At 61.9% G+C, this 56,592-nt stretch carries 52 protein-coding genes, 2 tRNA genes, 1 pseudogene and 1 riboswitch (1 of these 56 running past the window's edge); of the genes and pseudogenes, 19 read left to right on the forward strand and 36 right to left on the reverse strand.

The window, feature by feature from the left end:
- A partial coding sequence (locus BVH01_RS15690; RefSeq protein WP_218189112.1) for an S-layer family protein occupies positions 1-4,312 on the forward strand: 4,312 nt, incomplete at its 5' end.
- Between the two features lie 72 nt (positions 4,313-4,384).
- Positions 4,385-4,723, forward strand: a complete 339-nt coding sequence (locus BVH01_RS15695; RefSeq protein ID WP_075931236.1) for a tryptophan synthase subunit beta — start codon at positions 4,385-4,387, stop codon at positions 4,721-4,723.
- Here BVH01_RS15695 and lapD read toward each other — a convergent pair whose 3' ends face one another.
- From lapD to BVH01_RS15710, 3 genes are all read right to left on the reverse strand, one after another.
- Positions 4,724-6,655 carry a cyclic di-GMP receptor LapD gene (gene lapD / locus BVH01_RS15700; RefSeq protein ID WP_075931237.1) on the reverse strand — a complete coding sequence of 644 codons (1,932 nt, stop codon included), beginning with the start codon at positions 6,653-6,655 and terminating at the stop codon, positions 4,724-4,726. It abuts the gene before it with no gap.
- A 20-nt stretch (positions 6,656-6,675) separates the two neighbouring features.
- Positions 6,676-7,311 (reverse strand): cysteine protease LapG, encoded by a 636-nt coding sequence (gene lapG, locus BVH01_RS15705; RefSeq protein WP_371915605.1) that lies wholly within the window; start codon positions 7,309-7,311, stop codon positions 6,676-6,678.
- 178 nt (positions 7,312-7,489) lie between these two features.
- Positions 7,490-7,918 carry a hypothetical protein gene (locus BVH01_RS15710; RefSeq protein WP_075931238.1) on the reverse strand — a complete coding sequence of 143 codons (429 nt, stop codon included), beginning with the start codon at positions 7,916-7,918 and terminating at the stop codon, positions 7,490-7,492.
- A 325-nt stretch (positions 7,919-8,243) separates the two neighbouring features.
- Positions 8,244-8,348, forward strand: a riboswitch (guanidine-I (ykkC/yxkD leader).
- Positions 8,349-8,411: 63 nt separating this feature from the next.
- Here BVH01_RS15710 and BVH01_RS15715 point away from each other — a divergent pair.
- The 11 genes from BVH01_RS15715 (at position 8,412) to BVH01_RS15765 (ending at position 20,363) form a co-directional block, all read left to right on the forward strand.
- Complete coding sequence (locus BVH01_RS15715; RefSeq protein ID WP_075931239.1) at positions 8,412-9,479, forward strand: putative urea ABC transporter substrate-binding protein; 1,068 nt, start codon at positions 8,412-8,414, stop codon at positions 9,477-9,479.
- Between the two features lie 66 nt (positions 9,480-9,545).
- Positions 9,546-10,361: an ABC transporter permease gene (locus BVH01_RS15720; protein ID WP_075931240.1), complete on the forward strand. Its 816-nt coding sequence runs from the start codon at positions 9,546-9,548 to the stop codon at positions 10,359-10,361.
- Entirely contained in the window at positions 10,358-11,155 is a 798-nt protein-coding gene (locus BVH01_RS15725) for an ABC transporter ATP-binding protein (RefSeq protein WP_075931241.1), read from the forward strand. The genes BVH01_RS15720 and BVH01_RS15725 overlap by 4 nt, the downstream gene beginning before the upstream one ends.
- Positions 11,156-11,164: 9 nt before the next feature.
- Positions 11,165-11,890 (forward strand): urea amidolyase associated protein UAAP1, encoded by a 726-nt coding sequence (locus tag BVH01_RS15730; protein WP_075931242.1) that lies wholly within the window; start codon positions 11,165-11,167, stop codon positions 11,888-11,890.
- Between the two features lie 10 nt (positions 11,891-11,900).
- A complete protein-coding gene (locus BVH01_RS15735) occupies positions 11,901-12,536 on the forward strand; it encodes an urea amidolyase associated protein UAAP2 (RefSeq protein ID WP_075931243.1) in 636 nt (211 codons plus the stop codon).
- A gap of 247 nt (positions 12,537-12,783) precedes the next feature.
- A complete protein-coding gene (uca, locus tag BVH01_RS15740) occupies positions 12,784-16,458 on the forward strand; it encodes an urea carboxylase (RefSeq protein WP_075931244.1) in 3,675 nt (1,224 codons plus the stop codon).
- A 120-nt stretch (positions 16,459-16,578) separates the two neighbouring features.
- Positions 16,579-18,054 (forward strand): sensor domain-containing diguanylate cyclase, encoded by a 1,476-nt coding sequence (locus BVH01_RS15745; RefSeq protein WP_075931384.1) that lies wholly within the window; start codon positions 16,579-16,581, stop codon positions 18,052-18,054.
- Positions 18,051-18,272 carry a cysteine-rich CWC family protein gene (locus BVH01_RS15750; protein ID WP_075931245.1) on the forward strand — a complete coding sequence of 74 codons (222 nt, stop codon included), beginning with the start codon at positions 18,051-18,053 and terminating at the stop codon, positions 18,270-18,272. Before BVH01_RS15745 ends, BVH01_RS15750 begins: the two co-directional genes overlap by 4 nt.
- 3 nt (positions 18,273-18,275) lie before the next feature.
- On the forward strand, positions 18,276-18,968 hold the full coding sequence (locus tag BVH01_RS15755; RefSeq protein WP_075931246.1) for a pseudouridine synthase: 693 nt from the start codon (positions 18,276-18,278) through the stop codon (positions 18,966-18,968).
- 347 nt (positions 18,969-19,315) lie between these two features.
- Positions 19,316-20,194, forward strand: coding sequence for an alpha/beta fold hydrolase (locus BVH01_RS15760; RefSeq protein ID WP_075931247.1), 879 nt, complete (start codon positions 19,316-19,318; stop codon positions 20,192-20,194).
- 95 nt (positions 20,195-20,289) lie between these two features.
- Positions 20,290-20,363, forward strand: a tRNA-Gly gene (locus tag BVH01_RS15765).
- 78 nt (positions 20,364-20,441) lie between these two features.
- Here the strand turns inward: BVH01_RS15765 and nadS are convergent.
- The 6 genes and pseudogenes from nadS to BVH01_RS15800 all read right to left on the reverse strand — a co-directional run bounded on the left by nadS (position 20,442) and on the right by BVH01_RS15800 (position 24,868).
- Positions 20,442-20,729, reverse strand: coding sequence for a NadS family protein (nadS, locus tag BVH01_RS15770; protein ID WP_070887868.1), 288 nt, complete (start codon positions 20,727-20,729; stop codon positions 20,442-20,444).
- 5 nt (positions 20,730-20,734) lie between these two features.
- Positions 20,735-21,049: a type II toxin-antitoxin system RelE/ParE family toxin gene (locus tag BVH01_RS15775; protein ID WP_075931248.1), complete on the reverse strand. Its 315-nt coding sequence runs from the start codon at positions 21,047-21,049 to the stop codon at positions 20,735-20,737.
- 42 nt (positions 21,050-21,091) lie between these two features.
- Positions 21,092-21,283: pseudogene (locus BVH01_RS15780) on the reverse strand (tyrosine-type recombinase/integrase); the annotation flags it as partial.
- Positions 21,284-21,957: 674 nt separating this feature from the next.
- Positions 21,958-22,635 (reverse strand): type 1 glutamine amidotransferase domain-containing protein, encoded by a 678-nt coding sequence (locus BVH01_RS15790; RefSeq protein WP_075931249.1) that lies wholly within the window; start codon positions 22,633-22,635, stop codon positions 21,958-21,960.
- Positions 22,636-22,707: 72 nt separating this feature from the next.
- A complete protein-coding gene (locus BVH01_RS15795; protein WP_075931250.1) occupies positions 22,708-24,102 on the reverse strand; it encodes an ATP-binding protein in 1,395 nt (464 codons plus the stop codon).
- Between the two features lies 1 nt (position 24,103).
- A complete protein-coding gene (locus BVH01_RS15800) occupies positions 24,104-24,868 on the reverse strand; it encodes a response regulator (RefSeq protein WP_083652165.1) in 765 nt (254 codons plus the stop codon).
- A 104-nt stretch (positions 24,869-24,972) separates the two neighbouring features.
- Between BVH01_RS15800 and BVH01_RS15805 the strand changes: the two genes are divergently transcribed.
- Positions 24,973-27,270, forward strand: a complete 2,298-nt coding sequence (locus BVH01_RS15805; RefSeq protein WP_139317853.1) for a TonB-dependent siderophore receptor — start codon at positions 24,973-24,975, stop codon at positions 27,268-27,270.
- A gap of 102 nt (positions 27,271-27,372) precedes the next feature.
- On the opposite strand, the gene der is transcribed toward BVH01_RS15805, so the two are convergent.
- From der to trmJ, 19 genes are all read right to left on the reverse strand, one after another.
- On the reverse strand, positions 27,373-28,845 hold the full coding sequence (der, locus tag BVH01_RS15810; RefSeq protein WP_075931252.1) for a ribosome biogenesis GTPase Der: 1,473 nt from the start codon (positions 28,843-28,845) through the stop codon (positions 27,373-27,375).
- Between the two features lie 116 nt (positions 28,846-28,961).
- Positions 28,962-30,113, reverse strand: coding sequence for an outer membrane protein assembly factor BamB (gene bamB / locus BVH01_RS15815; protein WP_075931253.1), 1,152 nt, complete (start codon positions 30,111-30,113; stop codon positions 28,962-28,964).
- Positions 30,106-30,744 carry a tetratricopeptide repeat protein gene (locus BVH01_RS15820; protein WP_075931386.1) on the reverse strand — a complete coding sequence of 213 codons (639 nt, stop codon included), beginning with the start codon at positions 30,742-30,744 and terminating at the stop codon, positions 30,106-30,108. Before BVH01_RS15820 ends, bamB begins: the two co-directional genes overlap by 8 nt.
- 33 nt (positions 30,745-30,777) lie before the next feature.
- On the reverse strand, positions 30,778-32,067 hold the full coding sequence (gene hisS / locus BVH01_RS15825) for a histidine--tRNA ligase (protein ID WP_075931254.1): 1,290 nt from the start codon (positions 32,065-32,067) through the stop codon (positions 30,778-30,780).
- Positions 32,068-32,087: 20 nt separating this feature from the next.
- Positions 32,088-33,200, reverse strand: a complete 1,113-nt coding sequence (ispG, locus tag BVH01_RS15830) for a flavodoxin-dependent (E)-4-hydroxy-3-methylbut-2-enyl-diphosphate synthase (RefSeq protein ID WP_075931255.1) — start codon at positions 33,198-33,200, stop codon at positions 32,088-32,090.
- A gap of 1 nt (position 33,201) precedes the next feature.
- Complete coding sequence (locus BVH01_RS15835; protein ID WP_075931256.1) at positions 33,202-34,221, reverse strand: RodZ family helix-turn-helix domain-containing protein; 1,020 nt, start codon at positions 34,219-34,221, stop codon at positions 33,202-33,204.
- Positions 34,218-34,982, reverse strand: a complete 765-nt coding sequence (gene pilW / locus BVH01_RS15840) for a type IV pilus biogenesis/stability protein PilW (RefSeq protein ID WP_075931257.1) — start codon at positions 34,980-34,982, stop codon at positions 34,218-34,220. Before pilW ends, BVH01_RS15835 begins: the two co-directional genes overlap by 4 nt.
- 10 nt (positions 34,983-34,992) lie before the next feature.
- Positions 34,993-36,141, reverse strand: a complete 1,149-nt coding sequence (rlmN, locus tag BVH01_RS15845) for a 23S rRNA (adenine(2503)-C(2))-methyltransferase RlmN (RefSeq protein WP_075931258.1) — start codon at positions 36,139-36,141, stop codon at positions 34,993-34,995.
- Positions 36,142-36,165: 24 nt separating this feature from the next.
- Positions 36,166-36,597 carry a nucleoside-diphosphate kinase gene (gene ndk / locus BVH01_RS15850; protein ID WP_013792385.1) on the reverse strand — a complete coding sequence of 144 codons (432 nt, stop codon included), beginning with the start codon at positions 36,595-36,597 and terminating at the stop codon, positions 36,166-36,168.
- Between the two features lie 139 nt (positions 36,598-36,736).
- Positions 36,737-36,937, reverse strand: coding sequence for a Fe-S cluster assembly protein IscX (gene iscX, locus BVH01_RS15855; protein ID WP_013792386.1), 201 nt, complete (start codon positions 36,935-36,937; stop codon positions 36,737-36,739).
- 15 nt (positions 36,938-36,952) lie between these two features.
- Positions 36,953-37,294, reverse strand: coding sequence for an ISC system 2Fe-2S type ferredoxin (gene fdx, locus BVH01_RS15860; RefSeq protein ID WP_070887881.1), 342 nt, complete (start codon positions 37,292-37,294; stop codon positions 36,953-36,955).
- A 3-nt stretch (positions 37,295-37,297) separates the two neighbouring features.
- Entirely contained in the window at positions 37,298-39,163 is a 1,866-nt protein-coding gene (hscA, locus tag BVH01_RS15865; RefSeq protein ID WP_075931259.1) for a Fe-S protein assembly chaperone HscA, read from the reverse strand.
- A gap of 54 nt (positions 39,164-39,217) precedes the next feature.
- The gene (gene hscB / locus BVH01_RS15870; protein ID WP_075931260.1) at positions 39,218-39,745 is read right to left on the reverse strand and encodes a co-chaperone HscB; all 528 of its coding nucleotides are present in this window, start codon (positions 39,743-39,745) and stop codon (positions 39,218-39,220) included.
- Entirely contained in the window at positions 39,745-40,068 is a 324-nt protein-coding gene (gene iscA, locus BVH01_RS15875; RefSeq protein WP_070887884.1) for an iron-sulfur cluster assembly protein IscA, read from the reverse strand. Before iscA ends, hscB begins: the two co-directional genes overlap by 1 nt.
- 12 nt (positions 40,069-40,080) lie before the next feature.
- On the reverse strand, positions 40,081-40,467 hold the full coding sequence (iscU, locus tag BVH01_RS15880; protein ID WP_002552476.1) for a Fe-S cluster assembly scaffold IscU: 387 nt from the start codon (positions 40,465-40,467) through the stop codon (positions 40,081-40,083).
- A 42-nt stretch (positions 40,468-40,509) separates the two neighbouring features.
- Positions 40,510-41,724, reverse strand: coding sequence for an IscS subfamily cysteine desulfurase (locus BVH01_RS15885; protein WP_075931261.1), 1,215 nt, complete (start codon positions 41,722-41,724; stop codon positions 40,510-40,512).
- A 45-nt stretch (positions 41,725-41,769) separates the two neighbouring features.
- Entirely contained in the window at positions 41,770-42,267 is a 498-nt protein-coding gene (gene iscR / locus BVH01_RS15890; protein ID WP_070887886.1) for a Fe-S cluster assembly transcriptional regulator IscR, read from the reverse strand.
- A gap of 150 nt (positions 42,268-42,417) precedes the next feature.
- Positions 42,418-43,197 carry a serine O-acetyltransferase gene (cysE, locus tag BVH01_RS15895; protein ID WP_013792393.1) on the reverse strand — a complete coding sequence of 260 codons (780 nt, stop codon included), beginning with the start codon at positions 43,195-43,197 and terminating at the stop codon, positions 42,418-42,420.
- Positions 43,190-43,966 carry a tRNA (cytosine(32)/uridine(32)-2'-O)-methyltransferase TrmJ gene (trmJ, locus tag BVH01_RS15900; protein ID WP_075931262.1) on the reverse strand — a complete coding sequence of 259 codons (777 nt, stop codon included), beginning with the start codon at positions 43,964-43,966 and terminating at the stop codon, positions 43,190-43,192. The genes cysE and trmJ overlap by 8 nt, the downstream gene beginning before the upstream one ends.
- A gap of 143 nt (positions 43,967-44,109) precedes the next feature.
- On the opposite strand from trmJ, the gene suhB reads away from it, so the two are divergent.
- Positions 44,110-44,925 (forward strand): inositol-phosphate phosphatase, encoded by an 816-nt coding sequence (suhB, locus tag BVH01_RS15905; protein WP_013792395.1) that lies wholly within the window; start codon positions 44,110-44,112, stop codon positions 44,923-44,925.
- 96 nt (positions 44,926-45,021) lie between these two features.
- On the opposite strand, the gene BVH01_RS15910 is transcribed toward suhB, so the two are convergent.
- From BVH01_RS15910 to queA, 6 genes are all read right to left on the reverse strand, one after another.
- Positions 45,022-45,564 (reverse strand): glycine zipper 2TM domain-containing protein, encoded by a 543-nt coding sequence (locus BVH01_RS15910; protein ID WP_075931263.1) that lies wholly within the window; start codon positions 45,562-45,564, stop codon positions 45,022-45,024.
- A 126-nt stretch (positions 45,565-45,690) separates the two neighbouring features.
- Complete coding sequence (secF, locus tag BVH01_RS15915) at positions 45,691-46,611, reverse strand: protein translocase subunit SecF (RefSeq protein WP_075931264.1); 921 nt, start codon at positions 46,609-46,611, stop codon at positions 45,691-45,693.
- Between the two features lie 9 nt (positions 46,612-46,620).
- The gene (gene secD / locus BVH01_RS15920; RefSeq protein ID WP_075931265.1) at positions 46,621-48,489 is read right to left on the reverse strand and encodes a protein translocase subunit SecD; all 1,869 of its coding nucleotides are present in this window, start codon (positions 48,487-48,489) and stop codon (positions 46,621-46,623) included.
- 73 nt (positions 48,490-48,562) lie between these two features.
- Positions 48,563-48,898, reverse strand: coding sequence for a preprotein translocase subunit YajC (gene yajC, locus BVH01_RS15925; protein WP_070887893.1), 336 nt, complete (start codon positions 48,896-48,898; stop codon positions 48,563-48,565).
- A gap of 39 nt (positions 48,899-48,937) precedes the next feature.
- A complete protein-coding gene (tgt, locus tag BVH01_RS15930) occupies positions 48,938-50,053 on the reverse strand; it encodes a tRNA guanosine(34) transglycosylase Tgt (RefSeq protein WP_177344617.1) in 1,116 nt (371 codons plus the stop codon).
- A gap of 14 nt (positions 50,054-50,067) precedes the next feature.
- On the reverse strand, positions 50,068-51,117 hold the full coding sequence (gene queA, locus BVH01_RS15935) for a tRNA preQ1(34) S-adenosylmethionine ribosyltransferase-isomerase QueA (protein WP_075931267.1): 1,050 nt from the start codon (positions 51,115-51,117) through the stop codon (positions 50,068-50,070).
- A 114-nt stretch (positions 51,118-51,231) separates the two neighbouring features.
- Here queA and BVH01_RS15940 point away from each other — a divergent pair.
- From BVH01_RS15940 to BVH01_RS15950, 3 genes are all read left to right on the forward strand, one after another.
- A tRNA-Leu gene (locus BVH01_RS15940) sits at positions 51,232-51,316 on the forward strand.
- 329 nt (positions 51,317-51,645) lie between these two features.
- Positions 51,646-53,307 carry an AIPR family protein gene (locus tag BVH01_RS15945; protein WP_075931268.1) on the forward strand — a complete coding sequence of 554 codons (1,662 nt, stop codon included), beginning with the start codon at positions 51,646-51,648 and terminating at the stop codon, positions 53,305-53,307.
- Positions 53,308-53,679: 372 nt separating this feature from the next.
- Positions 53,680-54,447, forward strand: coding sequence for a hypothetical protein (locus BVH01_RS15950; RefSeq protein ID WP_075931269.1), 768 nt, complete (start codon positions 53,680-53,682; stop codon positions 54,445-54,447).
- Positions 54,448-54,467: 20 nt separating this feature from the next.
- Here the strand turns inward: BVH01_RS15950 and BVH01_RS15955 are convergent, their stop codons facing one another.
- A complete protein-coding gene (locus BVH01_RS15955) occupies positions 54,468-55,739 on the reverse strand; it encodes a Y-family DNA polymerase (RefSeq protein ID WP_075931270.1) in 1,272 nt (423 codons plus the stop codon).
- The gene (locus tag BVH01_RS15960) at positions 55,732-56,175 is read right to left on the reverse strand and encodes a LexA family transcriptional regulator (RefSeq protein WP_075931271.1); all 444 of its coding nucleotides are present in this window, start codon (positions 56,173-56,175) and stop codon (positions 55,732-55,734) included. The genes BVH01_RS15955 and BVH01_RS15960 overlap by 8 nt, the downstream gene beginning before the upstream one ends.
- Before the next feature lie 99 nt (positions 56,176-56,274).
- Between BVH01_RS15960 and BVH01_RS15965 the strand changes: the two genes are divergently transcribed.
- Positions 56,275-56,592, forward strand: partial view of an SOS response-associated peptidase family protein gene (locus BVH01_RS15965; protein WP_075931272.1) — the 5' end (the start) only. Its footprint extends 378 nt past the window's final position; 318 of the gene's 696 nt are visible here — the first part of the coding sequence; its start codon is at positions 56,275-56,277; its stop codon lies off the right edge, out of view.

A 56,592-nucleotide genomic window follows, 5' to 3' on the forward strand; every position in this document is an offset into this window, starting at 1 on the left:
AGGCAAGACTGGTACGGCCACGATCATCGACAACGATACGGCGCCTACCGTTAGCACCGTCAGCGCGGCGGTCGACAGCACCGGCGGCCAGGTCGACGAAGGCGACAACGCCGTGTTCACCGTCAACCTCACCAATGCCAGCAGCACGACCACGACCTTCAGCCTGTCCCTGAACTCCGGTACAGCTGTGGCAGGCCTGGACTACAACGGTACGTTGACCAACCAGAGCTTCAGCAACGGCGTCACCTACAACGCGTTGACCGGCGTCGTCACGGTGCCGGCTGGCGTCACCAGCTTCACGGTCAGCGTACCGACCATCAATGACACCGTTGCCGAACCAACCGAAACCTTCAGCCTGACCGTAGGTGGCAAGACCGGTACCGCGACCATCATCGACAACGATGCGGCGCCTACCGTTAGCACCGTGAGCGCGGCTGTCGACAGCACCGGTGGCCAGGTCGACGAAGGCGACAATGCCGTGTTCACCGTCAGCCTGAGCAATGCCAGCAGCACGCCGACCACCTTCAGCCTCGCGCTGAACCCGGGTACCGCGACCGCTGGCAATGACTACAACGCGGTACTGAACAATCAGAGTTTCAGCAATGGCGTGGTGTACAACGCCATCACCGGGCAGGTCACCGTACCGGCTGGCGTGACCAGCTTCACTGTCACCGTGCCAACCATAAACGACACCGTTTTCGAGCCGACCGAAACCTTCAGCCTGACCGTAGGCGGCAAGACCGGCACTGCGACCATCATCGACAACGACCCGGTACCGACGGTCAGCACCGTAAGCTCCGCAGTCGATAACGCAGGCGGCCAGGTCGATGAAGGCGACAACGCCGTGTTCACCGTCAACCTGTCCAATGCCAGCAGCACGCCAACTACGTTCAGTCTCGCCTTGAACGCTGGTACGGCGGTTGCCGGTAGCGATTACAACGGCACGCTGAGCAACCAGAGCTTCAGCAATGGCGTGACCTACAACGCCACCACCGGCCAGGTTACCGTGCCCGCAGGCGTGACCAGCTTCACGGTCACCGTACCGACCATCAACGATACCGTTTACGAGCAAACCGAAACCTTCACGCTCAACGTAGGTGGCAAGGTCGGCACCGCGACCATCATCGACAACGACCCGGTGCCGACGGTGAAAACCATCGACGTCGGCCAACCCGGTACGGCCGATGACAACGTGGTCGAAGGCAACAACCTGGTCTTCAACGTCACCCTGAGCAATGCCAGTTCGACGCCGACCGTGCTGTCCTTCAACGCCACCGGTACGGCAACCGCCAACGTCGACTACAAGCTGACCGCACAGAGCTTCAGCAACGGCGTGACGTACGATGCCAACACCGGAAAGATCACCGTGCCTGCAGGCGTCACCAGCTTCTCGGTGACCGTCCAGACCCTCGCCGACAACGTGGTGGCCGAACCGTTGGAAACGGTGAAGCTGGACATCGGCGGCCAGAGCGCCACCGGCGGCATCATCGATGGCACCCCGGACGCGAAGGACGACAGCTACACCAAGGTCACCGGTTTGAAAGCCGAATACTTCGGCTATAACGACACGAGCACCGGCGCGGGTAATGACGGCGCCAACCTGACCAACCTGAGCCAGGTTCGCCAGTTCATCGACACCCACAAAGCGGCGGCGACCTTCAACGCTACTACCCTGGATTACGGCAACCTCAGCAACGCTTCGGGCCTGGGCAACGGCACCAACCTGCAGACGTTCCTGGGCGTCAACACCACCACGGGCAACGGCGCCAAGGCGAATTCGCTGTCCACGGATCCGGGCAACACGTCCGACGCCATCATCAAGATGAGCGGCTACGTCAACCTGGCTGCTGGTACCTACCAGTTCCGGGTGACCGCGGACGATGGCTACAGCATCCGTATCAACGGCCAGGTGGTCGCCGAGTTCAACAATATCCAGTCGAGCGCCACCGCCACCGGCAAGTCCTTCACCATCAGCGCAGCAAATGCCGGCCCTCAGCAGATCGAGATCATCTACTGGGATCAGGGCGGCGACGCGCGTTTGAAAGTCGAACTGGGCCAAGGCGGCAACTTCAAGGTCGTCGACTCGGACATGCTCTACCACGTGCCGACCACCTCCAGCCTGGTGGTGGACGCGGGCGACAGCCTGACCATCGCCGGCAGCACCCTGCTCGGCAACGACACCGACCCCAATGGCGATGCGCTGTCCATCACCAGCGTGCAGAACGCCACCAACGGCACGGTCACGCTCAACAACGGCAACATCGTCTTCACGCCGAAATCGGGCTTCTACGGCGACGCCAGCTTCCAGTACACCATCAGCGATGGTAAGGGAGGCAGCGATATCGCGACCGTCACCCTGAAGGTGAACCAACCTGCAGACACCATCCGAATCGCGGGCGGGGGTGCCAACGACAATGGTGACAACACCATCAACGGCGGCGCCGGCAACGACGTGCTGCTTGGCGATGCGGGGGGCACGCTGACTACCATTCAGCCGGCCACCAACTACAACATCGCCCTGCTCGTCGATACCTCAGGCAGCATGCAGGGCGACCGCATGAGCCTGACCAAGGACGCGCTTTCCAAGTTCGTGACGACCCTTGCCGGCCACGATGGTGTGATCAACATCGCCCTGGTCGGCTTTGCCGGGGAAGTGACCCTGAGCGTCAAGGTCTCCGAACTTCAGTCCGGCGCCAAGCTCGACGGTCTGCTGGCGGACATTCAGAAGCTCACTGCCAACGGTGGCACCAACTACGAAAGCTCGTTCAAGGAGGCATCCGCCTGGTTCGACGCCCAGAGTGCAGCAGGCAAAACCGCCGCTGCGGGCTACGAGAACCTGACGTTCTTCCTGTCCGACGGCGACCCGACGTTCTACTACAACGGCAATACCACCACCGTCAGTGGCAACGGCTCGACGACCAACGATGAAGTGCTGTTCGGATCGCTTGATACATTCAACGTGCTGGCCGGAAAAACTGCCGTTCATGCCATCGGCATCGGCAGCGGTGTCAGCGAGAAGAACCTTGCGCTGTTCGACAACACGAGCGCCAGCATGGGCACTACTCGCCTCGCTTCGTCGGAAACCGTGCTGGCCAACTTCAATGGCGGCTCTACCGGCTGGAACAACCTGAACAGCTGGACCACCGAGGGAACAGGCGGCGGCAGCTCGGTCAGCACTCAGACGAGCAACGGCGGCGCCCTGAGAATTGTCGATGCTACTGGCGGCAGCGCTACCAAGGCCTACACGCCGAGCATCACGATTAGCGAAGGCGGATACAACAGCCTGAAATTCAACTACGCCACTGCCGGCACCGCCAACGGCGATACCATGAGCTGGAAACTGCAGCAGCAGGTCAACGGCGCCTGGGTCGACGTGCAGTCGGGAGGTGGTTTTACCAACAACACGTGGACGACCGCAGAGACCTCTGGCGTCGGCGCCGGCACCTACCGCCTGGCATTCAGCGTCGACGACAAGAGCAACAACTCCAGCAGCGCGACCATGTGGATCGACAACATCTCCCAGGTCAATTACACGACGGTACCGATCGGCAAAGCAGATATCGTCAACACGTCCGACGAGCTGACCATCGCTTTGCACGGCGGCTCGAACGCCAACGTACCAGTGACCGTCGGCAACGACATCATCTACGGTGGCGACGGCAACGACATCATCTTCGGTGACGTGATCAACACGGACGCACTACCGTGGGGGGTCAATGGCAACCCGGCCAAACCGTCCGAACTGCACAACGGTGCAGGTACCCATGCCCTGGAAGTGTTCCTGGAACTGAAGAACGGTATCGCCCCGACCAACGCCGACCTGTACGACTACATTCGTGCCAACCACGAGACCTTCAACGTGGCCGGCGACACCCGCGGCGGCTCGGACAAACTGTACGGCGGTGCCGGTAATGACATCCTCTACGGCCAAGGCGGCAACGACCTGCTGGTCGGCGGGGCTGGCGACGATATCCTGTTCGGCGGCGCGGGTGCCGACACCTTCGCCTGGCAGAAAGGCGACTTCGGCAAGGACGTGATCAAGGACTTCAACGTGGCCGAGGGCGATACCATCGACCTCAGCTCGCTGCTGCAGGATCACAGCAACAACCTGGACAGCTACCTGAAGCTGGTGACGGACAACGGCAGCTCCACCCTGCTGATCAGCACCAAGGGTGAGTTCAACAACGCCGATACCACCAGTCAACAGGTCGCTGCCAAGGCCGATGTACAGATCGACCTGGGCCAGGCCAGCCTGCCGAGCTATGACATCAACACGCTGATCGCCAACCACACGATCAAAGTCGACCCATGATAGGCCAATGCCCCGCCACACTTTCGTGGCGGGGCGCTAAGCTGTAGCAGACAGGTTTATCGGAGAAGGGCCGTGTTCTATATAAAACGTAACGCCGAAGGCGAGCTGCTGCGCGTGCAGCCCGAGCCTTTCGAGGGAATGAACGGCGAGCTGCCGGCCGATAGCGAAGAAGCCCGGGCCTGGTTTTCCAACCAGAACGTGGAAAGCAGCCTGCTGCAACTCAAGCAGAGCGACCTGGACATGATCCGCGTACTCGAAGACTTGATCGACGTGCTGATCAAGAAGGGCGTGGTGCGCATTACCGACCTGCCGGAAGCGGCCCAGAGCAAGCTGATGGGCCGTAGCCGAGCGCGCGATGCACTCGGCGGCATGAACCGTTTGATCAATGACGAGGAGCGCGGCCTGATCTGATCAGGCCCAGGCGGCCGGCTCGCTGAACAGACGCCCCTGCACACCACTGACGCCCATCGCCCGCAATACTTCCCACTCCCCACGGGTTTCCACCCGCTCGGCGATCAATGGCAGGTCGATGCTGTTGGCCGCTCGCTGCATGGCCTCGATGAACAGGCGCTTGTCGCCTTCCTGATCGATGCCGCGGATGAAGCTGCCGTCCACTTTGAGGTAAGCCAGGCCGAGCTTGGCCAGGTTGCCGATCATGCTGAAGCGCCCACCGAAATGCTGTAGGCCGAGCTCGACGCCCAGGCTGCGCAGCCTGCGGGTGATCGCCTCGAGTTCGGCCGGTCCGGGCAGTTGGCCTTCGTCCAATTCCAGAATCAGTCGGCCACTGACCGCCGGATTCAGGCGCAAGCGCTCGTAGACCTGTTGCAGGGCCTGCGGGTCACGCACAGTGATGCCCGACAGGCTCAGCGCCACCTGCCCTTCATGGTCGGCGAGTTGCGCCAGCAAGGCGTCGAGCATCACCAGATCCAGACGAGCGGTCCAGCCGAAACGCTCCAGCCACGGCAGGAATTGGCCAGCGGGAATGGTTTCGCCGCGCTCGTCGAGCAAACGCGCCAGCACCTTGTTATGCAGCACCTTAGTCGGGTCGGCGGCATTGACCACCGGCTGTACGTATTGCAGGAAACGCCCCTGCTGCAGGGCGCCTTCCAGCAGGCGATGCCAGTCATTGCGCTCGCCGTTGGCAACGCCCTGGTGATGATGCTCGACGAAGGCCCAATGGTGGCGGCTGTTGCTGACGGCCTCGGCCAAGGCAGCATCCAGCGCGCTGTAGAGTTCGCTGCTGCTCGCCCCCGGCGCGAAAGTGGTGATGCCGATATGGGCTACGGGCGAGCAATCGCTGGCACCGGTCTGCTGCAACGACAGCAAGGCGCTGCACAGTTGCTCGGCGAGTTGCTCGGCTTCCTGGCGGTCGACACCGGCAGCCAGCAAGGCGAACTCGCCACCGCGGTTGCGTGCCAGCAGGAAACGGCCCTGGCTGACCTGCTGCAGTTGTTCGGCCACCGCCTTGAGCAGCTGGTCTGTGCGTTGCCCGCCGATACGCTGGTTCAGCCCGATCAGGTCATTGACCCGCAACAGCATCAGCGCACCGCTGCTGGCCCGTTCCTCTCCCGTCAGGCGTGCCTGCAGATCGAGATCGAAATAGCGGCGGTTGGCCAGGCCCGTCAGGCTGTCTTGATAGGCTTCGGCATGGAGTTTCTCGCTGCGTGAAGCTTCTTCGTCGAACAGTGTCTTGAGCTTTTCCACCATCTGATTCATCGCGTTCACCACCCGGCGAAACTCGGGCGTGCGCGGCAGGTTCGGCGCGCTGAGAAACTCGCGGCGGGCGATGGCATTGGATTGCTCGACCATGTACTCCAGCGGGCGCAGTTGGCGTTTGAGCAACAGCACGCCCAGGCCGATGCACACGAAGCTGATCAGCGCCAGCCACAGCAAGGTCGCGTAGGCGTTCTGCCACAACTTGGCGATGGCGAAATACGGGTGGCTGACCACCTCGACATGGGCCGCCTGACTCCAGCCGTCGCTGACGATGGCGTCGCCCTGTGCCGGCGCCAGGTCCACCAGGTCGGCGAACCACTGCGGCGCGCCGCGGCCCAGGCTCGGGCCGGAACGCTCGACCAGCACCTTGTCGTCCGGGCCGATCACGCGGATGCTCTCGAAATAGCCGCTGTCGAAAATCGAGCTGACCATCAGTTCCAGCATCGCCGGGTCGTCCAGGTGCGAGCCGAGCGACAGGCCGAGCGCCGTCGCTGCGTCCTGCGCGTGGGAGCGCAACTGGTTGACCTGCTGCTCGCGCGAGCTCTCCACGTTGACCACGACGCTGCCGGCGAAACTCACCAGCATCAGCACGCAGATGGCGACACACAACTGCTTGAACAGTGACATGCACAACTCCTCGCTACGCCTTAAGGAAAGCCTTCGGCGCGCATCTTCTTCAACAAATCCTGCCAGCGCGAAAGGCGCTTGCTGTCTCCCACCTGCTTGCCGCCAGCCGGCCCAGGCACCCACAGCCCCTCAGCGTTGAAGGCGTACACGGGTACCAGATCCCGGCGTTCGGTCGCCGGCTCGATGGCATCGATCAGGTTATCCAGTACCAGCGGTACCGAGGTAGGAGTCGGGTAATAGGTCAGCACCATGTGCGCCTGGTTCAGACGCACCGCCTTGACGTAAGTGATGCGCAGCTTCTCGCTCGGCACGCCCAGCTCACGCAGGCTGAAATACTTGGCGATGGCGTAATCTTCGCAGTCGGCAGCGCCGCGCATCAGCGCTTCGACGGGCGTCGCCCAGTAGTCGGCAACGCCCCAGATTTCCTGGTCGTCACGAAAGCGCAATTGCAGGTTGAAAAACCGGTTCACGGCCTTGAGCTGGTCGGCCTCGGGAGCGTTGCGCTGCTCGTCGAGCAGGCGCTGCCAGGCATCGATACGCGGCTTGCCGGCGCCCAGCGGGCCGTAGAGTTGCTCGGCGCGAGCGGCAATGCGCTGGAAGTCCCACTGCGCGTGCAGGCCGCCAGCCACCAGCGACAGGGCGAGCAGCCACGCCACCAGCACGGGCCAGCGATAACGAAGTGAGAGAACGCCAGATCCGCCGATTGGCACGACAATGCTTCCAGACGAGCAACGCCGTCATGGTGCGGCGCATGCACGTAAAAAACAATTGCTAGATGCCACTACAGGCGACGAACGTACCGATGCGCACTCACGTGCGCATCGGCACCCATGATCAACGGTCGCGCATCGGAAATCCCTGGATACGCTGAGGTGCCTCGCGCTGTTGCCATTGCGGCGGTGAATAGCGCGGGCGTTGCTGTTGCTGATAGTGATGACGCTGCCCTTCCCAACCCGGCCGCGGCGCCGGGCGGTAGTCGCGCCGATTGCGATCGTGCCGACCGTAATAGCGCGGATCGTAGCCTGGCGGGTTGTAATGACGTGGCGGCCGCGAATGATGACCCGGCGGCGGATAGTACGAGTCGTGGCGACGATCCTCGTAGACATAGAAACGCGGTGCGCCATACACCTCGGTGCGCTCCACGTAGGTGCCTGGATAGTACTGGCGTTCGTAGTAGCGGTTGCCATAACGACTGTCATCGTAAACGGCGCAACCGGTCAGCGAGAAACCCAACAACGCGACGAGCATGGATTTACGGATCATGGGCGGCCTCCTTCGACCGCGAATCATGCACCGGCGGCTGCCGGTACCGGGGTTGTCCCCAGCCCATCAGACAATCCCGGAGGCGGCGAATCCGTTCCACTCGTCGCACAGTGGCTACAAATCATTTCAGCGCGGTCGACAGCACACCGGCGCGCCGAAACTGCGCACACGCTGACGCTTGCGCACCACCAGAGCGCACCCATCTCCTCATCGGTAACGAGCGCCCGGCACCAGCGCACGCTTCGCTGCCTGGCACGATCCTCGCTTACACACTGGCGTGCAGGAAAATCCTCGGCATCGCCCAGGACAGCGGCATCACAATTTGCAAATAGCCGACTAGGGTTCCGGTTCGCCAGTAACGGCGGATGACTGGTCCGAGAGTTGGCGACCTCCTCGAGAGGTTACACGGCGGGACAAAAGCCCGGGAGAACGCGCCCCAGCGATGGGACATGCCGCGCACTCCTGCCCGCCCTTTCTCGAACTGGAGGTTCCTATGCGCAAGCCCCGTCTTTTCTCCGTTCTCGCCGCCGGCCTCGCGGCAGCTCTCTCCCTAAACAGCCAGGCTGCGCAAAAGGACAGTTTCAGCGTGTGCTGGACCATCTACGCCGGCTGGATGCCATGGGAGTATGGCGACGCCCAGGGCATCGTCGACAAATGGGCCGACAAGTACGGCATCTCCATCGACGTGGTGCAGATCAACGACTACGTCGAGTCGATCAACCAGTACAGCGCCGGCCAGTTCGACGGCTGCACCATGACCAACATGGACGCCCTGACCATCCCCGCCGCCGGTGGCGTGGACAGCACCGCGCTGATCGTCGGCGATTTCTCCAACGGCAATGACGGTGTCGTGCTCAAGGGCGAGAAGAAAACCCTTGCCGATCTCAAGGGCCAGAACGTCAACCTGGTCGAGCTCTCGGTCTCCCACTACCTGCTCGCCCGCGGCCTGGAAAAAGCCGGCTTGAGCGAGCGCGACCTGAAGGTGGTGAATACCTCGGATGCCGACATGGTCGCTGCGTTCGCCACACCTGACGTCACCGCGGTGACCACCTGGAACCCGCTGCTGGCCGAAATCGAAGCCACGCCTGGGGTGACCAAGGTGTTCGACTCCAGCCAGATTCCCGGCGAAATCATCGACCTGATGGTGGTCAACAGCGAAACCCTCAAGGACAACCCCGCCCTGGGCAAGGCGCTGACCGGCGCCTGGTACGAAATCATGGCGACCATGGCCGATACCGGATCGGCGGGCAAGGCCGCTCGCGAGCACATGGCCAAGGCCTCGGGCACCGACCTGAAGAGCTACGAGGCGCAGCTCGCCACCACCAAGATGTTCTACAGCGCCAAGGACGCCGTGGCCTTCGCCATGAGCCCACGCCTACCGGAGACCATGAGCAAGGTCGCGGCGTTCTCCTTCGATCACGGCCTGCTCGGCGAAGGCGCACAGAGCGCCGATGCCATTGGCATGAGCTTCGCCAACGACATGACGACTGGCGACCAGAGTAACCTCAAGCTGCGCTTCGATCCGACCTTCATGCAGATGGCCGCCGACGGCCAACTCTAGGGGCTGATCGTCCCCACGCCCGGCGTGGGGACGCGTCTCGACCCAGCCATCGCCAACGAGAGTTCTATGCGCCTGATCAACCGACATCCCGACCGGGCCGGCCGCTTGCTGCTGGTGTTGTTGCCGTTCGCGCTGCTGCTGTTCGCTTACTTCGCGGGCTCGGCGCAGCGTCTGGCGGACAACCCCAACGACAAGCTGCTGCCCAGCGCCAGCCAGATGATTGCCGCCGTCGACCGCCTGGCCTTCACCGAAGACAAGCGCACCGGCGAGTACGCCTTCTGGCAGGACACCACCTCGAGCCTGACGCGCCTGGGCATCGGCATCGGCATCGCTGCCATGGTCGGCCTGTGCCTGGGTATCGCCGCAGGCATCCTGCCGCTGTTCGGTGCGCCGCTGTCGCCTCTGCTCACCGTGCTGTCGATGGTGCCGCCGCTGGCGATCCTGCCGATCCTGTTCATCGTCTTCGGCCTGGGCGAGCTATCCAAGGTGATGCTGATCGTCATCGGCATCACCCCGATCCTCGCCCGGGACCTGGAACAGCGTGCCCGGGAAATTCCCCGGGAGCTGCTGATCAAGGCCCAGACCCTGGGTGCCAGCACCTGGACGCTGATCCTGCGCGTGGTGCTGCCGCAATTGCTGCCACGCCTGCTGATCGCCCTGCGCCTGGTGCTGGGTTCGGCCTGGCTGTTCCTGATCGCTGCCGAAGCCATCGCCAGCACCGACGGCCTGGGCTACCGCATCTTTCTGGTACGCCGCTACATGGCCATGGACGTGATCCTGCCGTACGTGGTGTGGATCACCCTGCTCGCCTGGCTGATGGACCTGGGCCTGCGCCAGCTCACCCGGCTGTGCTTTCCCTGGTACGAGGGGGCCAAGGCATGACCCATAAAGAAAATAGTGCAGTAGGCGCGTTCATCGAAGTGAAGAATGTGTGGCAGGAGTATGGCGACCAGACCGTTCTCGAGCGCCTGAACCTGTCCATCACCGAAGGCGAGTTCTGCACCCTGGTCGGTGCGTCCGGTTGCGGCAAATCGACCTTTCTGCGCCTGCTGCTGGGCCAGGAACGGCCCAGCAAAGGCGAGATCCTGCTGGACGGCAAACCATTGTCTGGCGAGCCGGACGCCAGTCGCGGCGTGGTATTCCAGCGCTACTCGGTGTTCCCGCACCTGAGCGTGCTGGATAACGTCGCCATCGGCCTGGAGCTGCCGCGCTCCGCCCTGCTCGGCCGACTCTTCGGCAGTGCCAAGCGTGACGCCCGCGAGCAGGCCGCCGAGCTGCTGCAGAAAGTCGGCCTCGGCCATGCCCTGGACAAATACCCCAGCCAGCTCTCCGGCGGCATGCAGCAGCGCCTGGCGATTGCCCAGGCACTGATCATGAAGCCGCGCGTGCTGTTGCTCGACGAACCCTTCGGCGCGCTGGACCCCGGCATCCGCAAGGATATGCACGCCCTGCTGCTCGAGCTGTGGCGCGAAACCGGCCTGACCGTGTTCATGGTCACCCATGACCTGTCCGAAGGCTTCAGCCTCGGCACCCGCCTGATGGTATTCGACAAGACCCGCGTCGACCCGCACGCGCCGAATGCCTTCGGTGCGCGCATCACCTACGACATCCCCCTGAACAGCGATCGCCGAAGCGCTATCGCGGCGTTGCCGGCGCACCTTGCGCCAGCCCTGTAGGAGACTGCCATGACAGTACTTGATTTGCGCCACACGCTGTACGAAGAAACCGTCCCAGGTGGCGGCCACACCTCCTTCGTGCTCAAGCGCGGCGAACTGCTGCGTATCACCGATATCGAAGGCGGCGCCAACGTCAGCCTGTTGCTGTTCAACGCTGCCGAAAAAAGCGAGCGCCTGAACCTCCCCGACACCCTAAAGGGCCAGCACACCGCCAAGCTCACCACCGGCCACTGCCTGTATTCGGACATGGGCAAGGTGCTGGCGGCCATCACCGCCGACACCTGCGGCTGGCACGACAGCTTCGGCGGCGTGCTGAACGCCGAGGAAGTCGCCGAGAAGTACGGCCAGGGCCGCTACCAGGAACTGCGCAACGGCTTCTTTCGTAACGGCACCGACAACCTGCTGGTGGAAATGGGCAAGTGGAACCTGAACCTCCAGGACCTGTTGATGAACCTCAACCTGTTCAGCCGCGTGGACGTCGACGCCGATGGCGCCTTCCGCTTCCGCCCCGGCAACAGCCAGGCTGGCGACTACGTCGAGCTGTACGCACCGATGGACAGCCTGGTGGTGCTCACCGCCCTGCAGCACCCAATGGACCCCAACCCGCAGTACGCGCCCAAGCCGGTGCAGCTCGCCTGGAGCAAGGTGCAGAGCGACGGCATCAGCGTGCTGTGCCGCACCTCGCGCCCGGAGAACGGCCGCGCCTTTCATAACACCGAACGCCAGTACCTTTGAGGATGCCGACATGAGCCTCACCGCAAGTAACCTGCATCCCGAAACCGCCGTATTCCGCCACACGATTCCGGCCGGCGAGCCCTACCTGTTCGAGGTCAAGGCCGGGCAGACCCTGCGCCTGCACGACCTTGAAGGTAACCAGGCCATCGACACGCTGTTCTTCGCCGCCAGAAACTCGCGTGAGCGCTTCGACCCGCAGCGCACCCTGCGCAAGCAGAACAACGTCTACCTGACCACCGGCACGGTGCTCTACTCCAACCTCGGCAACCCCCTGCTGACGATCGTCGCCGACACCTGCGGGCGCCACGACACCCTCGGCGGGGCCTGCGCCCAGGAGAGCAACACCGTGCGCTATGCCCTGGACAAACGCTACATGCACAGCTGCCGCGACAATTTCCTGCGTGCCAGCCTGCACGACGGTCGCCTGGAAAAGCGCGACATCGGCGCCAACATCAACTTCTTCATGAACGTGCCGGTCACGCCGGAAGGCGGCCTGACCTTCGAGGACGGCATCTCCGCGCCCGGCAAGTACGTAGAGCTGCGTGCCGAGACCGATGTGATCGTGCTGATCTCCAACTGCCCGCAGCTGAACAATCCCTGCAACGGCTGGAACCCGACCCCTGCCGAGGTGCTGGTATGGAACTGAGCCAGCGCCTGCGCCGCTTCCTGCTGCTGATCTGCCAGAGCCGCTCGGGGCAATGCCTAACCGCCAAGCAAAACCGCGATGCGTAGGGTGGATCGGGGCGCGTAGCCGTCGCTCTTGACGTCCACCAGAGCGCGATCTGAATCGCGCCTGCATAAGCAGCAAGCGATCAACTCGATTTCAACCACGGACGACCGTGGCCAAGACCCAATACCGGCGGGACGGCCCGCCTCCTTCGAGGGTTTCTCGAATGTTCGACAAACTATTGATCGCCAACCGCGGCGCCATCGCCTGCCGCATCCTGCGCACCCTGCGTGAGCTCGACGTCAAGGGCGTCGCCGTCTACTCCGAAGCCGACGTGGCCAGCCTGCATGTCCAGCAAGCCGACGAGGCGTTCTCCCTCGGCGAGGGCCCGGCCGCGCAAACCTATCTGGTGGTCGACAAGATCCTCGCTGTCGCCCGGCAGACTGGCGCCAAAGCCATTCACCCCGGCTACGGCTTCCTTTCCGAAAACGCCGCCTTCGCCGAAGCCTGCGAAGCCGCCGGTATCGCTTTCGTCGGCCCGACACCCGAGCAACTGCGAGTGTTCGGCCTCAAGCACACCGCCCGCGCCTTGGCCAAACAGCACGGCGTGCCGATGCTCGAAGGCACCGAATTGCTGGAAAACCTCGACGCCGCACTGGTCGCCGGTGAACAGGTCGGCTACCCGGTGATGCTCAAGAGCACCGCCGGCGGCGGCGGCATCGGCATGCGCGTCTGCCGTTCGGCGGCCGAGCTCTGCGACGCCTTCGAGGCGGTCAAGCGCCTGGGCCAGAACAACTTCAGCGACAGCGGCGTGTTCATCGAAAAGTACATCCAGCGCGCCCGCCACCTGGAAGTGCAGGTGTTCGGTGATGGCCAGGGCGAGGTGATCGCCCTCGGCGTGCGCGACTGCTCGGTGCAGCGCCGCAACCAGAAGGTGCTGGAAGAAACCCCGGCCCCCAACCTGCCCGCGGGCATGAATGAGGCGCTGTGCGCCGCGGCGATCGAGCTGGCCAAGGCGGTCAGCTACCGCAGTGCCGGCACCGTCGAATTCGTTTACGACAGCGAGGCCGAGCGCTTCTACTTCCTGGAAGTGAACACCCGCCTGCAGGTCGAGCATGGCGTCACCGAACAAGTGTGGGGCGTCGACCTGGTGCGCTGGATGATCGAGCTCGCCGCCGGCGATCTGCCGCCGCTCAGCGAACTGGCCGCACGCCTGCAGCCCAGCGGCCATGCCATCCAGGCGCGCCTGTATGCCGAAGACCCGGGCCGCGACTTCCAGCCCAGCCCCGGCCTGCTCACCGCCGTACAGTTCCCCGAAGCCGACGGCAAGGCGCTGCGCATCGATACCTGGGTCGAAGCCGGCTGCGAGATCCCGCCCTACTTCGACCCGATGATCGCCAAGCTGATCACCTGGCAGCCAAGCCGTGAACAAGCCAGCGCCGCCCTCGATAAGGCCCTGGCCGACTCGGTGCTCTATGGCGTGGAATGCAACCGCGACTACCTGCGCCAGATTCTCAGCGACGCCCCGTTCGCCAGCGGCTCGCCCTGGACACGCTGCCTGGAAAACCTGGTCCACCAGGCCAGCACCTTCGAGGTACTCAGCGCCGGCACCCAGACCACCGTGCAGGACTTTCCTGGACGCCTCGGCTACTGGGCCGTCGGCGTGCCGCCGTCCGGGCCGATGGACAGTCGCGCGCTGCGCCTGGGCAACCGTCTGCTCGGTAATGGCGAAGGCGCCGCTGCGCTGGAAATCACCATGAGCGGCCCGCTGCTGCGCTTCAACACCGACGCGGTGATCGCCGTCACTGGCGCCGAGATTCCCCTGAGCATCGATGGCATCGCCCAGCCGATCAACACCGCGCTGCTGGTCAAAGCCGGCAGTACCGTGGCCCTTGGCACCATCAATGGGCCCGGCACGCGTAGTTATCTGAGCATCGGTGGCGGCATCCAGGTGCCGGATTACCTGGGCAGCAAGAGCACCTTCACCCTCGGTCAGTTCGGCGGCCACGGCGGCCGCGCCCTGCGTGCCGGCGACGTGCTGCACATCCCGGCCTTGGTGGATCGTCAGGCAGGCACGCAACTGCCGGCAGAGCTGTGCCCCGCCTTACCCGCCGTGCGCGAGATCCGCGTGATCTACGGGCCCCATGGCGCGCCGGAGTACTTCACGCCCGCCTATATCGACACCTTCTTCGCCACCGCCTGGGAGGTGCACTTCAACTCCAGCCGTACCGGCGTGCGCCTGATCGGCCCTAAGCCCGAATGGGTGCGCGAGAGCGGCGGCGAGGCCGGGCTGCATCCCTCGAACATCCACGACAACCCCTACGCCATCGGCGCGGTGGATTTCACCGGCGACATGCCAGTGATCCTCGGCCCGGACGGCCCGAGCCTGGGCGGCTTCGTGTGCCCGGTGACCATCATCGAGGCCGACCTGTGGCAGCTCGGCCAGCTCAAGGCCGGCGACAAGGTGCGCTTCGTGGCGGTGGATATCGCCACTGCGCGGGAGCTGGCCAGCGCGATCAACCTCGAATGCACCACCCTCCGTGGGAGCGGATTTATCCGCGATACCAATGTTGCCTGCATCGCGGCTGAAACGGAGCGCCGCCCGGCCGCCCCCACAGACGCGACCGCTCCCACAAGAACATCCGAGCTGCAAAGCCCCATCGTGCTGGATATCGGCCAGGACGACACGCGCCTGGTCGCGCGTCTCTCCGGCGACACCCATCTGCTGCTGGAAATCGGCCAGCCGGAGCTCGACCTGGTACTGCGTTTCCGCGGCCATGCACTGATGCAGGCACTCGAAGCCAAGCGACTCGACGGCGTGATCGACCTGACGCCCGGTATCCGCTCGCTGCAAGTGCATTACCAGCCGGAGACCCTGGCACTGGAAACGCTGCTGGCTATCGTCGCCGGTGAATGGGACGCGGTGTGCGCCGCACGCGACTTGAAGGTGCCGTCACGCATCGTCCACCTGCCGCTGTCCTGGGACGACCCGGCCTGCCAGTTGGCGATCGACAAGTACATGACCACCGTACGCAAGGACGCGCCCTGGTGCCCGAGCAACTTGGAGTTCATCCGCCGCATCAACGACCTGGAAAACCTCGACGAGGTCTACCGCACCGTGTTCGACGCCAGCTACCTGGTCATGGGCCTGGGCGATGTCTACCTCGGCGCGCCGGTGGCCACGCCGCTGGACCCACGCCACCGCCTGGTCACCACCAAGTACAACCCGGCGCGCACCTGGACCGCCGAGAACTCGGTGGGCATCGGTGGCGCCTACATGTGCGTGTACGGCATGGAAGGCCCCGGCGGTTACCAGTTCGTTGGCCGCACCCTGCAGATGTGGAACCGCTACCGTGAAGTCGCCGCCTTCGATGGCAAGCCCTGGCTGCTGCGCTTCTTCGACCAGATCCGCTTCTACCCGGTCAGCGCCGACGAGTTGCTACGCACCCGCCGCGACTTTCCCCTGGGCCGCTTCGAGCTGCGCATCGAGGAGAGCGAGCTGGCCCTGGCCGACTACCAGCAGTTCCTCGCTGACGAAGCTGACGGCATCGCCGCCTTCCGCGATCAGCAGCGCACCGCCTTCGCCGCCGAACGCCAGCGCTGGATCGACTCCGGCCAGGCGCATTTCGAAAGCGACGAAGGCGTGGCCGAACTCACCGAGGATGCACCGCTCGACGCTGGCCAACACAGCGTCGACAGCCACATCGCCGGCAACCTCTGGCAGGTGCAGGTCGAGGCCGGCGCCAGCGTCGAGGCTGGCGACGTACTGGTGATTCTGGAATCCATGAAGATGGAAATCCCGCTCACCGCACCGGTCGCCGGCATCGTCCGCGAGGTTCGCGTGCAACCGGGCGCCGCCGTGCGCGCCGGCCAGCGCGTGGCCGTCATCGAACAGGCATAAGCACCTCGGCCACTGGCAGGCTCCGCCGCGCCGCGCAAGCCATCAGGCTTCGCGCGGCCTGGCTTGCGCCCGCGCCCCAGCCCACCTAGCATGGCGGCCATCTACAAAGAAGCCAGCACGATGCCATCACCGTCCGCCAAAGCTGCCAGCCCTCGCTCGCTGGTCTTCATTCTGCTGATCCTGCTCGTCTGCGGTTTCATCGCCACCTCGCTGGCCAGCTATCACGCGGCGCTGGATTCGATCCGCGACAACATCGTCAACACCGAACTGCCGTTGACTTCGGACAACGTCTATTCGGAGATCCAGAAGGATCTGGTACGGCCCATCCTCATCTCTTCGATGATGTCCCGCGATACCTTCGTGCGGGACTGGGTGCTCGGCGGCGAGCAGGACCTGGAGCCGATGATCCGCTACCTGCAGGAAGTGCAGAGCCACTATGGCGCGGTTACCAGCTTCTTCGTCTCCGAGCAGAGCAAGACCTATTACCAGGCCAAGGGCGTGCTGAAAAAGGTCGACGAGCAGGCCACCCGCGACGTCTGGTATTACCGCCTGCGCGATCAGGAGGAGCCCTACGAGATCAACGTCGACATCGACATGGCCAACGGCGATCGCATGACGGTGTTCATCAACTACAAGGTGTTCGACTACGAGCACCGCTTCATCGGTGCCACCGGTGTCGGTCTCACCGTGGACGCCGTGGTGCAGTTGATCGACCAGTACCAGCGGCGCTACGACCGTAGCGTGTACTTCGTCGACACCACCGGGCGCATCGTGCTCACCGGCGCCAGCGGCGGCCCCATGGGCGCGCGCATCGGCGACCAGCTGAGCGACGTCGAGGGCCTCGAAGAGCTGCACAGCAAGCTGCCCCATCCCAAGAGCGGCAACTTCTTCTACCAGGAACATGGCCGCGGCCATTTCCTCAACGTGCGCTTCATTCCCGAGCTGGACTGGTACCTGTTCGTCGACAAGCACGAAACAGGCGCCCTGGCCGGCATTCGCCAGTCGCTTTACCTCAACCTGCTGATCTGCGGCGTGGTCACCCTGGTGGTGCTCACCCTGGTGACCCTGGTGCTGCGCCGCTACCAGGCGCGCATCACCGCCCTGGCGACCACCGACTCGCTGACCGAACTACCCAACCGCCGCGGCTTCGAGCTGTTGGCCAACCAGGCCATCCAGGAAGCACGGCGCGGCCAGAGCACCCTGTGCGCCCTGCTCTTCGACCTCGATGGTTTCAAGCAGCTCAACGACAGCCACGGCCACCTGGCCGGCGATGCGGTGCTACGTGGCTTCGCCCGCCATCTGCAAGAGAACCTGCGCCAGTCGGACATCATCTGCCGCTGGGGCGGTGAAGAGTTCATCCTGCTGCTCAAGGACACCCCGCTCGAGGCAGCCCGCCAGCTCGGTGAGAAGATCCGCCAGCAGACCGAGGTCAGCGCCTTCACGTTCGCCGAGCAGACGCTGCACACATCCACCAGCATCGGCTTGGCCACGCTGCAGGAAGGTGACGATCTGCAGGCCTTGATCGCCCGCGCCGACCGCGCCCTGTACCGGGCCAAGCAGGCCGGGCGCAACCGCCTGTGCGAAGAAACCCAATGAACGCCAATCTGTGTCCCGCCTGCGGCAAGCTCAACAGCTGCGCCCAGGCTGCCAGCGACAGCGAGGTCACGCACTGCTGGTGCTTCGAGGTCGAGGTCAAACCGCAGGCGTTGCAGGATCTGCCGCCCGAGGCGCTGAACCGCGCCTGCCTGTGCCCAGCCTGCGCAGGCGTCGTACAAATCGTTGCCTCTCGCGAGCACGAACGCGAGCCCGACTGAACCATGCGCCTGGATCGTTTCCTCAGTAATTTTCCCCGTTTCAGCCGCCAGGACAGCCGCCTGCTGATCAGCGCTGGTCGCCTGCGCGTGGACGGCGAGGTCATCTCTGATCCGCGCTTCGATATCCGCGACTTCCAGCGCGTGGAGCTGGACGACGAACTGCTGCAGGCCGGGCGCAGCGCACGCTACTGGATGCTGCACAAACCGGTCGGCGTGGTCAGCGCCACCGAGCACGACGAACACCGCACCGTGCTCGATCTGCTGGACGAGCCGGACAAGCACGAGCTGCACCTGGCCGGCCGCCTGGATCTCAACACCAGCGGCCTGTTGCTGATCACCAATGACGGGCGCTGGTCGCGGCGCATCACCCAACCGCAAGAGCGCAAGCCCAAGGTCTATCACGTCACCACCGAACAGCCGATCACCGGCGAGTACGCCGAGGTCTTCGCCCGCGGGCTGTACTTCGCTTTCGAAGATCTCACCACCCTGCCCGCCGGGCTCGAGGTGCTGGACAGTCACCACGCCCGGCTCACCCTGTTCGAAGGCCGCTACCATCAGGTCAAGCGTATGTTCGGCCACTTCCGCAACCGCGTCGTCGCCCTGCACCGCGAGCGCATGGGCGAGATCGTCCTCGACCCACAACTGGCGCCCGGCCAGTACCGCGCACTCACCGCCGCGGAAATCGCCAGCGTCTGAAGCGCCGCCGACCAGCGGTCATGCGGAATCCTTTCAGCCTCCTTGCCAGCCGTTTTGGCCGCTGCTTAACTCGAAAAAGATGTCGCCATGCCGCTCGATAGCGCCAGGCGATATCGGGGTCGCCAGCGCGCGGCCTGCGTTACCTGCAAAAGGGGCTCCTGCCTGGTGAGAAGAACGCGCTCAAGCCGTTCCATTACAGCCCTGAAACCTGCTTCACCCCTCTAATCACAAGATCCTCAAGCCTGACATTGCTTTGTCATGTCCAGGCGTTTTCCTAGCTATCCGACTTGCCCGGTTTACGGTTCGCCGTCAGCCGCGTTCATCTTTTGCGCCAGGAGGAAATACATATGAAGCCAGCAATCGCTGTCATCGATGTGCACAGGACGTACAAGGTACATACGGAGTTCCACGCCAACCCCTCGGCCCAGAAGACCATCATTCTGGTCAACGGCTCTCTGGCGACCACCGCCTCCTTCGCGCAGACGGTCAAATACCTCGCCACCCGGTTCAACGTAGTGCTCTTCGACCAGCCCTACGCCGGCCAGTCGCGGGCGCACAACCGCAACGACCACTGCATCAGCAAGGAAGACGAAGCGGCGATCCTGCTCGACCTGATCGACCACTACGGGGCCCAGTACGTGATGTCGTTTTCCTGGGGCGGCGTGGCCACCATGCTCGCGCTCACCAGGCGCCCGCCCACGCTGGAAAAGGCCATCTTCGCGTCGTTCTCGCCGACCCTCAACGAACCGATGCTCGACTACCTGGGCCGCGCTCTGGTGTGCCTCAATCAGGAGGACGGCGACAAGGTCGGCCACTTGGTCAACGACACCATCGGCAAGCACCTGCCGTCGCTGTTCAAGCGTTACAACCACAAGCACATCAGCCGCCTGAGCAGCCACGAATACCGGCAGATGAACGCCCACGTGCAACAAGTGCTGCGCATGGAAGCCCACTGCCACCTGGATTGCCTGAGCGATATCGACATCCCATTGCTGTTCATCAACGGCGAGCACGACGAATACACCTCTGCCGCCGATGCCCGCCTGATGGCCCAACACATCAACGACTGCCACTTCGCCACGGTCAGCAACGCCGGCCACTTCATCGACATGGAACACAAAGGCGCCTGGCTGCAGACCCAGAACGCCCTGCTGGGCTTCCTGCAACACAACACCACCAGCAAACGCTTCACCGTCCACCCCGGCCTGCATGCCATGGCCGTATGACACGCAATAGAGCAGCCCGCGTTGCCCTGGCAGATGGCCAATGGGCAACGCGGGCTTCATTTTGCGGATGGATTCGGGTATAAAGGCGCCCTCAAGCGGGCTTCGTATAATGGCATTACCTGAGCTTCCCAAGCTCATGACGAGGGTTCGATTCCCTTAGCCCGCTCCAGATCAGAAACATTAACGCCCTGTTTTTACAGGGCTTTTTTGTGGGCGACGTTCGGGACTGTCGAAGAAGTGTCGAAACCTAGACGGACAGTGCCTGGATGACGTGCTTGGGGTCGTTGTGGATAGCACGCAGCAACGCCTTGGCCGGGCCGGTCGGTTCACGTCGCCCTTGTTCCCAGTTACGCAGGGTGCCGAGCTGCACATCGATCATGGCCGCGAACTTGGCTTGTGTGAGGCCGGTAGCCTTGCGGATCTCTTTCACCTGCAGGGCGTCCACGGTGAACTCCCTGGATGGCTGGCGTTCGCCCCGGTGAATCTCGTCCATCTGCTGAACGCTTTCCAGCAGGTCGTCGAAGAACTTGTTCATGGTGATTACCTCCACCGATCGATAATTTGCTTGAGCACCTTGCGCTCATCTGCCGACAGATCATCCTTCTCGTTCTTCGGGTAGATCAGCAACAGCGCAATCTGCGAAGCGGACGTGAAGTGATAGTAGATGCCCCTGGAGCCGCCCCGTTTGCCATGGCCGCTTGAGGCCACCCGCACCTTGCGGATTCCGCCCGTGCCTTCGATCACATCGCCCATATCTGGCCGGTCTGCCAGTTCGCGCTGAAAGGCCGAGTAGCTGTCGTCAGTCAGCAGCTCTTTCAAGCGTTTGGTGAAGATGGGAGTCTCGATAAAGATCATGCTGAAATAGTACGCCAGTGGCGCACCTCCATTCAATTGGTTTCAGTGTGAGAAGTCAGCCATCGGCCCCAGCCTGATCGCGTCATTCAAGTGCTCAGGCGCCAAGTGCGAATAGCGCATTGTCATGGCCAACGACGCATGCCCCAGGATCTCTTTCAGCGTGACGATATGCCCACCACCCATGATGAAGTGAGCCGCGAAGGTGTGGCGCAGAATGTGGCTGGCCTGCCCCTTTGAGTGGATTGATCGTGGTCAAGTGCAGCACCTTACGCCCTCACACATTTGGGAATGGCCCGTGCTTGGTCTAAGCGCGTCCGATAGAGCGCGCGCATCGATCAAGCTCGAAGGCACAACCGAGCTAGCGAGCAAGGTGGGGATTACGAGCGCTCGAGAAACGTCAGCAAGGGCGCTGTACGAGTGAGCGCAGACGAGATAGACGTAATGGTGAAGATTTACCCCCAGTACGCCCTCTGGCTGGCAAGCGGCCAGATCGCGCCCGAGGCTGGCCAAACCAGTCCGGATACGACGAAGCAAACCGAAACTTGAGCCAAACGAACGCGGGATAGCGATCACCTAGGAAAGAGCTAGGCGCTGGATGGCCCGGACGCATGGAGCGATGTGGGACTAGCTACCAGCACCAGAAATGTCTAGTTGGCGAGTCATAAAAGTATCGAAGCAACTGCGGTACAAAGCGGAATAAAGCGTAAGGTCCACGCTCAAGCGAGCAATGCAGGTGCCTTGTGGAGCTGGGAAGTGGCTCGATGCCCATCACCCGCTCCAGATCAAAATACAAAAGCCCCGTCATCACTGACGGGGCTTTCTCGTTTCTGAGGGTTTGTCGCAGTAACGGGGCGGCCGTTATTCACCTAACGGCGCTACAGAAGCCCTGCCCCACTCACCTGCCGCAGCTACTTGAGCTTCGCCAGCAGCGCCTCGGCAGCGGCTTCCGAGCTGGCGGGGTTCTGGCCGGTGACCAGCTTGCCGTCTTCGATCACGAAGGACGCCCAGTCCTCACCCTTTTCGTACTGGCCGCCGAGTTTCTGGAATTCGTCCTCGATCAGGAACGGCACCACGTCGGTCAGTTGCACGCCAGCTTCTTCGCTGTTGCTGAAACCGGTGACCCGACGACCCTTGATCAAAGGGCTGCCGTCAGCCGCCCTGACGTGGCGCAGCGCACCCGGCGCATGGCAGACGAAGCCGATCGGCTTGCCGGCGCGCTCGAAGGCTTCGATCAGGGCGATCGATTCGCGCGATTCGGCCAGGTCCCACAGCGGGCCATGGCCGCCGGGGTAGAACATGGTGTCGAAATCCTGTTGTTTGACCGAATCCAGCTTCACGGTGTTAGCCAAATGACGCTGCGCCTCGGCGTCGGCCTTGAAGCGGCGGGTGGCGTCGGTCTGTGCATCGGGCGCGTCGCTTTTAGGGTCCAGCGGCGGCTGGCCACCGGCTGGCGAGGCGAGCACGACATTGGCGCCGGCATCCTTGAACACGTAGTAAGGCGCCGCGAACTCTTCGAGCCAGAAGCCGGTTTTTGCACCGGTGTTGCCGAGCTGATCATGGGAGGTCAGTACCATCAGAACATTCATCATGAACTCCTTGCATGTGGCGATAGGGTTCTGAGTTAGTGCCCGAAAACCGCGCGGAGTGCCCGAAGCTTTTCATTGCCAGCAGGCTGGTAGCCACAGCTCGGCCGCCAGGCCGCCACCTGTGCGATTCTCAAGAATCAGTGTGCCGCCGTGAGCTTGGGCAATCCGTCGGGCGATGCTCAGGCCGAGCCCATAGCCGCCCGAACGAGCATTGCGTGAAGCCTCCGCCCGCACGAATGGCTCGAAGATGCTGGGCAGCAAGGCCGGCTCGATTCCGGGGCCGCGATCCTCGATGCGAATGGCAATGCCCTGCTCCCGCCCGACCACCGCCACTTCTACCCCACGGGCATAGCGCAGGGCATTTTCCAGCAGATTCTGCAGGCAACGCTGCAGCAAAATCGGGTTGCCGCGCACCAGTGTCGCGTTGCCCGAAACAGGCAATGGTTCATCGGCAGTTGCCAGTTCGCCACACAATTGCGTGATCAGTTGCTCGATATCAACGGGCTCAGCCACGCCAGGCTCGGCGGCGCGCTGGAAGTCGAGCACCTGGGCGATCATGGCGTCCATCTGGGCGATGTTGTGCTTCAGGCGCTCACGCTGCTCGTCATCGCTGAGGCGTTCGATACGCAGGCGCATACGCGTCAGGGGCGTGCGCAGGTCGTGGGACACGGCGGCGAGAAAGTGCGCCTGGTCACGCATCATGGCAATCAGCCGTTGCTGCATGACGTTGAAGGTGTGCGCAGCCTCGCGCACTTCCAGCGGCCCGTTCAGCGGTAGCGGCGGCTGTTCCAGGTTGTCGCCCAGGCCGCGAGCGGCCTCGCTGAGCCGCTGCAGCGGGCGCAGGCACAGGCGTACCGCCAGCCAGCAGATGCCCAGCACCGCCAGAATGCGCAGCACGTAGATACGCAGTATGTAATCGGCGATCAGCGCCCAGGCCGATTCGCCGCTCCAGCCCTGCTGCTCATGGCCATCCACTTCCAACCAGCGACCATCGGGCTGGGCGACGGCAAAACGGATATGAGCCTGGGCGGTGTCCAGGCCGAACAGGCTGCGCCAGACGATGGGCTGGCCGTGCGTGTCGGTCAGACGGGCCTCCAGCAAGCGGATCCGCTGCTCGTGTCCCAGTTCATGCAGCAACGCCTGGTGCAACAGCAACTCGATACGCCGCAGACCACGCCGGTCGGTCGCGTCGACGTGCGGCTCGCTGGCGAGGCAGTTCAACTGGTAGCCGGCAGGCGCCGAGAGCGGGCCGTCAGCGCTGCAACCCCTTTCGATCATCCCCGCCGTACGGCTGGCAGCGAGACGCACCGGCGCCTCCAGCACCTGGGCGAAGCGTACGTCGAACCAGATGCTGCTCGACAACAGCTGAATGGCTACCACGCCGCATACCATGATCAGCAACAGTTGAGCGAACAGGGTCTGTGGCCACAGCCGCCTGAAACCGGTGGCGGCGGGAAGCGCGGGCATCTCAGGTCACCGCATCGTTGGCGGTGATGCTGAACAGGTAGCCTTCGTTACGGATGGTGAGGATCTGCACGCGCTCGTCACCTGCCTTGAAGCATTGACGCAGACGGCTGACGCACATATCCACCGATCGATCATCCGGCAGATGGGGCCGGGAGAACGCACAGCGAGTCAGGTGATCGCGGCTCAGCACGCGGTTGCGGGCGCCGAGCAGCTCGTTCAACACCCGGTAATCGGAGCGTGGCAACAACATTGCCGTGCCGTCGGGCTGGGTCAGGGTGCGCTTGACGGGGTCGAGGCGGTAGCCAGCGAACACCATCGGCGTGTCGCCCTGGCTTGCAGGCTCCACACGGGCTGGCACGGCGCGGCGCAATACCGCCTTGGCCCGTGCCAGCAGCTCGCGGGGCTCGAAGGGTTTGCCCAGGTAATCATCGGCGCCCACCTCCAGACCAACGACGCGGTCCAGCGCCGAGCCACGGGCCGAGAGCATGATCACCGCCGGACCATCCGCCGCCTGCACGCGGCGGCACAGGCTGAGGCCGTCCTCGCCAGGCAGCATGAGGTCGAGGATCAGCAATTGCACGCTGTGCTGTTCGAGCAGCGACCACATTTGCCGACCATCGGCGGCTGCCAATACGCGGTAACCGGAGTCGCTCAGGTATTCGCAGAGCAGCTCGCGAATCTCGTCGTCGTCGTCCACCACCAGCACGGTCTGCGACGCCGCCTCCATGCCCTGCGCCCTTAGGGCCTGCCCCTCATTACGTTCCATTACATGCCCGTACAAACCAAGAAATTACGCAGCCAGCGCAGTACTTAGAATCGTAACAAAAATCTCATGCATATGAGAATGACTGCCAACCAACACGAGCTATCATGAACGCCACGCCCCTACCCCGTAAAACCCTCTGTCCCTCGCAACGCACGCTGCTAGCCGCCACCATCAGCCTGAGCGGCCTGTTGCTCAGCCCGCTCGGCCACGCCGAGGTGGATGCACCCGCCGGCGCGCTGGAGCTGGGCGCGATCAGCATCGAAGACAGCGCCATCGACGATGCCACCGAACAACTCGGCTATACCGTGCGCGGCACCACCAGTTCGACCGGCATGGCACTGACGCCCCGGCAAACGCCGCAGAGCGTGACCACCATCACCCGCCAGCAGATGACCGACCGCGGCATCAGCAACGTCGAGCAGGCGCTGGACGTCACGCCGGGCGTCACCGCCAGCAAGTACGAGGTGGGCGGCCGCACCGACTTTCGCGCACGCGGCTACAAGATCACCAATTGGAAGGTCGATGGCCTGCAGTACTTCGGCGACTCGGGCTTCAGCGGTGCCGGCAACTCGCTGAACATGGACATGTACGAACGCATCGATATCGTCCGCGGCGCCAATGGCCTGCTCGGTGGCACTGGCGACCCGTCGGCGACCGTCAACCTGATCCGCAAAAGCCCCGGCAAGGAATTCGGCGGCAGTGCCTACCTGACCTATGGCAGCTGGGACAGGACGCGCCTGGGCGCCGACCTCAACCTTCCGCTCAGCGAAGACGGCCGCCTGCGCTCGCGCTTCGTGATCACCCAGGAAGACGCCAACTCGTTCCGTGATCACCAGTCCGAACGTGCCCGCGCCGCCCTGGCGAATTTCGAGTTCGAACTCACCGACGACACCACCCTGGGCGCCGGCTATCAGTACGAATATGCCAAGACCGTAGGCGGCGGCTGGGGCGCCAATATCCCGATCTGGTACGCCGATGGCAGCAAGACCGACTGGTCGCGCAGCACCAACCTGGTGCCGAGCTGGAGCCACGGCGAGAACGAAACGCGCACCACTTTCGCCTCGCTCAGCCACCGTTTCAATGAGGACTGGGCGCTGGACGTGAAGGCCGCGCAGAGTGTCACCGAAGCGCTCAATCACTACGGTTTGGGCAAGGTCAACCAATTCAGCCGCGGACTCTATACCGGCTACCCGGAGCAGGACGGCAGCGGCATGGTGCTCAACGGGCTGCACAGTTCCAGCGACACCACCCAGCAATCCGCACAATTCGACCTGAGCGGCGCGTTCGAGCTGCTCGGCCGCAGCCACCAGGCCATGTTCGGCTATAGCGACAGCCGTACCGTGGGCTGGACGCCGGAATACAGCTGCATCATGTCCAGCGCCACACGCCAGAGCGCACCGGCCCTGGGTTGCCAGTTCCGCAGCAACAACGGCCTACCGATCACCGACTGGCATAACGGCGTCGACGACGACCTGTACATGACGGCCAGCAAGACCGGCCGCCACGGCAAGAGCGTCACCCGTCTGCAGGGCCTGTACGCCGCCACCCGCCTGAGCATCACCGATCCGCTGTCGGTCATTCTCGGCGTGCGGGCCAGCGACTATCGCACCCGCAACACCACCGCCGCAGGCATCAAGACCAGCCAGACCGAATCGGGCATCGTCACCCCCTACGTGGGCGCGGTGTACGACCTCAACGACACCTACTCTCTGTACGCCAGCTACACCGACCTGTTCACCCCGCAAAGCGAGGAAACCACCAGCGGCAGCCGCGTCGAACCCATCGTCGGGCAGAGCTACGAGACCGGCATCAAGGGCGAGTGGCTGGACGGCCGCCTGAACGCCCAGCTCGCCTACTTCCGCACCAAGCAGGACAACAAGGCGGTTACCGATAGCGCCAACCAAACGCCGTCCCAGGCCCAGGCCTACGTCGCTGGCAGTGGCACGGAAACCGATGGCATCGACATCGAGGTGGCCGGCGCGCTCACCGACAACTGGAACGTCTATGGCGGCTATACCTACCTGCACTTCCGCCGCCTGGACAGCGATGGCCGCAGTGACCCGTCGCACCTGTTCAAGGCCTCGACCACCTATCGCCTGAGCGGCATGCTGGATCGCGTGACCCTGGGCACCGGCGTCAGCGCGCAAAGCAACATTCGCGCGCTCTCCAGCCCGGCCGGCATCCCAAATAACGGGCAGAGCCGCAGCGCCACCGACGTGAATTGGTCCGGCTACGCGATATGGAACGCCATGGCCAAGTACGACATCAACGACGACACCGACGTGACCCTGAACGTCAACAACCTGTTCGACAAGACCTACTACACCCGCTACGGCTTCTACGCTGGCGCCATCTACGGCGACCCGCGCAGCATGTCGGTAACCCTGCGCACGCAGTTCTAGCGCAGCGACGAAAGCGGCTGGCCGCCGCTTTCCGGCAATCGAAACGAAACAGGGGTAGCTCCTTTCGGTAGCTACCCCTGTTTCGTTCAGGCAATGGCACGATCAGCGCTTGTCCTTGCGCTTTTTCTCGGCCTTCTTGTGGTGGCTCATCAAGCGGCGCTTCTTGTTCACCTGGCGGTCGGTCAGGGTGTTCTTGTTGCCCTCGTAAGGGTTCTCGCCCCCTTTGTACTCGATGCGGATCGGCGTGCCGACCAGCTTGAGCACGCGACGGTAGGTGTTTTCCAGGTAACGGGAGTAGGCGCGCGGAACGGCGTCGACCTGATTACCGTGGATCACGATCAGCGGCGGATTGGCGCCACCCAGGTGGGCGTAACGCAGTTTGATACGGCGACCGTTGACCAGCGGTGGCTGGTGCTCCTGCACCGCATCTTCGAGGATCTGCGTCAGGCGGCTGGTCGGCCAGCGAGTGATCGCCGACTTGAACGAGGCCTGCACCGACTTGTACAGATGGCCAACGCCAGTGCCGTGCAAGGCGGAGATGAAGTGGATATCGGCGAAGTCGACGAAGAACAGCCGGCGCTGCAGCTCGGTCTTAACGTAATCGCGCTCGCTGGGCTCCATGCCATCCCACTTGTTGAGCGCGATGACCAGGGCGCGGCCACTCTCGAGCACGAAGCCGAGCAGGTTGAGGTCGTGGTCGACCACCCCTTCGCGGGCGTCCATGACGAACACCACCACGTTGGAATCCTGAATGGCCTGCAGCGTCTTGACCACCGAGAACTTTTCCACCGCCTCGAAGATCTTGCCGCGGCGACGCACGCCGGCGGTGTCGATCAGTGTGTACTTCTCGTCATCACGCTCGAAGGGGATGTAGATGCTGTCGCGGGTGGTGCCGGCCTGATCGTAGACGATGACCCGGTCTTCACCGAGCATGCGGTTGACCAGGGTCGACTTGCCGACGTTGGGGCGGCCGATGATGGCCAGCTTGATGCCGTCCTTCTCGCTCGGGCCGGGAATGCGCTTGGCTTCCTCACCCTCGGCGACGTCTTCGGCCACCTCGCCCTCTTCCGGCTCGCCGGCATCCTTGGGGAAGCTGCCCAGGGCAGCTTCGAGCATCTGGGTGATACCGCGGCCATGGGCGCCAGCGATCGGCAGGGCTTCGCCCATGCCCAGCGGCGAGAACTCGGCGCGGGCCAGGTCGGGGTCGAGGTTGTCGACCTTGTTGACCACCAGGAAGCTGCGCTTGTTGCGCTTGCGCAGATGCTCGCCAATCATCTGGTCGGAGGCGGACAACCCGGCGCGGGCGTCGACCAGGAACAGCACGGCATCGGCTTCTTCGATGGCCTGCAGGGACTGCTCGGCCATCTTGGCGTCGATGCCTTCCTCGTCACCGGAGATACCACCGGTGTCGATCACGATATAGGTGCGCCCCTGCCACTTGGCCTCACCGTACTGGCGGTCGCGGGTCAGGCCCGAAAGGTCCCCGACGATCGCGTCGCGGGTGCGGGTCAGGCGGTTGAACAAGGTGGATTTGCCGACGTTCGGCCGGCCCACCAGGGCAATTACGGGAACCATTCGGCTCTCCACTTCGTTATTTCAAAAAATACAAAAGCCGCTGCACAGGCAGCGGCCGCAAATCTCGCACTATCTGCCCCGCTCGCCCGGTACTACCGGACGAGCGAAGCCGGGGCTCACTTGATGGTCAGAGCCACCAGTTTGCCGCCGTTGCCGAAGGCATACAGCCAGTCGCCGACCACCAGCGGACGCGCACGCAGGCCGTCACTGTCGATGCGGGTACGGCCGACGAAACGGCCATCGACCTGGCTGATCAGGTGCAGATAGCCTTCCAGATCGCCGAACGCGACGTAGCTGGAGAACACCGCAGGTGACGACAGTTGGCGACGCGCCAGGGCGTCGTTGGTCCACAGTGCCGAGGCTGAGCGCTCGTCGATGCTTTCAACGGTACCACTGGCCAGGGTCACGTACACGTTACCGAAGCCCTGCGCCACGCCCATGGAGCTGGACGCCTCGCGCTGCCAGATCACCCGGCCGCTCTGCAGATCCAGAGCCGCGACGCGGCCCTGGTAGGTGACCACGTACAGCTGGCCACCGGAGAGCAGCAGGCCGCCGTCGATATCGACGATACGGTCGAGTTCGGAACGCCCCTGGGGAATGGCCACGCGCTGTTCCCAGACCGGGATGCCGCGCTGTACGTCAAGGGCGATGACCTTGCCGCTGGACAGGCCGGCGATAGCCAACTGGTTGGTCAGCAGCGGACTGCCGGTACCACGCAGCGTCAGCACGGCCGGGGTGTTCTCGAAGATCCAGCGTTGCTGACCGCTGTAGGCGTCCAATGCGACGAGGGTGTCGTCCTGGGTTTGCACCAGCACGGTGTCGCTGCTGATGGCCGGGGCGGAAAGCACTTCGCTGGGCACGCGGGCGCGCCACTTCTCTTCACCGTTGGACGAATCCAGGGCGATCACTTCACCCTTGAGGGTGCCGACCACGACCATGCCATAGCTAGCCGCCACGGCGCCGGAAACCGGAACTTCCAGCTCCTTCTTCCAGGCGACCTTGCCGGTCATGCGATCCATGGCGACGACCAGGCCTTCGACGTCGGCGGCGAAAATCTGCTCGCCATCGACCACCGGCTCGAGCATGTTGTAGATGTCGCCCTGACCGTCACCGATCGAGCGGCTCCACTCTTTCTGCAGCTTCACTTCCTCGGTGAACTTGGGAAGCTCGGCAGGCGGCAGTTCTTTCTTGCTGTTGCTGCTGCAACCCACGGCCAGGACGGCCAGGGCCAGCAGTGCGGCATTCTTCCAACGCATCACGTCATGCATCCCCTTTGGCCAGGTCGTCGATCTTCATCTGCAGACCACCGACGGCAGCTTCTTCAGCCAGCGCGCCCTTGGCTTTCACGTAGGCGGCATGGGCGTCGTCGGTACGGCCCAGCTTCACCAGCAGGTCGCCCTTGAGTTCTTCACGGCTGGCCAGGAACGCCTGGTCGGCGTCGCCGTCGAGCAGCTTGAGCGCTTCGTCGGCCTTGTCCTGGGCAGCCAGCACGCGAGCCAGACGCTGACGAGCGAGCTCGCCCAGGGTCTCGTTGGCCGGTTTGTCGACCACGCTGCGCAGCTCGGTCGCTGCATCGTCCAGCTTGCCGGACTCGACCGCGACCTTGGCCACGAACAGGCTGCCGTACTGGGCGTACTGGGTGCCGCCGAAGTCTTTCTTCAGCTGCCCGGCGAGCGTGGCCACCTTGGCGGCATCCGGCTGACCGCTCGGGGTCATGGCCGACTCCAGCAGTTGCTGATAGATAATCGACGCGCCCTGCGCCTGGTTGGTCTGGTACTTCTGCCAACCCTGCCAGCCGAATACCGCGATCAGCGCCAGGGCGCCACCCGCCAGCAGTGGCTTGCCGTTACGATCCCACCAGTCTTTCAGGCCGGCCAGTTCATCATCATCGCTGTTCAACGCCACCCCAATACTCCTTAATCGCTAAATCGCTCAAGCCTGCTGGGTGCAGGATGCCAGATGGTCGGCAAGATCCGACCAGGCAATGCTTTGTTGTTCGCTGTCGTCGCGCAAAGGTTTGCAACCTACCACGCGCTTGGCCAGTTCGTCCTCACCGAGAATCAGAGCATACAGGGCTCCGCTCTTGTCGGCCTTCTTGAACTGGCTCTTGAAGCTGCCACCACCGGCATTGACCAGCAGGCGCAGCCCCGGAACCTGATTACGTACTTCTTCAGCCAAGGCCAGTGCAGCCAACTCGGCCGCTTCGCCGAAGGCGCAGATGAAGGCATCGGCCGGGCGGTTCAATTCAGCGGGTACGCACTGCAGGGTTTCGAGCAGCAGCACCAGGCGCTCGACGCCCATGGCGAAACCCACGCCTGGAGTCGGCTTGCCGCCGAACTGGGTGATCAGCCCGTCGTAACGACCGCCGGCGCATACGGTGCCTTGAGATCCGAGTTTGTCGGTCACCCACTCGAATACGGTGCGGCCGTAGTAATCCAGGCCGCGCACCAGCTTCGGGTTGATCTCGTACTTGATGCCGACGGCATCCAGACGCGCCTTGAGGCAGTCGAAGTGCACGCGGGACTCGTCGTCCAGATAGTCGTGAAGCGTCGGGGCATCGGCGAGCAGCGCCTGGGTCTGGGCGTTCTTGCTGTCGAGGATGCGCAGCGGGTTGGTGGTCAGGCGACGCTGGCTGTCTTCGTCGAGCTGATCGAAGCGCTCGCGCAGGTAGGCCACCAGGGCGTCACGGTACACGCCGCGGGCTTCGCTGGAACCCAGGCTGTTGAGCTGCAGAGTCACCGCGCCGGCCAGGCCGAGCTTCTTCCACAGGCGCCAGGTCAGGGTGATCAGCTCGGCGTCGATGTCGGGCCCTGGCAGGTTGAACACTTCCACACCGATCTGGTGGAACTGGCGATAACGGCCCTTCTGCGGCTTCTCGTAGCGGAACATCGGGCCCGCGTACCACAGCTTCTGCACCTGACCGCCACCGGTCAGGCCATGCTCGAGCACGGCGCGCACGCAGCCGGCGGTGCCTTCGGGGCGGAGGGTCAGGGATTCGTTGTTGCGGTCGAGAAAGGTGTACATCTCCTTGTCGACCACATCGGTGCCCTCGCCGATGCCACGGGCGAACAGGTCGGTGAACTCGAGGATCGGCAGGCGGATTTCCTGATAGCCGTAGCTATCCAGCAAGGTCGCCAGCGTGCTTTCCAGATAGCGCCAGGCCGGGGTCTGCTGCGGCAGGATATCGTTCATGCCACGAATGGCTTGCAGGGACTTGCTCACTTGTTTTCCTTAAGCACGGATCAGCCGCGCACGATCACAGCCGCATCGGCTGCAGCCTTTTCGGCCGCCTTTTCGCGGATCAGCTTTTCCAGCTCATCCACCAGGTTGGTATTGGTCAGCTTGGAAGCCGGCTTGCCATCGATGTACACCAGGTTGTTCGGCGTACCTCCGGTGAGGCCGATATGGGCTTCCTTGGCCTCGCCTGGGCCGTTGACCACGCAGCCGATCACCGCGACGTCCAGCGGCACCAGCAGGTCCTCGACGCGGGTTTCCAACTCGTTCATGGTCTTGACCACGTCGAAGTTCTGGCGCGAGCAGCTCGGGCAGGCGATGAAGTTGATGCCCCGCGAACGCAGGCGCAGCGACTTGAGGATATCGAAACCAACCTTGATCTCCTCCACCGGATCGGCCGCCAGGGAGATGCGGATGGTGTCGCCGATACCTTCGGCCAGGAGCATGCCCAGACCTACCGAGGACTTCACGGTACCGGAGCGCAGGCCGCCGGCCTCGGTGATGCCCAGGTGCAGCGGCTGTTCGATCTGCTTGGCCAGCAGGCGATAGGCTTCGACGGCCATGAACACGTCGGAGGCCTTCACGCTGACCTTGAAGTCGGGGAAGTTCAGGCGGTCGAGATGCTCGACGTGACGCAGGGCCGACTCGACGAGCGCCTCGGGCGTCGGCTCACCGTATTTCTTCTGCAGGTCCTTTTCCAGGGAGCCTGCGTTGACGCCGATGCGAATCGGAATGCCCTTGTCGCGCGCCGCCTCGACCACTGCCTTGACGCGATCCTCGCGGCCGATGTTGCCGGGGTTGATACGCAGGCAATCGACGCCCAGCTCGGCCACACGCAGGGCGATCAGGTAATCGAAGTGAATGTCGGCCACCAGCGGCAGGTTGACCTGCTGCTTGATGCGACCGAAGGCTTCGGCAGCGTCCATGTCCGGAACGGAGACGCGGACGATGTCGGCACCGGCCGCTTCGAGGCGACGGATCTGCTCGACGGTGGCGGCCACATCGTTGGTATCGGTATTGGTCATGCTCTGTACGGCGATGGGGGCATCGCCGCCGACCGGTACCGAACCGACCCAGATCTTGCGAGAGAGACGACGTTTGATCGGTGATTCACCGTGCATATTACTGCCCACCCAACTTCAAGCGTGCGGTTTCACCGGAGATATGCGGCGTCACATCGACAGCAGCACCGTTGTAGGTCACCTGGGCGCCGCGGGCGAAGCCCAGGCGCAACTCCATCGGTGCCTGGCCGCGTACGTCGAGGCTGTCACCGCTGCGTTTCAGGCCGCTGGCGACGACCTTGCCGTTGGCATCGGTCACCTGGATCCAACAATCGGCAGTGAACTTCACGCTGATCAGGCCTTCGCCAGCCGCCACCGGGGCCTGCGGCTGAGCAGCGGCGGCAGCGGGCGCCTGGGCAGCCGGTGCGGCTGGCGCCGCGGGTACAGTCGATCCGGCTGGTGCAGCGGGTGTCTGCTCAGCAGGCGCGGTCTGGCCAGCTGGCGGGTTCTGTTCCAGCAATTCGGTAGCGGTGGCCGGCGACGTTTCGCTCGGGGCCTCTTCAGCCTGCTCGCCCGAAACGCCTGGCAACGGCAATTCGGTACCCTGGTTCTGCGCCTCGGCGACGGCCTGGTCTTCCGGCTCGTCGAGCGGATGAATCTGGGTGCTGCCATCGGCGCCGTCGACCTCGACATGGCCCATGCCGACGTTCTTCAGGTCATCGAGCTGCCAGCCCTGGTCCTGCCACCAGTAGAAACAGGCGCCGCCAACGCCGAGCAGCAGCAGGAAGCTGACCAGGCGCAGAATGCTTTGCGAGTAGCGCGTCGGCTCCTCGATCCGGCCCAGCGCATGCACGCTGCTGCCCGTGGCGTTGCTGCCGGTGAACTGATCGAAGTCGGCCACCAGGGGTGCCTGCTCCAGGCCCAGCAATTTCGCGTAGGCGCGGATGTAACCACGGGAAAAGGTGTTGCCTGGCAGCTTCTCGAACTCGCCGGCCTCCAGCTGGCTCAGGCGCATTGGCGTGAGGTTGAGCTGGGTGGCGACTTCGGCCACCGACCAGCCTCGGCTCTCACGCGCTGCACGCAGGGCTTCTCCAGGATTGACGCGATGAGCTGCTGCAACTTCGGGTTGGGCCGCTTTCATCTTTGCTCCGACAGATATTGCTGATATTCCGGCGTACCGGGATAAAGACGTTTCAATTGCAGGCCGAGGCTGGCAGCACGGTCACGATCCTCGAAGATCGTGGCCAGGCGCGCGCCCAGCAACAAGCTGCGGGCGTTCTGCTCGGAAATGGCGCTGAAACTCTCGTAATAGCTGCGCGCAGGCACGTATTCGCGATCTTCGAAGGAGAGATTGGCCATCTCCAGCAGGGCCCGCGGCTGGCGACTGTTGAGGCGCAACGAACGCTCGAAATAGGCCTTGGCCTCCTGGCGCTGCTTGAGCATCATGGCGGTCATGCCCATGTTCTCGAACACCCGGGCGCGCTCCGGATAGAGGCTGTCCTCGGCGGCCAGGCTGTAGCGTTCCATGGCTTCCTTGTAGCGCTTCTGCTCGAACAGGAAGCCGCCGTAGTTGTTCAGCAGCCGGGCATCCCTGGGGTTCTTGGACAGCGACTTGCGAAAATGTTCATCGGCCAGCTTGGGTTCCATCTCACGCTGGAACACCAGGGCGAGCACGGCGTGGGCGTCAGCGCCCGAGGAGTCGATGTCCAGCGCATTCTTCAGCGGCACCTTGGCCGGCCCGGTCTCGCCCTGCTGCAGATAACCAATACCCAGCTGCACGAACGAATCGTAGGCTTTCTTGCGCCCTTCGGGCGTTTTCATCGGGTCGACGTCACCGGTCGATACGCAGGCGGTGAGCAGACTGGTGCCGAACAAGAACAGCAGGGAACGCAGCACGGTCATGGAGATCCTCTCAGTTGCGGCTGGCGGCGGGGCGCGCCGCCTCGGCGTCGGCATTCAGCTGGCGCACGGCGATGTAGCGCTCGCTACGACGCGTGCGGTCCATCACCTGGCCGACCAGTTGCCCGCAGGCAGCATCGATGTCTTCACCACGGGTGGTACGCACCGTGACGTTGTGCCCGGCCTTTTTCAGCAGCTCCTGAAAGCGGCGAATCGCATTGTTGCTCGGCCGCTCGTAACCCGAATGGGGAAACGGGTTGAAGGGAATCAGGTTGATCTTGCAGGGCACATCGGCCAGCAGCGCGACCATCTGCTCGGCGTGCTCGAGTTTATCGTTCACGTCCTTGAGCAGGGTGTATTCGACTGTGAGCACACGTTTCTCGCCGAGGCGGGAAATATAGCGCTTGCAGGCGGCCAGCAGCATGTCCAGCGGGTACTTCTTGTTGATCGGTACCAGTTGGCTGCGCAGTTCGTCATTGGGTGCGTGCAGCGACAGTGCCAGGGACACGTCGATGACTTCGGCGAGTTTGTCGATCATCGGCACTACGCCGGAGGTCGACAAGGTGACCTTGCGCTTCGAGATGCCGTAGCCCAGGTCGTCCATCATGATCTTCATGGCGGAGACGACGTTGTCGAAGTTCAGCAGCGGCTCGCCCATGCCCATCATCACCACGTTGGTGATGGCACGGTCGATCTTCGCCGGCACGCTGCCGAACGATTTGTTGGCGATCCACACCTGGCCGATGATCTCGGCGCTGGTCAGGTCGCTGTTGAAGCCTTGCTTGCCCGTGGAGCAGAAACTGCAATCCAGGGCACAGCCCGCTTGCGAGGAAACACACAGGGTGCCACGCCCGCCCTGGGGAATGTACACGGTCTCCACGCAGCTGCCCGACGCCACGCGCACGACCCACTTGCGCGTGCCATCGGAAGAAATGTCTTCGCTGACCACTTCGGGCCCGCGAATGTAGGCAGCGGCCTCGAGCTTCTCGCGCAAGGCCTTGCCGACGTTGGTCATGGCGGCGAAATCATCGACGCCGAAGTGGTGAATCCACTTCATGACCTGACCGGCACGAAAGCGCTTCTCTCCGAGGCTGTCGAAGAACTGCTCCATTTCCGGCTGGGTCAGGCCCAGCAGGTTGATTTTGCCATTCGTGTCGGTCATGACGTCACCTTCGCACGCTTCGCCTTAGCGAATGCGGGCGTTGATCTCGGTAGCGGAGAAGAAGTAAGCGATTTCGCGAGCAGCGGAAGCTTCGGAGTCGGAACCGTGTACGGCGTTCTCGTCGATGGAGACGGCGAAGTCAGCACGGATGGTGCCGGCAGCCGCTTCTTTCGGGTTGGTAGCGCCCATCAGCTCGCGGTTCTTGGCGATGGCGTTCTCGCCTTCGAGAACCTGAACGATGACCGGACCGGAAGTCATGAAAGCAACCAGATCCTTGAAGAAACCACGCTCGCTGTGCTCGGCGTAGAAACCGGCAGCTTCACGCTCGGACAGCTGCAGCTGCTTGGAAGCAACGATGCGCAGGCCGGCTTCTTCGAAGCGAGTGGTGATCTTGCCGATAACGTTTTTAGCAACGGCATCCGGCTTGATGATGGAGAAAGTACGTTGAACAGCCATGTGAAACTCCAGAAACGGTGGATTAAAGCCAAAAATTAAACCCGCGAATTATACGCGGGTTCCAGTCAAAAGCATAAGAGCGATGCCCCAAGGTGGCACCTGCTCAGCATAAAAGAGCCGGATAACGTCCGGCCCAGGCTTACTGCGCTTCTTCGATCCAGGCAGCCTGAATGGCTTCGAGGACCTTCTCGCCTCCGCGCTGCGGGTCGTCGGAAAACTCCGGCAGCTCGACCACCCAGCGGTGCAGCTGGACGAAATTGACATAACGGGGATCGACGTCCGGCTTGCTGTCGGCGAGCTGGATGGCGATTTCGAGCACATCAACCCATTTCAGGCTCATGTCATGGCTTCCTGATCAGTGCGGCGCTTCAGCAGCGTGGTTGAGCGAGTACTTGGGAATCTCGACGGTAATGTCCTGTTCACCGACGATCGCCTGGCAGGCCAGGCGCGACTGCGCTTCCAGCCCCCAGGCCTTGTCCAGATAATCCTCTTCGAGTTCGTCGGCTTCGTTCAGCGAGTCGAACCCCTTGCGCACGATACAGTGGCAGGTGGTGCAGGCACACACGCCGCCGCAGGCGCTTTCCATCTCGATATGGTGCTCGTGGGCCAGCTCCAGGATCGAGGTGCCTGACGGCGCCTCGACCACCAGCCCTTCGGGGCAGAATTTCTCGTGGGGCAGAAAAGTTACCACGGGCATCGCTTATTCCTCGATCTCATTCAGGCTGCGCCCGGCCAGCGCGGCTTTTACCGTCGAATCCATGCGCCGGGCGGCAAAGGCATCGGTCACCTGCGACAGACGCTTGGTCTGCTGCTCGATGGCCAAGCCATCGGTGCCCGTCAACAAATCACGTAACTCCTGCATCTGCAGGTCGATCACCATGCGTTCTTCGGCATCCAGCAGACGTTCGCCGTCAGCCTGCAAGGCACCCTCGACCGCCTCGAGCAGACGCTGCGCGTCGACCTGCTGCTCGCGCAATGCGCGGGCAGCCTTGTCGCCGCCGGCGTGCTGGAAAGAGTCCTGCAGCATGCGCGCGACTTCGCCGTCGGTAAGGCCGTAGGATGGCTTGACCTGGATGCTGGCTTCGACGCCCGAGGCGAGTTCGCGGGCACTGACGCTGAGCAGACCGTCTGCATCGACCTGGAAGGTCACGCGAATCTTCGCAGCACCGGCCACCATCGGCGGAATGCCCCGCAATTCGAAGCGCGCCAGCGAGCGGCAATCGCTGATCAACTCGCGCTCGCCCTGCAGCACATGGATCATCATGGCGCTCTGGCCATCTTTGTAAGTGGTGAACTCCTGGGCGCGAGCGACCGGAATGGTGGTATTGCGCGGAATCACTTTCTCCATCAGCCCACCCATGGTTTCCAGCCCCAGGGACAACGGGATGACATCGAGCAGCAGCAACTCCTCACCATCGGCACGGCGGTTGCCGGCCAGGGCATCGGCCTGGATCGCGGCGCCAATGGCGACCACCTGATCCGGATCGATATCGGTCAGCGGCTGACGGCCGAACAACTCGCCAACCGCCTCACGTACACGCGGCACACGAGTCGAGCCGCCAACCATGACCACCGCACCGACGTCCTCGACCTCGATACCGGCATCACGCACGGCGCGGCGACAGGCCTTGAGGCTGCGCGCCACCATCGGCTCGATCAACGCCTGGAAGTCGGCACGGGACAACATGCCCTGCCACTGCTCGTAGGTCACTTCGACGCTATCGGCGGTGGTCAGCGCTTCCTTGGCAGCACAGGCCGCCTGCAGCAGGCTGCGCTGGGCACCAGGCGCGATATCGGCCGACAGACCGGCCTGCTCGACGATCCAGCCAGCGATGGCATGGTCGAAGTCGTCGCCGCCCAGGGCACTGTCGCCCCCGGTCGCCAGCACTTCGAACACGCCGCCGGTCAGGCGCAGGATGGAAATATCGAAGGTACCACCACCCAGGTCATAGATCGCCACCACGCCCTCGGCCTTCTGGTCGAGACCATAGGCAACCGCGGCGGCCGTCGGCTCGTTGAGCAGGCGCAACACGCTCAGGCCAGCCAGACGCGCGGCGTCCTTGGTGGCCTGGCGCTGGGAGTCGTCGAAATAGGCCGGCACGGTAATGACCGCCCCGACCAGCTCGCCACCCAGGCTCGCTTCGGCACGCTGACGCAGCACCTTGAGGATATCGGCGGACACTTCGACGGGGCTCTTCAGGCCTTGCACGGTGTCGATGAACGGCATGTGCGACTCGCCGGCGACGAAGCGGTAAGGCAACTGCTCACCCAATTGCTTCACGTCGGCGAGGCCACGGCCCATCAGGCGCTTGACCGAGAGGATACTGTTGAACGGGTCGCTGGCAGCCTGAAGGCGGGCAGCCTCGCCCACTTCGACGCGATCGGCGTGGTAGCGCACGGCCGACGGCAGAATCAGGCGCCCTTCGGCATCGGGCAGCGGCTCGCTGACGCCGCTGCGCACGGCCGCGACGAGGGAATTGGTGGTGCCCAGATCGATCCCGACCGCCAGACGACGCTGGTGAGGTTGGGGGCTCTGGCCGGGCTCAGCAATCTGCAATAAAGCCATAGGTAGTCGGTGCTTATCTGGGTATCAGGCACGGCCACGGCAGCCGCGCGAGCATTAATCGTCGAGGCGCTCTTCCAGCTGGCGCACCTCGTGGGAAAGCTTGTCGAGAAACTGCATGCGGCGCATCAGGCGTTCGGCCTCTTCTCGGCGCGCATCGTCTTCCCAAGCCTCGGCGAAGCGTTCGTTCAACTCCTGCTGGGCAACTTTCAGGCGCCCCTTGAAGGCCGCCACACCAGCCAGGTCGGCTTCGTCCTGCAGATCTTCGAGCTCTTCACGCCACTGCATCTGCTGCATGAGGAAGTCGGGATCCTGCACGGTGACTTCCAGCGGCAACTCGGGCCCGCGCATCGCCAACAAGTAGCGCGCCCGCTGCGAGTCGCTCTTGAGCGTGCGGTAAGCCTCGTTGAGACTCGCCGAGCGTTCGAGCGCAATGCGCTGCTCACGCTCGGGGGCATCGGCGAAGCGATCCGGGTGAACGCTGCGCGCCAGCTCGCGGTATCGGGCGGCGAGCTGGTCGAGATCCAGACGAAAGCTCGGCTGCAACTCGAACAGAGCGAAGTGACAGGGGCCTGAACGCTTCATCAGATGTTGAAGCTTTCGCCGCAGCCGCATTCACCGCGCACGTTCGGGTTGTTGAACTTGAAGCCTTCGTTCAACCCTTCGCGCACGAAATCCAGCTCAGTGCCGTCGAGATAAACCAGGCTTTTGGGATCGATGATCACCTTGACGCCATGGCTTTCGAACACCTGGTCTTCGCTGGCGGTTTCGTCGACGAACTCCAGCACGTAGGCCAGGCCGGAACACCCGGTGGTACGAACCCCGAGACGGATGCCCTCACCCTTGCCACGACCGTCGAGCGAGCGACGGATATGCTGGGCAGCGGCTTGAGTCATGCTGATGGCCATCGACAAACCTCCTTAGAGCAAACCTTTCTTCTGCTTGTAGTCGCGCACGGCCGCCTTGATGGCGTCCTCGGCGAGTACCGAGCAGTGGATCTTCACCGGCGGCAGCGCCAGTTCTTCGGCGAGCTGGGTGTTCTTGATGGTTTCCGCCTCGTCCAGCGTCTTGCCCTTCATCCACTCGGTGGCGAGGGAGCTGGAAGCGATGGCAGAACCGCAGCCGTAGGTCTTGAACTTGGCATCTTCGATGACGCCCTGTTCGTTGACCTTGATCTGCAGACGCATCACGTCGCCGCAGGCCGGCGCGCCGACCATGCCGGTGCCGACGTCCGGGTCTTCCGCGTTCATCTTGCCGACGTTGCGCGGGTTCTCGTAGTGGTCGATGACCTTTTCGCTGTAAGCCATGTTATCAATCCTCTCTCATCAGGCGCCGCTCACCGGCAGCTTTTAGTGTGCTGCCCATTCCACCTTGGAAATGTCGACACCTTCTTTGAACATATCCCAGAGCGGCGACAGTTCGCGCAGCTTGGTAACGGCCTCGCAGACCTTCTGTGCCGCGTAGTCGACTTCTTCTTCGGTGGTGAAGCGGCCGAAGGTGAAGCGAATCGAGCTGTGCGCCAGTTCATCGTTGCGGCCCAGGGCACGCAGTACGTAGGAAGGCTCCAGAGACGCCGAGGTACAGGCCGAACCGGACGATACCGCCAGATCCTTGAGGGCCATGATCAGCGACTCGCCTTCCACGTAGTTGAAGCTCAGGTTCAGGTTGTGCGGCACGCGGGCAGTCATGCTGCCGTTGACGTACAACTCCTCAAGGCCCTCGACGTGTTTGAAGAAGCGATCACGCAGCGCCAGCACCTTGGCGTTCTCGGCGGCCATCTCTTCCTTGGCGATACGGAAGGCTTCACCCATGCCGACGCACTGGTGGGTCGCCAGGGTACCGGAACGCATGCCACGCTCGTGGCCGCCACCGTGGGTCTGGGCTTCCAGACGGATACGCGGCTTGCGACGCACGTACAGGGCGCCGACGCCTTTCGGGCCATAGGTCTTGTGCGCCGAGAAGGACATCAGGTCGACCTTGAGCTTCTCGAGGTCGATCTCGACCTTGCCGGTCGACTGGGCGGCATCGACATGGAAGAACACGCCACGAGCACGCAGCAGTTCACCGATCGCAGCGATGTCGTTGACGGTGCCGATCTCGTTGTTGACGTGCATGATCGACACCAGCGTAGTGTCCTCGCGCAGCGCTGACTCGACCATGGCCGGAGTGATCAGGCCGTCTTCACCGGGCTCGATGTAGGTGACCTCGAAACCTTCACGTTCGAGCTGACGCATGGTGTCCAGGACAGCCTTGTGCTCGATCTTCGAGGTGATCAGGTGCTTGCCCTTGCTGGCGTAGAAGCTCGCGACACCTTTGATGGCGAGGTTGTCGGACTCGGTGGCACCGGAGGTCCAGACGATTTCGCGCGGGTCGGCATTGACCAGCTCGGCCACCTGGCGACGGGCATTCTCGACCGCTTCCTCGGCTTTCCAGCCGAATACATGGGAGCGCGAAGCCGGGTTGCCGAAGTTGCCTTCATTGGTCAGGCATTCGATCATTTTCTGCGCAACGCGCGGATCGACCGGCGTTGTCGCGGAGTAATCCATGTAGATTGGCAATTTCATTTTTCGGTATCTCCTAATCAGGTATCAGGCCGGCGCCTTGCGTGCTCAATCGACGGTGGACGCTTCAATCTTATCCAGATGGTGCGCCCTGCCGTTGTTGGCGCAGCGACGTTGATCCTGGCGCTGGGCGACTTCCTGCACTTCGCGGCGCGTGACCAGGTCGGCCAGGCTGATGCCGCTGAGAAATTCGTGAATCTGCTGGCTGAGATCGCACCACAGGTGGTGGGTCAGGCAGATATCGCCGGAGTGACAACCACCCTGCCCCTGGCAGCGCGTGGCATCGACGGATTCGTTGACCGCGTCGATCACTTCGGCGACCTGGATGCCCTGCATGTTGCGCGACAGCTGATAACCACCACCAGGCCCGCGCACGCTGGAGACCAGGCTTCCACGACGAAGCTTGGCGAACAGCTGCTCGAGATAGGAAAGGGAAATACCCTGACGCTCGGAGATATCGGCGAGGGATACCGGCCCATTCTGCGCATGCAGCGCCAGGTCGAGCATGGCAGTCACGGCGTATCGGCCTTTGGTAGTCAGTCGCATGAAGGGTTACCAAGGATTCACAATGTGAAGCGATTATCCTCTTATCCGAGTATTTGAGTCAACTATAAGACCAACCAAAACACTCGGATTTAGGAGCCCCTTCCCACTAAAAGTGGCGGCGGATCATAGCAAAGCCAGACCCGCCCCGCATCACGCAGCCGGTTTGTCGCCCTGATCCTTGCAAACGCCAGCGAAATCCTCGTCACGCAGCTGCGGCATGTCCTTGGCGCAGTAATCACTGCCCAGCTTGCCCAGCGCACCGCAAATGCCTTCAAGGCGGTTGTCGACCGCGTGCAGGTGGTCGAGCAACTGACCGATCGCGCGGGCCACCGGGTCGGGCATATCTTGGCTGACCCCGTAGGCGTCGAAGCCCAGCTTGTCGGCGATGGCCTGGCGCTGCGCCTCGAGCCCGTCATCACCCTTGACAATGATCTTGGCCGGGATGCCGACCGCGGTCGCCCCTGCCGGCACCGCTTTGGTGACCACCGCATTGGAACCGATCTTGGCGCCCGCCCCTACGGTGAACGGGCCGAGTACCTTGGCACCGGCACCGACCACCACACCATCCTCGAGCGTTGGATGGCGCTTGCCCTTGTTCCAACTGGTGCCACCCAGGGTCACGCCCTGATAGAGCGTCACGTCGTCACCGATTTCGGCGGTCTCGCCAATGACGATACCCATGCCGTGATCGATGAAGAACCGCCGACCGATCACCGCACCAGGATGAATCTCGATACCGGTCAGCCAGCGACTGAAATTCGACACGCCACGCGCCAACCACTTCCAGCCGGAGGTCCATAGCGCATGCGCCGCACGGTGCAGCCACACCGCATGCAGCCCGGGGTAACAGGTGACCACTTCGAACGCGTTGCGCGCCGCCGGATCACGATGAAAAACACCCTGGATATCTTCCCGCATGCGCTCAAACATCAGTCTTTCCCCGTTTGTGGTGCTCACCGCGCGCCGCCTTGAGGGTTTCGGTCAGGACGCCGCGCAAGATATTCATTTCCAGCCGAGTCACCTCGGCACGCCCATAAAGGCGACGCAGGCGACTCATCAGGTGCCGCGGACTGGCGGGATCGAGAAAACCGATTTCCACCAGCGACTTTTCCAGATGCCCGTAGAAGGACTCCATCTCGTCCGCCGTCACCGGCTGATCACCCTCCTCGACGACCGTCTCCTGGCGAGGCGCGACCGGCGCATTTTCAGCAGCCAGGGCTGCCATGCGCACCTCGTAGGTCAGCACCTGCACGGCCGCCGCCAGGTTCAGCGAACTGAAGGTCGGATCGGAAGGGATGTGCACGTGAAAATGACAGCGCTGCAGCTCTTCGTTGGTCAGGCCTGCGTGCTCACGACCGAACACCAGCGCCACTTCGCCGCCCTCGCTAGCCTTCTGCACGGCCGCCACGCCGCACTCGCGCGGATCGATCAACGGCCAGGGAATACGTCGCTCTCGCGCACTGGTTCCGAAGGCCAGACTGCAACCAACCAAGGCATCCTCGAGACAGGACACGACTTCGGCGGCCTCGAGAATATCGGTGGCGCCGGAGGCCCGTGCGACGGCCTCCTCGCTCGGAAACTGGCGCGGCTCGACCAGCACCAGACGCGACAACCCCATGTTTTTCATGGCCCTGGCCACCCCGCCGATATTGCCGGGATGACTGGTGTTGACCAGTACCACTCGAATGTTCTGCAGCAAGGTAGACGCCCGCGTCGGATAAATGAGGTAGCAAATCTTACAGAAGCACCCTCCTTTGTGTCATGCAGGACACGGACGGCACTTCATGCGACGGGCTTTTCTGCTAGAATGGCCGGCTTTATTACGACCCCAGGTGAACTTCCATGCAGCCCATGCTGAACATCGCGCTGCGCGCAGCCCGTAGCGCCGGTGAAATGATCTTCCGCTCAATCGAACGCCTGGACGTCATCTCCGTAGATGAAAAGGACGCCAAGGACTACGTGACCGAGATCGACCGCTCGGCCGAGCTGATGATCGTCCAGGCCCTGCGCAAGGCCTACCCGACCCACAGCTTCCTCGGCGAGGAAGGTGGCCTGCTCGAAGGCAGCGGCGAAGGCGCCGACTACCAGTGGATCATCGATCCGCTCGATGGCACCACCAACTTCGTGCGTGGTGTTCCGCATTTCGCCGTCAGCCTGGCCTGCAAATACCGCGGTCGCCTGGAACACGCCGTGATCATCGATCCGGTTCGCCAAGAAGAATTCACCGCCAGCCGCGGCCGTGGCGCCGCCCTCAACGGTCGTCGCCTGCGCGTCAGCAACCGCAAGAGCCTGGACGGCGCCCTGCTCGGCACCGGTTTCCCGTTCCGAAACGACCAGCTCGATAACCTCGAGAACTACCTGGGCATGTTCCGCAGCCTGGTCGGCCAGACCGCTGGCGTACGCCGCGCCGGCGCTGCCAGCCTTGACCTGGCCTACGTGGCTGCAGGTCGTTTCGACGCATTCTGGGAGTTCGGCCTGTCCGAGTGGGACATGGCCGCCGGCGCACTGCTGATCCAGGAAGCGGGCGGCCTGGTCAGCGACTTCAGCGGTGGCCACGAATTCCTCGAGAAGGGCCAGATCGTTGCCGGCAATACCAAATGCTTCAAGGCCGTGCTGACCGCGATTCAGCCGCACCTGTCGGCATCGCTCAAGCGTTGATCGCGACTCCAATGAAAAACCGGCTTCGGGCCGGTTTTTTATTACCCAAGAAAAAGGCGCTCCGGGGAGCGCCTTTTCTATATTTCGAAAGACGGATCATTCATCCGAATCGGAATCCGCCAGCACCAGCTTGCCATCGCGAACCGGAATCTTGCTGCCCGGTTCCTCGTCCATGCGTACACGACCTACCTTGCCATCCAGATCGTACTTCACGTCATAACCGACGATCTTCTCGCTGGTGTCGTTCACGGTCTTGCAGCGGGTTTCAGTGGTGGAGTAGGTGTCACGCGCCTGCATGCCCTCCTGCACCTTGTTGCCGGCATAACCGCCACCTACGGCGCCTGCAACGGTGGCGATCTTCTTGCCATTACCACCGCCCACCTGGTTGCCCAGCAGACCACCGACCACGGCGCCGATCGCCGTACCGGCGATCTGATGCTGATCCTGCACGGGGCGTTGACGGGTCACCGCGACTTCCCGGCATTCTTCACGCGGCGTCTTGATGGTCTCGGTCACCGGCTTGACTGCCAGAACCTCGGCGTACTTGGGCCCGCTCACCATGCTATAGGTCGCAACAGCGCCACCCGCAGTGACACCGACGGCACCCAGCACAGCACCAACCAACAATGACTTGTTCATGCGATTCTCCTGATCACAACTGCAGCGCCTATACGCGCTCTACTCCCAGCCTTGGAAATGCAAAACGGGCGACAAGTTCCCTTGTCGCCCGCCTTTATGCAGCGCAAATGGTGAATGCATCACGCCTCAGGGGCGGTCATCCACACCCTCTGCAGCGGTCGCCGGAGGAATCAGATCCTCGGAGGTCAGCTTCAGCCAGATCAGCACGGGGGCGCTGATGTAGACCGACGAGTAGGTACCGACCACGACACCGATCAGCAGGGTCAGCGCGAAGCCGGCCAGGCTGTCGCCACCGAAGACCAGCAGGGCGATCAGCGCCATGGCGGTCGAGGTGGAGGTCGCGATGGTACGCAGCAGCGTCTGGGTCACCGACACGTCGATGTTCTCGATGATGTCCGCCTTGCGCATCATCCGGAAGTTCTCGCGAATGCGGTCGTAGATGATGATGGTGTCGTTCAGCGAGTAACCCAGCATCGCCAGCACGGCCGCCATCACCGTCAGATCGAAGGGCACCTGGAAGAACGCCAGGATGCCGAGCGTGACGATCACGTCGTGCGCCAGGGATGCCACCGCGCCGACACCGAACTTCCACTGAAAGCGGAACGCCAGGTACAGCAGGATGCCACCCAGGGCCAGCAACATCGCCAGGCCACCCTGGTCACGCAGCTCCTCGCCCACTTGCGGGCCAACGAACTCGACGCGCTTGACCTCGAAAGAGGTCTCGGTGTCGATCTGACGCAGCGCAGCGGCGACCTGGTTGCCCAGATCGGCCGAGTCACCAGCCAGGCGTACCAGCACGTCGGTTGTGGAACCGAAGCTCTGCACCACGGCGTCGGCATAACCGGCCTGCCCCAGCTCACGCTTGATCAGTTCCAGATCGGCTGGCTTCTCGTAGGTCAGCTCGATCAGCGTACCGCCGGTAAAATCCAGGCCAAAATTGAGGCCATGCTTGAACAGGCTACCCAGGCCGATGAGGCTGATAACCACGGTGATGGCGAACGCAACGTTGCGTATCGCCATGAACGGAATGCGGGATGGAAGTCTCATAGCCTCACCTCAAATCCACAGTTTCTTGAAGTTACGGCCACCGAAGATCAGGTTGACCATCCCTCGGGTGAACATGATCGCGGTGAACATCGAGGTGATGATCCCGATCGACAGCGTGACGGCGAAGCCCTTGATCGGCCCGGTCCCCAACCCGAACAGGATCGCACCGACCAGCAGCGTGGTCAGGTTACTGTCGAGAATCGCGGTGTAGGCACGATCGAAACCTTCATGAATGGCGCGCTGTACCGACAGGCCGTTGTTCAACTCCTCGCGAATACGCGAGTAGATCAACACGTTGGCATCGACCGCCATACCCAGGGTCAGCACGATACCGGCGATACCCGGCAGAGTCAGGGTCGCACCGATCACCGACATCAGACCGACCAGCAGGGTCAGGTTGAATGCCAGGGCGATGGTGGCCAGCAAGCCGAAGAAACGGTAGATGCAGACCATGAACAGCGACACGAAGATCATTGCCCACTCGGTGGACTCGATGCCTTTGACGATGTTCTCGGCACCCAGACTCGGGCCGATGGTGCGCTCTTCAGCAAAGTACATCGGCGCAGCCAGACCACCGGCACGCAGCAGCAGCGCCAGCTCGGACGACTCACCCTGACCATTCAGGCCGGTAATACGGAACTGGCTGCCCAGCGGCGACTGGATGGTCGCTAGGCTGATGATCTGCTTCTCTTCCTTGAAGGAGTCGACCTGCACTTCCTTCTCGACGCCGTCGACCATCTGCTTCACGTAGCGGGTCAGCGGACGCTGCTCGATGAAGATCACCGCCATGCTGCGCCCGACGTTGCTGCGGGTAGCGCGGTTCATCAGATCACCGCCGTGGCCATCCAGACGGATGTTGACCTGCGGGCGACCGTTCTCATCGAAACTGGCCTGGGCGTCGGTGACCTGGTCACCGGTAATGATCAGCTCACGCTCGAGCTGTACCGGTGGGCGACCTTCCTCGCGGAAACCGAACTGCTCGGTGGTGCCACGCGGCGCGTTCGGGTCGGCTGCCAGGCGGAACTCCAGGTTGGCGGTCTTGCCGAGAATACGCTTGGCTTCGGCAGTGTCCTGCACACCCGGCAGCTCGACCACGATGCGGTTGGCACCCTGGCGCTGCACCAGCGGCTCGGCCACGCCCAGCTCGTTGACCCGGTTACGCACCGTGGTCAGGTTCTGGCGAATGGAGTACTCGCGAATTTCCGCGATCTTGGCCGGCGTCATGGTCACGCGCAGCACCTGCTGGCCACCACGCTCCTGGGCGTTGAGCTCGAAGTCGTTGTAATCCTTGCGAATCAGTTGCTCGGCCTTGGCCAGCGTTTCGGCGTCAGCGAAGCCCAGCTGGATGGCGCCACCTTGCTGCGGCATGCTGCGATAACGCACACGCTCCTTGCGCAGCAGGCTCTTGAGCTCGCCCTCGTAGACCTGGCGACGCACGTCCAGCGCCTTGTCCATATCGACTTCGAGCAGGAAGTGCACACCGCCGGAGAGGTCGAGGCCGAGCTTCATCGGGCTCGCACCAAGCTTGCGCAGCCACTCGGGCGTAGTCTGGGCCAGGTTCAGGGCCACCACGAAGTTGTCGCCCAGGGCCTTGCGTACGATGTCCTTGGCCGGCAGCTGGTCGCCCTGGCTGACCAGACGAATCAGGCCGCTGCGGCCCTGCTCGCCTACGTTCGATGCCTTGACCTCGATGCCCGCCTCGGTCAGCGCCTTACTGACGCGGTCGAGATCGGCCTGCGCGATGGTCTGCGCCGAACTGGCCCCGCTGATCTGGATTGCCGGATCATCGGGGTAAAGATTGGGTGCGGAATAAATCAGACTGACGATCAGCACGACCGCGATCAGCAGGTACTTCCACAAAGGGTATTTGTTGAGCATGAATGACGCCGCCCGCTTATGACGCGGGGCGCAATATGCGCCCCGCGGGATGGATAAAACTGGAACAGAGGAATTAGATGGCTTTCAGCGTGCCTTTGGGCAGGGTTGCCGCAACGGCTGCTTTCTGGATCTTCAGCTCGACCGTGTCGGACACTTCGATGACCACGAAATCGTCGCTGACCTTGGAAACCTTGCCGGCGATGCCGCCGCTGGTTACCACTTCATCGCCCTTCTGCAGATTGCCGAGCAGGTTCTTGTGCTCTTTGGCACGCTTGGCCTGAGGGCGCCAGATCATCAGGTAGAAGATGACCAGGAAGCCGATCAGGAAGATCCACTCGAAACCGGTACCAGCCGGGCCGGCAGCAGGGCCAGCGGCATCAGCGTAGGCAGCGGGAATAAAAAAGCTCATTTGACACTCCTGTTGAAAGATCTTTTAGCCATCGAATCATCAATCCAGCGGCGGCGTTGGCAGGCCGCGCCGGGCGTAGAAGGCATCGACAAAGGCGGCCAATGTACCCTGTTGAATTGCCTCGCGCAAACCAGCCATGAGGCGCTGGTAATGGCGCAAGTTGTGGATTGTATTCAACATGCTGCCGAGCATTTCGCCGCACTTATCCAAATGATGCAGATAGGCGCGCGAGAAGTGTTTGCAGGTGTAACAGTCGCAGGTCGGGTCCAGCGGCGAGTCATCGTGACGATGAAACGCATTGCGGATCTTCAGCACGCCGGTGTCGACGAACAGGTGTCCGTTACGCGCATTGCGGGTCGGCATCACGCAGTCGAACATGTCAACGCCGCGGCGCACGCCCTCGACCAGATCTTCTGGCTTGCCGACACCCATCAGGTAACGCGGCTTGTCGCTCGGCATCTGCCCGGGCAGGTAGTCGAGCACCTTGATCATCTCTTCCTTCGGCTCACCCACCGACAGACCGCCAATGGCCAGGCCATCGAACTCCAGTTCGCTCAGGCCTTCCAGAGAGCGCATGCGCAGCGACTCGTGCATGCCGCCCTGGACGATGCCGAACAACGCGGCACTGCTGTCACCATGGGCAAGTTTTGAGCGCTTGGCCCAGCGTAGCGACAGCTCCATGGAGGTTTTCGCCACGTCGAATTCGGCGGGGTACGGCGTGCACTCGTCGAAGATCATCACGATGTCCGAGCCAAGGTCGCGCTGCACCTGCATGGACTCTTCCGGCCCCATGAATACCTTGGAGCCGTCGACCGGCGAGGCGAAGGTCACACCCTCCTCCTTGATCTTGCGCATCGCCCCCAGGCTGAACACCTGGAAACCGCCGGAATCGGTGAGGATCGGACCCTGCCACTGCATGAAATCATGCAGATCGCCATGGCGCTTGATGACCTCGGTGCCGGGGCGCAACCACAGGTGGAAGGTGTTGCCGAGAATGATCTGCGCGCCGATGGCCTCGATGTCGCGCGGCAGCATGCCCTTCACCGTGCCATAGGTACCCACCGGCATGAACGCCGGGGTTTCCACCACGCCACGCGGAAACGTCAGCCGGCCGCGACGGGCCTTGCCGTCGGTAGCGAGCAGTTCGAAGGACATGCGGCAGGTGCGCGTCATACTGAAACCTCGGGCCCGCGCGGGGCGGGATTGCGGGTGATGAACATGGCATCACCGTAACTGAAGAAGCGATAACCCTCGGCCACGGCCTGGGCATAGGCCGCCATGGTTTCAGGGTAGCCAGCGAACGCGGACACCAGCATCAGCAGGGTCGATTCCGGCAGGTGGAAGTTGGTGACCAGGGCGTCGACCACGTGAAACGACCGGCCTGGATAGATGAAGATGTCGGTATCGCCACTGAACGGTTTCAGCTCGCCGTCTCGGGCAGCGCTTTCCAGGGAGCGAACGCTGGTAGTGCCCACCGCCACGACGCGGCCACCACGGTCGCGGCACGCCTGCACCGCATCGACCACGTCCTGACCGACCTCGAGCCACTCGCTGTGCATGTGGTGATCTTCGATACGCTCCACGCGAACCGGCTGGAAGGTACCCGCGCCGACATGCAGGGTGACGAAGGCGCTCTCGACGCCTTTCTCACGCAGCGCAACCAGCAGCTCGTCATCGAAATGCAGCCCCGCCGTGGGCGCTGCGACGGCACCGGCCTTCTGTGCGTAGACGGTCTGATAGCGCTCGCGGTCGGCGGCGTCATCGGGCCTGTCTATATAAGGAGGCAACGGCATGTGCCCGACGCGCTCGAGCAGCGGCAGCACCGGCTCCTCGAAACGCAGCTCGAACAGCGCCTCGTGACGGGCCAGCATCTGCGCCTGGGCGCCGCCATCGATATCGATCAGCGAGCCCGGCTTGGGCGATTTGCTCGAGCGGATATGGGCCAACACGCGATGCTCGTCGAGCACTCGCTCGACCAGGATCTCCAGCTTGCCGCCGGTAGCCTTCTGCCCGAACAGACGTGCCGGGATCACCCGGGTGTTGTTGAACACCATCAGGTCGCCGGGGCGCAGGTATTCGAGCAGGTCGGCGAACTGCCGGTGAGCCAGCGCACCACTGGCGCCATCGAGGATCAGCAGTCGGCTGGCACGACGCTCGGCAAGGGGGTGACGGGCGATCTGCTCGTCAGGCAGGTCGAAATGAAAGTCGGCAACGCGCATGATCGGAAAGTGTGTCGTACTGCAGGGCGGAGCAGCTTACCGGAATTCCCTGCAAGTGACCACGCGAGCGCATTGACCAATGGCATCTTGCTCCCTATACTGCGCCGCCATTGTGCCCCGGTGGCGGAACCGGTAGACGCGGCGGATTCAAAATCCGTTTTCGAAAGAAGTGGGAGTTCGAGTCTCCCCCGGGGCACCATACAAATTCCTTAAGGCCTTTATTTATAAGGCCTTTTTTTATGCTTGGCGTAAATTTGGCGTAGCCCGCATCCCTCTCCTCTACATATTTGCTATCGACCTCAACTCGGCAAATCTTCTAGCTCCTCGCCACACGTCCCTCTCAGTCATAGCGCCTAATCTAGGTTAGGCAGTAATGAGACCCCCTCCAAGCTACCTCCTGACAGCCCCATCAACGGGTCATAGCGCCAGATACGTCAATCTTAGGCACCCCGTACAAATCGATATTTAATCGCAGAAGCGCCTGGGCTATGCTCTGGGTTTGCCCCCCCAGCCCGCAGAGGACGCGCTATGACCCCAGATGAGCTCCAATACCCTAACCTACAAAAAATCCTTGGCACTTATGAGGAAAAAGGAAGGGGCGAGTCTATAGCGTTTCTTAACTGGTTTTTGGAAAACATATTTAGACTTGATCCAGTCGATGCCGATGACGCTGTATGCGACCGTCCTAACGATCGTGGCATTGACGGAATCTATGTTGATCACACTAAGCAAGAGATCATTATTCTTCAAGGCAAACTTAAGCAGAGAGAATCTTCGATTGGGGACGCCCCCTTGCGAGAGCTTGCCGGAACTATCAGCCAACTTGCTAATGCCGAATCGGTTCAAGCACTTTTAGATGGCGGCGCTAATCAAGAACTCAAAACGGCCTTGACTCGAAACAAGATTAAAGAACTCATCACCAATGGATACGAGGTGGTTGGAGCTTTTATTTGCAATCAGCCTTTGGATGCGAACGGTGAGGAATTTCTAAAGCAGCATAAAGCGATGAGAGTTTATGACCGCCACGCAATTGCTAGCGAATATATCGACATAAATAAGGAAGCCGGCGTTCAAGGGTCTTTTACCTTTGACACTTCCTACGTATCTCCTATGACGATCAACACAGGGCCGGAAGTAGTAACTTATATCCTTCCAGTACAAGCGGTCGAGCTTGTCAAACTTTCAGGCATAGATGACGGTTCGTTATTCTCCCAAAACGTGCGTCATTCTCTTGGTAACACCAAGGTTAATAAAGCGCTACGCGAGAGTGTTTTAGACAAAGCGGAACATGAAAACTTCACGCTCTACCATAATGGTGTAACGATATTGTGCGCACATGCCCGCGCCGACGGCGATAGTCTCATCATCAAAAACTATGTCGTTGTCAATGGAGCCCAAAGCATTTCGACTTTTAGGAAATCGATGGACCATCTCAGCCAAGACCTTCGCGTGCTTGCTAAAATAATCAAAATTGAAAACCCGACACTTGCAAAAAAAATCACTATCAATAGCAACAATCAAAACGCCATTAAGCCGCGCGATCTAAAATCTAACAATGAAGTTCAAATAAGGCTTCTAGAAGAATTTCAGCAAGTTGAAGGCGGTATGTATGCTTATGAAATCAAACGAGGCCAAGAGATAAAGCCCAACAAAGAAATCATTACCAACGAAGAAGCCGGGCGACTGCTGCTAGCTTTTGATCTTTTAGAGCCTGAGTCATGCCACCAGGTCTACAAACTATTTGACGACAAATATAACGACATCTTTGCGAGGCCAGCTGTAACGGCTCACAGAATCATTTTCTTAAAGAAAATAATGGAAGTAATCCTTCGGGCAGCCGAGAAAATCAAATACAAACCATTATCTAAATATGGTCTTACGAGATTCTTTCTCCTATCTACTGTCGCTGACCTGATGCGATCAGATGCCAACTCTGCAGAAATCGTCAAAAACCCTAAGAAACTTTTCGATTCTAAAGCCATCGGCACATTTCTAGGATCCATTGAAGAAGTTCTGGACTCTTTAATTATCGACCTTAACTTTGAGGTCGAAAACCTCGGAGAGCAATTTGACTACAAGGGCGATCTCAAGAGCCCTGCCAAAATCCGTGATCTACGAGGTAAACTCCGTCGCAGTTATGAGAAAGATGTTGCTAGAGGCAAGGCAAAATCCTTATCCGCGCTAATATAATGGATATCCCACTCAACTCAGTGGGATTTTAGAAAAGCTATTTCACTTACATAGCAAATGGTTGCTAGATGAGCGCACGGGGGAGCTAAGAAGCTCTCCCAGAGCCTAACAAAATTAACTCCCCAATCAACTAATTAGAGCCCAGCTCAACCCAACAAGCGGCGTCAACTATCCACAGTCGATTAACCGGCGCTGTTAACTACCGCTCAACATCTCCCGCTTAACGCCTAATATGAAACCTGCAAATGAACCAAATAAGGTGGCAGCTTTCACTTTCAGCGGCGAGCAACCCAACAGGCTCACTAATAACTCTACTAAAGAGACACCCAATATTGCACAAAACACCCTAAATAAACCAAAGGACTGGCGCGCATGAATATTTTTAAGAATGACTCTTTCCTACTTGCCTCAATACCTATAATCAGCTTCATTGGTGCCTATATATTCGAGCTAGGATATGCTAATGAATTTGGATACCCGCACGAGCTGATTGAGCTTGACCTAAAGCTAATAATCATCTCATTATTTTGCTCGTTTATATTATTAGTCCCCGCTTACGCTTACTATTACACCTTTCTTGCCTTATTCATTAGAGCTGAAAAAGAATTTCGATTCATCGGTGCCAGCCTCACATTTTCGCTTCCAGGCGTCGCCATGGTATATATAGCCGGAATGACCAATACTTTCATGAATTACTTCGTGGTTGTATGCCTTCTGATGGGCGCTATCCCACTTATTCTTGCACTCGTCAAGCACCGTACACTGGACTGGAGAAAGGCTTTCAACGCCGAAGCCACTCGAGAAGGCTATGCAGAGGTCACAAGTCGATTTGATGATAACGCCATCCCTCGAGCCAGAGACAAGTTTTACGCATTTATCTTTCTATGCTTTGCAGGCGCCATCTTCCTCTTTATGATCAGGGGCGCTGGAACAATAACTGCGAACATGAAGACTGATTACCATACTTTCTACCTTGATGAAAAAGAGGTAGCAATAATAGCTGCTTACGGAGATCACTTAATTCTCGGCGGTGTTTCTGAAGACATGTTCGATAAAAGTATATTTGTAATTTCGAAGAGCTCCGACTCCATAAAAGATCTAAAATCTGCCCGGTTTGAAAATTTTCTCAGCAGGCTTTAGATCGAACTAAAACCGAAAAATCAGCCACCAGCACGCCAGAGTTGATCAAGCCTTGTTGTGTAACTCTGGCTCAGCATCTCCCGCTTCATTCCCCACTCCGGGTTCAGCTCTACCCGGCCCGGCCGCACCGTGCCTCTCCCCCACCTCGCATTGATCTCGTCGAATACCGCCATCACCTTGGTGCTTTCGTGTGGCTGCTGGGGCGCGAACAGGTCGGAGGTGAACTCGTTGCGCTGGCACAGCTCGAGCAGCATCACCTCGGCCTTCGAGAACGAGTAACCCTTACGGTAGATTTGCTCCAGGGCCAGCAGCGCGTAGTGGGTGATCATCCGGGTGTCGTCGGTCTGGTACGGCAGCTCGAGGGTCATCCCCCGGGCGAACTTCGGCTCGTCGGGGTTGTGCATCCCCGTTCTGATGCCGACACGGATTCGCTTACACACTGAGCCCTGGGCGCGGAGCTTCTCGCAGGCGATCGCGGCGTACGTGGCCACCGCCTCGCGAATCGGCTCGATTCGCTCCAGCCGGATGCCGAACATCCTGCTCGAGCAAATCTCCTGTTTCGCCGGCACCTGGTCATCCACCTGCAGGCAGGGTGTTCCACGCAGCTCGCGCGCGGTTTTCTCCACCACCACGCTGAACTGCTTGCGCAGCGTCCAGGCATCAGCCTGCGCAAGATCCCACGCCGTTGTGATCTTCAGCTTGTCGAGGTTCTCGGTCATGCGCCGGCCGATTCCCCACACATCGCTGACAGGTAGAACCTTCAGCGCCTTATTACGGCGCTCCGGATCACGGAGATCGACCACCCCTCCCGTCTGCCGCTGCCACTTCTTCGCGCAATGGTTCGCCAGCTTGGCCAGCGTCTTCGTGGTACCGATTCCGACGCCGGTTGGTATCCCTGTGTGCTTCAGCACGCGCGCGCGAATCTGCCGGCCGAGCTGCTCGAGGTCACCCTGCACCCCCGTTAGGTCAGCGAAAGCCTCATCGATGCTGTACACCTCTACCTCGGGAACCATCGACTCGATGACGGTCATCACGCGCTCACTCATATCGCCATACAGGGCGTAGTTGCTGCTGAAAGGCACAATGCCGTGCCGCCTCAACACACCTTTGATCAGGTGGTAGGGATCGCCCATTGCCACGAAGGGTTTGGCATCCGCCGACCTGGCGATCACGCAGCCGTCGTTGTTGCTCAGCACCACGAGCGGCACATGCTGGAGATCCGGCCTGAATACCCGCTCGCAACTGCAGTAGAAGCTATTGCAGTCGATTAGCGCGATCGCCGACTCAGCCATATTGGCGCAGGCTCCGCAGGTTGGTGATCACCACGCCCCACACCATGAGCTCGTCGCCCTCCAGCACGTACCTGGGCGCGTACTTGGGGTTCTCCGAGCGAAGAATGATCTGATCGCCTTCCCGGCAGAACGTCTTCACCAGCGTGTCACCGTTGATAGCCGCGATTACTACATCACCCGGCCCAGCCTCCAGCGCCCTGTTCACCACCATCACATCGTCGTGAAAAATCCCCACACCGGTCATGCTCTCACCGTGTGCCCGAACGAGGTACGTCTGAGGGGCGTCAATATCGAGCAGCTCATCAAGGGACACCTTGCGCTCTATGTGGTCGGCCGCGGGACTGGGGAAGCCCATGCCCGCAGGCACTCGGGCCGACAGAAAAGGCAGCACGGCGGAGGAGCTTTTGAGGAGACAGAGAAAGGACGCGTTACCCATGATGGAACTCAAAAATAATACTGTATACATATACAGATACCAAAACGCTTGAGCCGCGGTCAAAGGATGATGATGGCCAACTGACGACCGGAGGGTTCCATGTGCGGACGATTCACGCAGTACCGAACTGTCGACGAGTACGCCAAAGCGTTGCAGCTGGGCCTGCTCGAGGGCGACTGGTCGAATGATCCCCTTGCACGCTACAACGTCGCGCCCCAGTCGCGCGTACTGCTGCTGCACCAGGACGACCAGGGCACGCACGCCACCTGGACCCGATGGGGCTACGCGCCACACTGGGCGGATGGCAAGCGACCACCAGCGATCAATGCACGGATCGAGACTGCAGCGACCAGCAGGTTCTGGAGCGCGATCTGGAAGCGCGGGCGGGCCATCGTGATGGCGGATGGGTGGTACGAG

It is taken from the genome of Pseudomonas sp. PA1(2017) (genome assembly GCF_001945375.1).
Classification (GTDB): Bacteria; Pseudomonadota; Gammaproteobacteria; order Pseudomonadales; family Pseudomonadaceae; genus Aquipseudomonas.

What these genes read in the sequence shown, in the direction of transcription:
- lapD (WP_075931237.1), bottom strand. Translation starts at nt 6,655, where the DNA reads ATGTCACTGTTCAAGCAGTTGTGTGTCGCCATCTGCGTGCTGATGCTG.
- BVH01_RS15710 (WP_075931238.1), bottom strand. Translation starts at nt 7,918, where the DNA reads ATGATCCGTAAATCCATGCTCGTCGCGTTGTTGGGTTTCTCGCTGACC.
- BVH01_RS15715 (WP_075931239.1), top strand. Translation starts at nt 8,412, where the DNA reads ATGCGCAAGCCCCGTCTTTTCTCCGTTCTCGCCGCCGGCCTCGCGGCA.
- BVH01_RS15720 (WP_075931240.1), top strand. Translation starts at nt 9,546, where the DNA reads ATGCGCCTGATCAACCGACATCCCGACCGGGCCGGCCGCTTGCTGCTG.
- BVH01_RS15725 (WP_075931241.1), top strand. Translation starts at nt 10,358, where the DNA reads ATGACCCATAAAGAAAATAGTGCAGTAGGCGCGTTCATCGAAGTGAAG.
- BVH01_RS15730 (WP_075931242.1), top strand. Translation starts at nt 11,165, where the DNA reads ATGACAGTACTTGATTTGCGCCACACGCTGTACGAAGAAACCGTCCCA.
- BVH01_RS15735 (WP_075931243.1), top strand. Translation starts at nt 11,901, where the DNA reads ATGAGCCTCACCGCAAGTAACCTGCATCCCGAAACCGCCGTATTCCGC.
- uca (WP_075931244.1), top strand. Translation starts at nt 12,784, where the DNA reads ATGTTCGACAAACTATTGATCGCCAACCGCGGCGCCATCGCCTGCCGC.
- BVH01_RS15745 (WP_075931384.1), top strand. Translation starts at nt 16,579, where the DNA reads ATGCCATCACCGTCCGCCAAAGCTGCCAGCCCTCGCTCGCTGGTCTTC.
- BVH01_RS15750 (WP_075931245.1), top strand. Translation starts at nt 18,051, where the DNA reads ATGAACGCCAATCTGTGTCCCGCCTGCGGCAAGCTCAACAGCTGCGCC.
- BVH01_RS15755 (WP_075931246.1), top strand. Translation starts at nt 18,276, where the DNA reads ATGCGCCTGGATCGTTTCCTCAGTAATTTTCCCCGTTTCAGCCGCCAG.
- BVH01_RS15760 (WP_075931247.1), top strand. Translation starts at nt 19,316, where the DNA reads ATGAAGCCAGCAATCGCTGTCATCGATGTGCACAGGACGTACAAGGTA.
- nadS (WP_070887868.1), bottom strand. Translation starts at nt 20,729, where the DNA reads ATGAACAAGTTCTTCGACGACCTGCTGGAAAGCGTTCAGCAGATGGAC.
- BVH01_RS15775 (WP_075931248.1), bottom strand. Translation starts at nt 21,049, where the DNA reads ATGATCTTTATCGAGACTCCCATCTTCACCAAACGCTTGAAAGAGCTG.
- BVH01_RS15790 (WP_075931249.1), bottom strand. Translation starts at nt 22,635, where the DNA reads ATGAATGTTCTGATGGTACTGACCTCCCATGATCAGCTCGGCAACACC.
- BVH01_RS15795 (WP_075931250.1), bottom strand. Translation starts at nt 24,102, where the DNA reads ATGCCCGCGCTTCCCGCCGCCACCGGTTTCAGGCGGCTGTGGCCACAG.
- BVH01_RS15800 (WP_083652165.1), bottom strand. Translation starts at nt 24,868, where the DNA reads ATGGAACGTAATGAGGGGCAGGCCCTAAGGGCGCAGGGCATGGAGGCG.
- BVH01_RS15805 (WP_139317853.1), top strand. Translation starts at nt 24,973, where the DNA reads ATGAACGCCACGCCCCTACCCCGTAAAACCCTCTGTCCCTCGCAACGC.
- der (WP_075931252.1), bottom strand. Translation starts at nt 28,845, where the DNA reads ATGGTTCCCGTAATTGCCCTGGTGGGCCGGCCGAACGTCGGCAAATCC.
- bamB (WP_075931253.1), bottom strand. Translation starts at nt 30,113, where the DNA reads ATGCATGACGTGATGCGTTGGAAGAATGCCGCACTGCTGGCCCTGGCC.
- ispG (WP_075931255.1), bottom strand. Translation starts at nt 33,200, where the DNA reads ATGCACGGTGAATCACCGATCAAACGTCGTCTCTCTCGCAAGATCTGG.
- BVH01_RS15835 (WP_075931256.1), bottom strand. Translation starts at nt 34,221, where the DNA reads ATGAAAGCGGCCCAACCCGAAGTTGCAGCAGCTCATCGCGTCAATCCT.
- pilW (WP_075931257.1), bottom strand. Translation starts at nt 34,982, where the DNA reads ATGACCGTGCTGCGTTCCCTGCTGTTCTTGTTCGGCACCAGTCTGCTC.
- rlmN (WP_075931258.1), bottom strand. Translation starts at nt 36,141, where the DNA reads ATGACCGACACGAATGGCAAAATCAACCTGCTGGGCCTGACCCAGCCG.
- ndk (WP_013792385.1), bottom strand. Translation starts at nt 36,597, where the DNA reads ATGGCTGTTCAACGTACTTTCTCCATCATCAAGCCGGATGCCGTTGCT.
- iscX (WP_013792386.1), bottom strand. Translation starts at nt 36,937, where the DNA reads ATGAGCCTGAAATGGGTTGATGTGCTCGAAATCGCCATCCAGCTCGCC.
- fdx (WP_070887881.1), bottom strand. Translation starts at nt 37,294, where the DNA reads ATGCCCGTGGTAACTTTTCTGCCCCACGAGAAATTCTGCCCCGAAGGG.
- hscA (WP_075931259.1), bottom strand. Translation starts at nt 39,163, where the DNA reads ATGGCTTTATTGCAGATTGCTGAGCCCGGCCAGAGCCCCCAACCTCAC.
- hscB (WP_075931260.1), bottom strand. Translation starts at nt 39,745, where the DNA reads ATGAAGCGTTCAGGCCCCTGTCACTTCGCTCTGTTCGAGTTGCAGCCG.
- iscA (WP_070887884.1), bottom strand. Translation starts at nt 40,068, where the DNA reads ATGGCCATCAGCATGACTCAAGCCGCTGCCCAGCATATCCGTCGCTCG.
- iscU (WP_002552476.1), bottom strand. Translation starts at nt 40,467, where the DNA reads ATGGCTTACAGCGAAAAGGTCATCGACCACTACGAGAACCCGCGCAAC.
- BVH01_RS15885 (WP_075931261.1), bottom strand. Translation starts at nt 41,724, where the DNA reads ATGAAATTGCCAATCTACATGGATTACTCCGCGACAACGCCGGTCGAT.
- iscR (WP_070887886.1), bottom strand. Translation starts at nt 42,267, where the DNA reads ATGCGACTGACTACCAAAGGCCGATACGCCGTGACTGCCATGCTCGAC.
- cysE (WP_013792393.1), bottom strand. Translation starts at nt 43,197, where the DNA reads ATGTTTGAGCGCATGCGGGAAGATATCCAGGGTGTTTTTCATCGTGAT.
- suhB (WP_013792395.1), top strand. Translation starts at nt 44,110, where the DNA reads ATGCAGCCCATGCTGAACATCGCGCTGCGCGCAGCCCGTAGCGCCGGT.
- BVH01_RS15910 (WP_075931263.1), bottom strand. Translation starts at nt 45,564, where the DNA reads ATGAACAAGTCATTGTTGGTTGGTGCTGTGCTGGGTGCCGTCGGTGTC.
- secF (WP_075931264.1), bottom strand. Translation starts at nt 46,611, where the DNA reads ATGAGACTTCCATCCCGCATTCCGTTCATGGCGATACGCAACGTTGCG.
- secD (WP_075931265.1), bottom strand. Translation starts at nt 48,489, where the DNA reads ATGCTCAACAAATACCCTTTGTGGAAGTACCTGCTGATCGCGGTCGTG.
- yajC (WP_070887893.1), bottom strand. Translation starts at nt 48,898, where the DNA reads ATGAGCTTTTTTATTCCCGCTGCCTACGCTGATGCCGCTGGCCCTGCT.
- tgt (WP_177344617.1), bottom strand. Translation starts at nt 50,053, where the DNA reads ATGTCCTTCGAACTGCTCGCTACCGACGGCAAGGCCCGTCGCGGCCGG.
- queA (WP_075931267.1), bottom strand. Translation starts at nt 51,117, where the DNA reads ATGCGCGTTGCCGACTTTCATTTCGACCTGCCTGACGAGCAGATCGCC.
- BVH01_RS15945 (WP_075931268.1), top strand. Translation starts at nt 51,646, where the DNA reads ATGACCCCAGATGAGCTCCAATACCCTAACCTACAAAAAATCCTTGGC.
- BVH01_RS15950 (WP_075931269.1), top strand. Translation starts at nt 53,680, where the DNA reads ATGAATATTTTTAAGAATGACTCTTTCCTACTTGCCTCAATACCTATA.
- BVH01_RS15955 (WP_075931270.1), bottom strand. Translation starts at nt 55,739, where the DNA reads ATGGCTGAGTCGGCGATCGCGCTAATCGACTGCAATAGCTTCTACTGC.
- BVH01_RS15960 (WP_075931271.1), bottom strand. Translation starts at nt 56,175, where the DNA reads ATGGGTAACGCGTCCTTTCTCTGTCTCCTCAAAAGCTCCTCCGCCGTG.